The following is a 57,671-nucleotide window of genomic DNA, read 5'->3' as shown; positions in this document are numbered from 1 at the left end:
CAAAATCGACGGTCAGGCGGCAGTGGTTTTCCGTCGTTTAGCGTATCTCTATCGCTTACCCACCCTCGACCACCAGCTCAAAGTAGCGTTTAATTGGATGACCCAACCCTTGCGCGAGGCGATCGCCAAAACCCGCGCCACGGTTTCCTCTCTCGATTAATCGCTTCCTCCCTCTTCGCCCCTTTTTGATTTCTCACAACTGACTAATGGACGCGCCTCAAGTTATTTTTTTCGACGCTGTCGGCACCCTGTTTGCCGTTCGCGGGACCGTCGGCGAAACTTACGCCCGTTTAGCCCGCGATTACGGCGTTACGGTCGATTCCCAGCGCCTGGATCGCGCTTTTATCGAAAGTTTCCGCGCCTCGACTCCCCCCGCCTTTCCCGACGCCGAACCCAGCCAAATTCCCCAGTTAGAGTTTGAATGGTGGGAAGCAATTTCGATGACGACGTTTCAGCGTATCGGCGCGTTCGAGCAATTTTCTAATTTTCAAGAGTTTTTCAAGCAACTTTTCGCGTATTTCGCCACGGCTGAACCCTGGTTCGTCTATCCCGACGTTCCCCGGACTTTAGAACGCTTGAAAGGAAGTTCTACTCAATTCGGCATTCTCTCTAATTTTGACTCCCGGCTTTATCGCGTCCTCCAAGCCCTCGATTTAGACGATTTCTTCACCTCGATTACCCTGTCCACGGAAGTCGGCGCCGCCAAACCCGATCGCCAAATTTTTGAGGTGGCGTTGAGCAAACACGACTGTCAGCCCGAACGGGCATGGCATATCGGCGATAGTTATAAGGAAGATTACGAAGGGGCAAAAGCGGCGGGACTGCACGCCATTTGGCTCGATCGCCAGTGAGAGAGGAGTTGTGGGGATTTTAGATTTTAGATTTTAGATTGTCGATTGTGGAGCCATTGGCGATCGCGCGGCGATCGGATGGCTCTTTTTGCTTGAATCTTGTATTATGAATGTAGTATTAATATGGCCGGAATAATTTAAGTGATGAAAAACTACAAAAATAGTCGCGGATGAAGGCGGCGATCGGCTCCAATTTCAAGGCTCGAAAACCGCCTGAAACCCTAGTTTATAGTTTGATGCGATCGCCCTCACGGTGAATGAGCGATCGCCGCAAGCCCACCCCAACCATAGAAAATCTAAAATCTAAAATCTCAACTCTCCACCGTTCTCATGTCTTACGAAACCCTCAACTTAAAAACCCCCAGCCCGGTTCTCTCCTGGGCCGGACACCAACTCGGCGATCTCGAATCGAAAATGGCCCAAAATGTGGCCTCCTTGCCCTTCGTCTTCAAACACGTCGCCCTCATGCCCGACGTTCACCTCGGTAAAGGCGCCCTGGTCGGTTCCGTCATCGCTACGGAAGAAGCCCTGATTCCCGCCGCCGTCGGCGTCGATATCGGCTGTGGCATGATGGCACTACAAATGCCGTTTACAGGCGATCGTCTCGACGGCAAACTCAAAACCATTCGCCAACAGATCGAAGCCGCGATTCCCGTCGGCTTCAACGAAAACAAAAACGTCGAAACCTCCGTGACCAATTGGATGGGATGGCGCCAATTCAAAGATCTACATCGCGGCGCCGCCCGTCTCGAAGGCAAAGCCCTCAAACAAATGGGAAGCCTCGGCGGCGGTAACCACTTCATCGAAATCTGTCTCGACGAAGACAACAACGTTTGGTTGATGTTGCACTCCGGTTCCCGTCATATCGGCAACATGCTCGCCCAATATCATATCGATACGGCCAAAGAGCTGGCAAAATTAGCGCAGATCGAGCTTCCCGACCGCGATTTGGCCTACTTCGTCGCCAATACTCCCGAGTTTGACGCCTACTGGCGCGATTTACAGTGGGCGCAAGATTACGCCCGCTTCAACCGCAAAGTGATGATGGACCGCCTCAAACGGATTGTCGAACAACAGGTCGCTGGTGGCAAACCCCTCCAACCGAAACTCGTGGTTAACTGTCACCACAACTACGCCGAGAAAGAGGTTCATTTCGATCGCGAAGTCTACGTCACCCGAAAAGGCGCCGTACGCGCCCGAGAAAACGACTACGGGATTATTCCCGGTTCGATGGGGGCGAAATCTTACATCGTTAAAGGGAAAGGCAATGCCGAAAGTTACTGCTCTTGTTCCCACGGCGCCGGACGCCTGATGTCGCGCAGCAAAGCGAAAAAATCCTTCACCCTCGACGATCTCGTTGCCCAAACCGACGGCGTAGAATGTCGTAAAGATAAAGGCGTCATCGACGAAATTCCCGGCGCCTACAAGCCTATCGATAAGGTCATGGCCCAGCAGTCGGACTTAGTCGAAGTCGTCGCTACCCTCAAACAGGTGTTGTGTGTGAAAGGCTGAAGCTGGGGGCTTGTCTCTTCCCTCTTGCCTTCCCCTTCCAAAAAAAGAAGTTCCAAAAAAAAGAACAAAAAAAGAAGACACCCAAAACTGGATGTCTTCTTTTTTTGGCTTAGTACCCCCAGGGGAATTCGAATCCCCGTCGCCTCCGTGAAAGGGAGGTGTCCTAGGCCTCTAGACGATGGGGGCCTGTCTTTGCCACGTCTTTTACACTAACGGAAAATTTCGGAAATGTCAAAACTTTTTTTTGCTTTTTTTTAGAATTGGCATTTCTGATTGAATCCCCACTGAAAAAGGCGCTCCCGGTGGGAAGCGCCTTTAGCAATGCTGAAATGTTTCAAGTACCCCCAGGGGAATTCGAATCCCCGTCGCCTCCGTGAAAGGGAGGTGTCCTAGGCCTCTAGACGATGGGGGCTTGTGTTTCAGCACCTTTGTTAAGGTAACTGAATAAAATTGAGTTGTCAACACCCGAGCGAGAATTTTTTTGAATTTTTTGGGTTTGCTTCGCTCAAAGGTAGGCCAGACAAGGATTTGCAATTTTCTAACTTTCTAAATTAAGAGGCGGTTTCGCACCAGCTTTCGAGGATGCGAGTGCAATGGGCGATCGCCCCGAGGTGAGCAATTTCGTAGCCGTGGGTGTTTTGAGTGGGGAAGGACAGACAGGCGGCGCGGGCGACGTGACCGAATTTCATGGCGATGGACGCATCGCTGCCAAAACCACTAATCGTAGCCAGTTGTAGGGGAATGGCGGCGCGGTCGGCGGCGGTGCGAATTTCGGCGTTTAAGCCTTCGTCGTAAATGCCGTAACCGTCTTGGGATAGCAACACTGGGGCGTCACCATCTTCGATGGGATATTCCGGGGCGAGGGGGCAAATTTCGAGGGCGATGAGGGCATCTAGGCGATGGCGATTGGTGAAGTATAGGGCGCCGAGGGCGCCGACTTCTTCTTTGGCGGAGGCGACTAAATAGAGATCGACGGGGGGATGTTTGACTCGTTCGGCGAGTTGCAAGAGGATGGCGACGGAGGCTTTGTTATCGAGGGTGTAGCTGGCGATGTAGTCTTTGAGGCGAATCGGGCGTTTCCGGTGTTTCCCGACGACGACGCGGGTTCCGGGACGAACCCCTGCAGCGTGTAACTCGGCGGCGGTGCATTTGGTTTCGACCCAAGCATCTTCCCAACGGAGGGCAATGTCTTGTTGGAGGGCTTTTTGGGGCGATTCGTGGGAAATGTGACGGGATCCGAAGCTGAGAATACCACTGAGGGTGTGGCGATCGCCTAAAATATCGACGACTCCTTCGCCGTAAATCCAGGGAAAGGTTCCGCCAAGTTTGCGAACTTCGAGGCGTCCGTCAGGTCCGAGACTTTTAACGATCGCCCCAATTTCGTCTTTATGTCCGGTAATGGCGATCGCCCGTTGCGGATTTCGACCGGGTATTTTGGCGATCGCGTTTCCCGCTTCATCCAGCCACGTGTCTAAACCTAGTGCTTGAAAACGGTGCAGGAGTAAGTTATCGATTTCGGTTTCGACCCCACTGGGAGAGTGATGCAAGACGAGTTCTTCAATGAGCTGGAATAGGCGATCGTGGGTCATGATTTTAGATTTTAAATTTTAGAGACTGTTTATAAAATAAACATGAACAGCCCGTTTTGAGAGGAGGCCATCGCCGGAGCATCAAACGAAACATGGTTACCATCGAGCGATCCCAACGCTCTCGACCTTTCTATTGTGCCTTGTAGGGGTTTGGTTACCAAACCCTAGAGAAGTAGGGGTTTGGCAACCAAACCCCTACTAGATTTTTTTACAAACAGTCTCTTAGATTTCAAAAGTAATGCTCGGGTTATGAATTTTAACGGTTAACTTTTGATGGTAATTTCCCGTTATAAATCTGGATTCAAACTCGCTCCCGATCGCCCGGTGAACAACCAGAGAATCGATCGCACGCAGTCGCGTAGGACTTTCCAGATCGATTCTCGGGGTTTTGGGGATTGGTGTGAAACGACGATCGGGGTGGCAATAATGCCGCGACTGCCGAAAATAAAGGTCGCAATAGCGCGCGATCGCCGCATGTGATAGTCGGAGGTAATCAGATAAACTCGCCACATCCGATCGCGAGCGAAGCGATCGACATTGCAAGTAAAATTAGTCACTGTATCGGTCGCACATTGCTCGTAATGGATGACGCGATCGGGGATGTTTGCTTTCGCAAAAACTCTCTGTAAAGACGGTTGCGGTGTCACTCCCGATAACCAAATCTCGAGATCGCGATGGGACTGCCAAAATTCGGCGGCAAATGTCATGCGTCGGTAATGTCCACCCAATACAAAAATGGCTTGCGGTTGGCTGACTTGAACTTGAGTGATTGCCAAACGAAGGGGAATATAGCCGAGGACAATCGCCAGGAGGGCGATCGCCAACAGCAGCCACGTTTTTTGACGGTGGAACGGCCAAATTTTCAAATATTTATTCAGCCATTTATTCACGCCTTGAACCTCACTGACAACCTCATTAACGACCCGATCGCCTATCGCTTAATTTTCTTGATTTTCTTGAGTGGTTGGCGGTTCGGAGGGTTGAGCAGTCGTGCGATCGCCCGTCTGGGGATTGGCTTGAGGGGTCGGCTGACGGTTGACAACATCTGTGGCGGATAAACCCTCGTCGCGATCGCCAAAATACCACAAGGTCGCCGCCGCTTCCGCCCGCGTTACTTCTTTTTTCGGTTGAAAAATACGGGTGTAACCGAAAGCGCGCCGGAGGTTCGATAATTCTCCATTTTGATAGTCTGCCAAAATCGCCGGGAGAACCGCCGGATCGATTTTCGGGACATCTTGAAACCCCCACGCTTCTCGCACCGCTTCTACCGATGCTTTAGGTAACCCTTGGCGAAAATCGAGGGGGACTTTCCAGGCGATCGCATCTTCTCGCGATAATGGGGCGTCCGGACGGAAGTTAACCGCCGTATTCTCTCCGGTGAGCGAACTCGGGATAATTCCCGCATCCGCCAATCCCTGAATCGCCGCAAATTGCGGATGGGTGGCGGGAACGTCTTGAAAGGCAGGTTGGGTACTGGGAGTGGCGAGGCGAATTTGTTTGCTCGGTTGGTTGTCGAAAAAGCGATTGTTGGCAGCGATCAGCCATTCGGCGTATTGGGCTCGGGCGATCGCCTGATTCCACGCTTCGGCGTCGGCGTCGCTGGATGTCGCTTTCAGGGACGCGATCCCGAGTTGTTGCAAGTCACTCACGTAGGGGCGCAAGGGTTCGGGAATCGTCTCTAATGTTGTCTCTGCGGCCTTTTCAGTTGTTGTCGAGCTTTTTGGGGTTTCCGGTGTTTTAGCGGTACTGGTGGCGCTCTCAAGCTCGTAAGTGAGGGTAAATTCGGTGGGGGTGTCGCTCGGTTGGCTGACGATCGCCACTGTGACTTGCAAGTTATCTTTGCGGGCACTCACGGAGCGATCGCCTTGGGTTTCTGTGGCAGGTGTCGGCAGAATTTCCCACTGGTTGTCTTCAAAATGAGTTTGATAGAATTGCCGGACGCGATCGCCGCGATCGCCCGTTTCCCAAACAGTCGTTACCCTAGGCGTTTCCTCGGTTTGTGGCGACGATCGTTCCGAAGTGCTGCGGCTGACGCTTTGCAATTCGGCGTTGTTATATTGCGGAATTTCCCTCGGAAAATCTTCCGGCAGTTGAGTTGGGGTGACCCCGGGAGAAGGCGACGGGGTAGAATCTCCGAGCAATTCGGGGTTGTCTTTCAGTTTAGGATCGGGGGCGAGGGAGTCCTCTAACTGTTTGGATCCCGGCGTGTTCGCACAGGCGGTTAATGAAAGTAGCAGTCCCAGTAATGTCAGGAGTCGGATCGAGCAGTTCTTTTCAAACACGGACAGTTCGCGATCGCATGAAATTGCATTTTCTACGCTAGCGCAAGTTGGCAATTATGGATGAGTCGTCAACTCTGCAACAGCCTCCTCAACCATAAAACAGTCAATGCTCGGTATGACTGGCGATCGACGTTGGAAGATTAGCAACTTGCTCTAAATTAAAATCATACATTTTATCTATTCTATTCCTTTTTAAACAGAAGAGATTTGAACATTAGGCTGCTCGATTTTTACTCCAAAAAACTTTAAATTTAAATCACTATTTGTTTAGAATTGAGTACGTCTATTAACTCTCTCCATTTTGTTTTATGACAATGATTTATTTCTTTGTCAGCCTCTATCAATGTTGAATAGATTTTCAAGAATTCAGATCTAGAAGAAATTAATCTCAAATAATATTTGAGAGTAGGTAAAATACCATTAATAATCAATTCACAACCATGTGTTTTACTGATTTCAATAATATAAGGCTTAATTTCTTCATATTTAACTTCTCCTGATGAAAAAATACAGTAACGATAGGGATTAAATTTATATATTTTTTGCTGGATGTCCAAGATAACAGATATATCTATCGATCTTTTGTGTTTAATTTCAATAGCTTCTATTAGGTTATTTTGGCTATCAAAAATTTCAATATCTCCTGCAGTTTTAGAGGTGCGGTCGGATGCAGTATGACTTCCTAGAGGGTTAAGATGGCATGTTTTATATCGTTCCACTTCTGACATGAGAATTGAAAAAATTGCATAAAATGACAAAACAGGTAACTTAGAAGCTCCTCGAACATTATATTTAAAATTAAAATGTTTTTCGAGACAATCAATAATTGAATGAATTGTGATATTTTCAGGATTTATAATGGGCTTTATTTTTACATTTTCTGCTAGATTTTTAGTATCATAAACTTGTTTTAACAAAACAATTGTTATGTTTTGAACGATCGACTCATTCGATCTTTCGATGTAATCTACAATTTCTAAAAATGGCATTTTAACGCTCTTTTTAATTTTTCCTTCATAGTCAAGCGTGTAAGGATAAGGTTGTTCTAACGTACGAGTCAACCATCCACTTTCTGCCATTGCAGGCAGCCCTAATTTTTTGAGTGTTGGAGTAATGTATTTTGTGTCAATAGTTCTACCTGAAAATCCATTTTTAAGTTGATCCTGATGATATCTTACGTCTTGTTTTGGATCGATCAGCTTATGAATTAATAATGTTACTAAAACAGTGTAAGCTCCTTTTTGATTAAGGCAGTTTTTCGCTATTGCTGAAATATTCTTAATTATTTCTGTCGGTAAAGTTTTTTTAACTTTATCGAATTCAATTTCACTCATTCTTATGCCAATTTTATAAAGCTGTGTAAGCTTTTCAGCATGATTCATGATCGGTAATCTTAGTTAATTACAGTGAGTTAAATCTAAGCCTGGTATCGTAAGTTGAATCGGTTTTTCCGGTCTTTTAAAAACTCGATCTCTATTATTAGATTTTGAGCATGGAATCGTTATTTTTTGTTCCATTATTGCTTTTCCTAACTCATAAATAACATTCGTTGCCACTGAGTTTCCAATTTGTTTATAGGCTTCACTTAAGCTGGCACTTCTTTTAAAGGATTTTGGAAAACCCATAATCCGATAACATTCTTCAATCGTTAGCTTACGTACCCGATTCTCTTGTGGTAAGTAAATAAAAAATCGTCCGGAAGATTCTTGTGAAGGTAAAGTAGGATGCACTCCTTCCACTGAATAAATTCGGTTAGGTTGTCGGTGAACGCGAGATAAGTGTTCGGTATGGGGACGAATTCCCTTTTTCCAAATACTTTTATTACGATAACCAACAAAAATCAATCCTGAATCTTGTTGTTTTGGATGCTTAATTAGAGTGTATTCAGAATCATCAATATATTGAAAATCTCCAGTTTTTGACAAGAATTCTTTAAGCTGTGGGATCTCCAACTTTGGTTTAATTCGTGAAAAATCAAATGGCTTATGCTTGGAGGCGACAATAAAAACACGTTCCCTATTTTGAGGAAGTCCAAAATCTTTGGCATTGAGTAAACTATAGCGAACGAAGTAACCTAAATCTTCTAGAGTAGTAATGATTTCTTCAAAAACAGATCCTTTTTCTAAATGAAGCAAGTGTTTGACATTTTCAAGAATTGCTACATCTGGCTTTTTTGCTTGTAAGAGATTACACAGATGGAAAAAAATAGTACCTCGCCGATCGGAAAATCCTTTTCTTTTTCCACAAATACTAAAGGGTTGACAGGGAAAACCAGCCGTTATAATATTGACATCTGGAATTTTAGAAAAATCAATATCGGAGATATCCATTTCTGGCAAGTCACCAAAATTGTCAAAGTAAACTTGCCGACAAGCTTCGTTTTTTTCACAAGAATAAAGGCATTCAAAGCCCAAGCGCTCTAGGCCAATTCTAAACCCTCCTATTCCAGCAAAAATATCTGCAAAGGTAATTCTTTTCATTGTCAACCACGACGAGATATTCTCAATGCTAAGATTTGAATTATGGTGGGAATTATGATGATTTTTGTTTCATGTGATGTTTACAATGTCATAGCATCTTTCATTTTACCAGAAGTCAGGAAAATTGATTCCACGAAAATTCAAATCTATTCCTATTGATTTTAATCCCGGCTGTAGGAGAATAGCCAATCAGAAAGAATAGGAGATAGAACGGTTAGTTGCTGTTAATTTTAAAAGGGTTTTGACGAGAGGCGATCGAGGGCTAGGGCAAGTTACGAAGGGCGTTGAGAACGTCGCGCAGTTTTGTTTCTTGTCCTTGTTGTTGATAGAGATCGGCGGCTTTTTCAAAGTCGGCGCGGGCGGCTTCGATTTGGTTGAGCTGCTGTTGGGCGAGGGCGCGGTTATAATAGGCTTCGCCGAGGTTGGGATTTCGTTCGATCGCCCGGTTATAATCGGCGATCGCGCGATCGAGTTGGTTGATGCTGGCGTGGCATACCCCTCGATTGAGATAGGCGCCGAAATCGTCGGGGTCGAGTTGGAGTGCTTTACTATAGTCGGAGATCGCCTTATCGCACTGGTTGAGGCGACGGTAAGCGACGCCGCGATTGTAATACGCATCCCCTAAATCGGGATTGAGTTCGATCGCCCGGGTATAGTCTTCGAGGGCGTTTTGCCAGTTGGCTGCATCGTCGTAAGCGTTACCGCGCAACACGTAGAGGTTGGCGTTGGTCGGTTGCAGTTCGATCGCCCGGGCATAATCGGCGATCGCCGCTTCCGATTGTCGCAAGCGCGCCCGAATTTGTCCCCGTCGCTGATAATAACGGGGATTGTCGCCGTCGAGGGCGATCGCGCGGTCGTAATCGGCGATGACGACATCGTAGCGTTGCGCCGGGGCTTGTTCCCGCGTCAGTTTCTGCGATCGCGCGTCGGCGCGCAGCATGTAGATATCTGCCTGTTCGCCATCGCTTTCGATCGCCCGGTCGAAGTCGGCGATCGCGCGGTCGTAATCCCCCAGATACAGATAGTCAATCCCTCGCAGGGTCAGCATTTCAGCATCGCTGGGATTGCGTTCTAGCACTTCGCTAAAATCGGCGATCGCCCCGCTAAAATCTCGCAGGTGATGTTTGGCAATCCCGCGCGCCGCATAAGCCGAGACTAAATCGGGATCGAGTTCGATCGCCTTGTCCAAATCGGCGATCGCCTCCTGGTAAGCGCGACGGTCGAGCTTTTCGATCGCGCTTTCTAAGAAATCTCCGGCGCTGGTTTGGGCGATCGCGCCGAGGGGTAAAGTGGCGCCCACCTGGGGAACGGGACTGCCGAAGGAAATCGCCAGACTCAGGGCGATCGCTAAACTTTGAATGAATTTCACGGTTGGCAATGGGGTGTGAGGGTGTAATCACGATCTTAAGCCCGATCTCGACTTCAATCCGGATAAATTGGCGATCGCCCCGGGGTTAAAGGTCGATCGCCCACTCCCCATTCACCCCAATCCCCGTTCTTTCAAGGCTTTGAGGCTGTCAACCAGCACCGCGCACTGTTCGGGAGTGTGACTCGCCATTACGGTGAGACGCAGGCGGCTGGTCGGTACGGTCGGAGGGCGCACCGCAGCGACTAAAATCCCCGCTTTTTTGAGCAGCCGTCCGGCTTCGAGAACGGTGGCGGCGTCGCGCATCTGGATGCAGACGATCGGCGAATCCGACGGTAGTGCGCCTTCGATTCCGACCCGTTCCAGTCCTTGTTTGAGAGATGCGACATTTTGCCACAGTCGGGCGCGCCGTTCGGGTTCGTCGCGCACGATCGCGATCGCGGCGATCGCCGCCGCCGTATCTGCGGGGGAGAGGCCAGTTGTATAAATCCAGGTCGGCGCGCGGTTTCGCAAAAAGTCGATCGCCTGACGCCGACCCGCCACGTAGCCCCCCAAACTGCCGAGGGCTTTACTCAACGTTCCCATTTGGATCGAGGGGCATTCCCGACAGCCGCACGCTTCGATCGCCCCGGCTCCCGTTGCCCCTAAAACCCCGGTGGCGTGGGCTTCGTCTACCAGCAACATGCAGCTAAACTCGTCGGCGAGGTCGAGTAAGGCGGGCAGGGGCGCCAAATCCCCATCCATACTAAAAATACTGTCGGTGACCATCAAACAGCGCCGATATTCGTCTCGATGTTGTGAGAGCAACTCCCGCAAGGCTTCCAGATCGGCGTGAGGATAATCGATCGCCGTGGCCCCACTGAGAATCGCTCCATTTTTGAGGCTGGAGTGATTGTAGCGATCGCCGAGGATTAAATCCCGTTTGCCGACTAAAGCGGCGATCGTGCCGAGATTGGCCAAATAGCCGGAACTGAACACTAAGGCGTCTTCGGTCTGTTTGAGATCGGCGATCGCCCGTTCCAGTTCCCGATGTAGAGGTCGATGTCCGGTAATCAGGCGCGATCCGGTGGTTCCGGTCCCGTAGGTGCGGGTGGCGGCGACGGCGGCTTCTACCAAGCGGCGATCGCCTGCCAAGCCTAAATAATCGTTACTGGCGAAATTGAGCAGCCGTTGCCCTTGAATTTCCACCACGGCCCCGGGGGCGCTAATCGCTTGCGGCGATCGATACCAATTCGCCCGGTGAATGGCATCGAGGGCGCGGTCTATCCAAACATAGGGATCGTTGGGCATCATGGGCAAGGACGATAGCAGTCGAAAACCGGATAGGCGATCGCTCGATTCGCTCGGTCTTGTAGTATACGACAAAATGCGACCGTTCCCCGCACCCTCGTCCCCGGTTTACCTGAATTCGGAAGTAGATACACCCCAATAATTAGTATTTAGTGAGATTTCTCGTAGAAAGCTTTTAACATTTCGGGAAACCGTCGCGACCACGACGCCTCGCAATGTTCTCCCTCTGGATCTTCTCTCACGAATAAGTCGCGATCGCGACGATAGCCGTATTTATACTGTAATAACTCGGCCATTTCTCGCCCGCGCTTGGTCGTCTGCCGTTCGATGGCGCTGTTGTGGTCCGTGCCGTCTCGTACTAAGCCCCAATCCAGCCACAGACGGGGACGACGGGCGCGATCGTCCAACGCCGATCCGGTCAGTTTGAGTAGGGGCGATCGCGACAGGGAGGTAAACAGGTCTTCGTCGCGCTCCAAACCGACGAAAAATGAAGGCGACATCGCCGCCCCATTGCCGAAGCGATCGCCGTAGCGACAGGCGATGTAAAAGGCGGCCAGTCCGGCCCGTCCCGCCCCCACCACGGTCGTTTGTGAGTTTTCCGGTCGGGTGCGGTAGTGGCGATCGACAAATCCTTTGACGGAATTGACTAAATAGGGTGCGTAGGTTTCCAACCCGGAGGGTTCGAGACTGGGGGTGAGATCTGGTGTATATTCGCGATCGCGGTCGAGCGGATGGACGGCGACGACGAGCAGTTTGGGAATCGCACCGCGATCGTACAATTCCCCCAACCGTTCGGCGACTTGCCAGGACTGACGCGCCAATCCGGCCCGGAAAAAGGCGGTATGACCGTCATTCATGTAAACCACCGGATAGCGATCTTCGCTGGTTTCGTAGTTTCGGGGTAAGAAAATATGGATTTTGCGCGGGCGATCGCTGCCGTCGATGCCGCTAAACTGGTCGTAAGTATGAAAGATTCCGGCAGGATGTCCTTCGTCGTGAAACCAGGCGACTTGCCCCCCTTTTGTAAACTCAGACATGGCGATCGTCAACTTCCTCTATTCGCTAGATGGGAATGGTAATGGGTTGCCCATCAAAGGTCAAAATTATGGCAGTCCAGGTATTTTATCGTCCTTTTCGATCGCGCCCTTCTCCTTTTTTTGGCGAGTTCGATCGCGGCGATCGCCGTAGTTCGTTGAATCTAGCCTCCGAGGTCATCTTCCCCACCAGGGAACGCCCGATCGCTTCACTTCATCACAGGCGAGCCGACCGCCATCTGACTGACGGTTTATTTTAATAAGATAACGCGGCAATCATTTTTTTTTTCGGCTAGATTTAGAACTTTTTAATTTGGCTTTAAATTTATAGCGGACGGCGCGATAGACGACGTGATAATCGACTTGGACGCCGCATTCTTCTTTGAGCCAGGTTTGAATCTCTCCATAGTTTTTGAACGCTTCCGGTTCTTGCAGCTTGAGGCGCAATTTATCTAAAGCCTCTTGGGGAATTGTAATCGGTCTGCCTGCAGGTTCGTAGAGCTTGAGCAACCCGTCTAACCCTTCTTGTTTGTATTTTTGAAACCAACGATAAATCGTCGAAGTATCTCTGACTAGGAGTTTCGAGAGTTCTTCTAATGTGGTGACTTGATTGGATTTAAGTAAATATAAAGCATGGACTCTTTCTTTACGTTGGGCGTTGGTTTGTTGTTTGAGCAGGGCCTTGAGTTCTTCGGCACTTTCTTGGATATCTAAATTTAGGGTCTTTGCCATTTGATTGAATTATGCGAGGGTCATAAAGAAAAAATTAACTGATGCAACTATAACACAAAATTTATCGGCGTTTTTTCCGATCGCCTCCCTGCGATCGCCGCCGTTGCAAGGGGTCGATCGCCGCTCGTATTTCAGCGGGGGCGATCCTTGCGAAATCCTTGTCTCGTCAGGAGTTGAAGCGGCGATCGCGCCGAAGGGTTACCGGGTAGCAATCGGGGAGTACGATCGCCATCTCGCGATCGTCCCTGGGGAACAAACGAGCTAGCTTTTGTGGATCCCATTCCCGTTAGCTCCCCACAATTCAAGGCTGGGGTCGATAGTCTTTTGACCCGCCAAGGACTCGTCAATCGAGTTGAAAAACTTTACAAAAATAAAAGTTAATTGACATTAATTTTACATTTTGAAATAAAACCGGGAAGCCTACAAATACAATTGAACTCGCCCAGGGTTCGATGGGGTTGAGAGCGATCGCCGCCGTAGGATGGCGCATCGAGGCGGCGGGCTATTGCGGCTCGTGGAAGCCCTCGTCATAATAGAGTTGTACTACTTTTGGAAGTATCATGTCTAATAAAAAAAGATTATCGGATAAAGTTTTAACCATTCGCCTCCCTGCAGTCGAACTCGAACGCTTGGAAAGCTACTGCGATCTCAACAAACGGACGAAAACCGATGTCATTCGCGAACTGATCCGCAAAATTCGGGTTCCTTCCCCCTCGGAAAGTTAGGCGGCGATTCCAAGAATCGGAACTCGGATCGACTTCGTAAAAACTCGGCGGGGGAACGGAACCGAAAATCACGAGTCCAATCGTTAATTTTGACAAATTTTGAATTGAATCTCGCGAGCTTTATTTTACTCTTTTAGAAGGGTAGGGAGATCGTAAAGCCCATCCTTTTTTCATATATCTGCCATGTTTTTTGAAGTAGAGAGCGCCTCAATCCGCTCTCATTAAATATGAATAAACTTACCGATCGCGTCATTTTTAAATCCGACTTTTGCGAGGCACAATGTCGGCAAATGTACGAACTTTATCAAAAATACTACGGCGGGACGAATTGGTCTCTATTTCGGGAAGATCTAACGCGCAAACACTGCGCCATTCTTTTATTAGATCGTTCCCAAGTCTTGCGAGGATTTACCACCCTAGAAATTATTGATTTCGAGTGGGAAAATCAACCGAGACGCGCTTTGTTCTCCGGAGATACAATTATCGATCGCCCCTACTGGGGAGAGCAAACCTTACCCCTGGCGTGGTGTCGCTTGGCAGGTCAAATTAAAGCCGAATTGCCTCACTTACCGCTTTATTGGTTTTTAATCGTCAAAGGATATCGAACCTATCGCTATTTACCCGTATTTGCCAAATCTTTTTATCCCACCTGGAGATATCCCACCCCCGATTCGATTCGCGCCTTAATGGATTATTTGGCCACCTTAAAATTTGGCGACAACTATCGCCCGGAAACCGGGTTAGTTCAATTTCCCGAATCTCGGGGACATTTAAGCGAAACTTGGGCGGAGATTAAGCCGGGATATCGGCAAAAACCAGACGTTCGTTACTTTTTAGAACGCAATCCAAATTACGATCGCGGCGACGAGTTAGTGTGTTTGATGGAACTGACCGAAGAGAATATGCGATCGCACGCGAAACGCGGATTTGTTGAAGGAATCCAATCGGCAGATCCGCGCTTAAAAACGTCGGCTTCTTAAACGGGCGATCGCCCGCAATTCCTCCTATTTTTAGCTCGAATAAATCCTTCAAACGAGGGAGGGCGTCTGGAGAACGCGATCGTTTTTGAGGGGCTTTATTCCCGCTTTTGGACGTCTCGATCGCGCTTGCGGCGCCTTTTACGAGCAGTTTTTAGTTTCACTTTTAATTTGTAGCGAACGGCTTCGTGAACGACTTTATAAGACGCATCGATATCGAATTTTTCTTTCAGCCAGGTTTTGACTTCGCCGTAACTTTCAAATCCATCCGGTTCTTGGAGGCGATCGCGCAAACAATCCATCACTTCCGAGGGAATTGCAGGTTTGCGACCTTGACCTTTTTTAACTTCTAACATCCCGTCTAAACCCTTGGCTTTATATTTTTGAAACCAGCGATAAAGAGTTGCCGTATCTCGACCTAATAAAATAGCTAATTCTTTGAGGGTTTTAACTTGTCCGATTTTCAGTAAATATAAGGCTTGGATCCGTTCTCGACCGCGCGCCGTGCTTTGTTTGGCGAGTAAATTTTTCAGTTCTTCCCCACTTTCGTGAATCTTAAGTTTAAGAACTCCTGCCATAAGATTGAATTTTGAGAGAACAAAACTCTGTTATAGTTGCAAAGATTAAGTGAAGTTGTATCAATTTTAACGAGGTGGAAAACTGGCAATTTATTCGAGAAGCTTGCGATCCGTTTTGGGTCGATTTCTCGAACGCAACCGATCGCGCGATCGCCGTACAACGATCGCGCCTCCACGACCTTCTCACCCGCAACCAAACCACCGAAATCGGGCGGCGGTACGGCTTCGGGGCGATCGCCGACGACCGGGACTATCGCGATCGCGTCCCGATTCACACCTACGAAGACCTCGCCGAGGCGATCGCCCGGATGGCGGCGGGGGAAACCGGGGTTTTGTCCGCCGAGGGGGCGATCGCCGTTGAAGTGACCGGGGGGAGTACGTCCGGGAGTAAGCTGATTCCCTACACCCGAGGGAGTTTGGCGGCGTTTCAGAGGGCGCTGTTTCCTTGGTTGGCCAATTTGCTCGCACATCGCCCGGGAATCGCCTGCGGTCCCACCTATTGGGCAATTTCGCCGATCGCCCGCGTCCAACCCCCGACCGTGGGCGCGGTGGCGCTTCCCACGGGCAACGACGCCCTCTATTTTGGCGATCGCCTCGCCCCTCACATCGGGCAGTTGCTGGCCGTTCCGCCGCAAATTGCCGCGATCGCCGCGATCGATCGCTGGCGCTATCTCACGGCGTTATACTTGTTGGCGTCGCCCCAATTGGCCTTAATTTCCGTGTGGAGTCCCACTTTCCTGCTGGAATTGCTCGCGGAAATTGAGGGGAACGGCGATCGCCTGGTGCGCGAGTTGGCGCGGGGAACCACTGTTCCCGGGTTGCCGCCCCTACCGCCGAACCCGGAGCGCGCTCACTTAGTGTCACGATCGCTCGCGTCCGAGGCGATCGATACCCGCCAGTTGTGGCCGCAGTTGGATACGATTAGCTGTTGGACCGATGCCAGTGCCGCCGCTTTTGTGAGTGCTTTGCAAGGGGCTTTTCCTCACGTGTGGATCCAGGGAAAAGGGTTACTGGCAACCGAGGCGGCAGTGACGATCCCGATCGCCGGGTGTCCGTCGCCCGTATTGGCCGTCCAGAGCGGCTTTTACGAGTTTATCGGCGAGGACGGGCGATCGCGCCTCGTCCACGAGGTCGAAAGCGGCGGGGTCTATCGAGTCGTCGTGACGACCGATGGCGGTTTGTATCGCTACGACTTGGGCGATCGGGTGCGAGTGACGGGATGGTACGGACAAGCGCCCCAACTGGAGTTTATCGGACGGGCGGGACTCGTCAGCGACTTGTGTGGGGAAAAGTTGACGGAAGCCTTTGTCTGGGCGCAACTGCAGCCCCTCCATCCTGGCGGTTTCGCCATGCTGGCTCCGTCCTTGCGCGATCGCCCTCATTATATTCTGTTTCTGGACGAGGCGGCGGGCGATCGGGCCGCAGACCTCGCCCGGGACTTAGACCGGGCCTTACAAACCAATCCCCAATATCGTTACGCCCGCCAACTGGGCCAACTCGCGCCCCCGGTCGCCCGTTGCGTCTCCCGCCCGATGGAGAAGTATATCGAATATGCTTTAGAACGCGGTCAACGACTCGGCGATATTAAACCCCCCGTTCTGCGTCCCGAAACCGATTGGGGCGATCGCTTTCAGATTTAACCGCGATCGATTGTTTTTGGATCGAGGTGTCAGTTGTGATGTTTGCAAACCTCTCCAAGCTGTCATTCCCGCAAACATTCTAAACTGTTTGACATACTCCACGGGAATCACGGGAGGTGGATTTTCGACGGATCGCTACTTTGGATTTCTGATTCAACGAGTTCGCTTCAAGTAAATCGGTTGAATCGATCGAACACTCTCGAACTTCTCATTCATAGCTCGTAATGGGTCGTAAATCGTTCGCCGTTTTCTGTTTCTAAAGTTATCAACTTCGCATCGGCATCAATTTCGCTGTAGCAATCGTTAAAAGGAATTTTGCGGCGATCGCCAGCATGATTTTGCGTCAGTTCGTTCAATAAAATTGAAACTCATTCATGGAGATCGACGCCCAAAATCGGCTTTTTCATTTGACAATTCTCAGTTTTCCAGACTTGGAATAGAGCATCGTTCCCGTGCTTAACGTCGCGCGATCGGCGATTTTTTCCGCCAAACCGGGAATCTCTTGTACTGCTTTGGTTCCCCGTTCTTGTATCGAGAAATGGTCTGCTGGACGGCGATCTCTTTCACGAACTCCATTCAGCGCGCCAAAACCGCCAGGAATCCCCTGAAACCGCTTATTTTCCTGGGGTTGACTCCCTGTAGAAATCGCGATCGCCTCTAAAATAGAGAGATCGCAACAATGGCTACTGTAACATCGCACCAATCGGAGTATGCTGGCGATCGAGTGCTATCCACATCAAGGAGAACACCGATGGAAGTACGAGATTTATTAGAACGTTACGCTTCCGGAGAACGGGACTTTAAAGAAATTACCCTCTCCCAATCCAACTTAGAAAACATCGATCTTCGTAAAGCCAATCTCACCGGAGCCAATTTAGCCGGAGCCAATCTCAAAGCGGCTAACTTATCTTACTGTTCCTTATCGGAAGCCAACCTCTCAGGCGCCAATTTAGAAGGAGCCATCTTATTAGAAGCTACCTTAAACGGAGCCAATCTCAACGGCGCTAATTTAAAAGCAACGAACCTCAATGGAGCCAATTTATTTGAAGCGAATCTCGCCGAAGCCGATTTGAGCGAATCCAACTTAAAAATGGCCGATCTCAAAATGGCCGATTTAAGTGGAGCAACTTTGGAAAAAGCCGATATTTGGGGAGCGTACTTCACAGGCGCGCGTCTGGATGGCGCCGTTTTGCCTGAAGTGATGGAGCCTTCTTAACTGATAAATTAAGCGCCTTTTCAGGCGCTCGATCGAGGTTGTCAAGTTCAACAACTAATAAGGGGGTTCCGCATAGTCGAATTCATCTTCGTAGACGTAGGCGTTGCCGTAATCGGGGGTTGTTTCTTTGGGGGGTTCTTCCATTTTCGGGATATCTTGTCCGAAGTTTTGATATTCCTCGAAGGCATTACAGAGAATTTCGGACTCTTTAGAGTTCGACGGGATTAAATAATCGATCAAATTGGAGGTGGTGGGATGTTCGTAATCCGTTGTGGTGGCGACTAAGGCGGTATTTTCTCCCATGCCTTTTTCCACCGCTTCGATGAACGGACAGTAAATCCCGTGGGCGTGGAATAGGGGATTTTTGGCGACGTAAGGTTGGTTGCGGAAACTGGCGTAGGCTTTTTCGAGCTCGACGGTAAATCCACTCGGGGTTTCGCCGGAACGCACCAGGCGATAACAACTGCCAAAACTGGCCCCGGCGGCGCCACTGACACTCAGACGCAAGGGATGCGGGTGCAGGAATTTTTTATCTTCCCCGACGAGAAAGACCAGGTGACGGGTGAAGGTTTTGAATTTGACTTTGTTCGCCATGAACATATCGTAATAGTCCCCGAGTCGTCCGACGAGTTCCCCGGTTTCGCGATATTTGATGCACACTGGACCGCGCCGGACGATGACGACTTTAGGGGTGGTGGTGAGGTAGAGGTCTTTGATTTCGCCGTCGCCGAATTCGTATTCGACATGCTGCCAATTGTCATCGGGGGTAAATCCGGCGTTGGTGGCGTTTTCGGCGGAGATGGCGAAGCCGAAGGGGGTCATGCCGTTGTCAGTGTAGCGGGGATTGACGATTTGACACCACGGCATAATCTCGGAGGGAGGCGCCTGGAATTTCTCGTCGTCAAAGTCAAAAGCGGCGGTGTTGCTCGTTTTAGGCATAGTTGTGGATATGGAGGAAATGTACAAAAGCGGGGAACGGCTGACGGGGGTGCAGTTACAGCCTAAAGTTTATAAGTTTGTGGGGGTGTCACTGGAGGCTTAAAATAGTCAGTGGTTGGTAGCAGGAGGGGCGTTAAGGGGTTCATGGCGACTGGCTTGGATGAGGGGACTCAGGCTGTTTAGTGTAACAGGTCTAGCTTAGATCGATGTCAATGGCTGTTGTTTTGAGTTTGGAAATTGTCGAACGATCGCGCGATCGCCAGTATTTATAATGAAAGTATCGCACAAGTGGCAAAAAGAACGGATACTTACCGCACATTCATCCCCGGTAGTGACCGTGGCGTTTTCGCCGGACGGACGGCAGTTAGCGAGTGGTTCGGTGGATACGACGGTGCAACTGTGGGACGTGGCGACGGGGAAAGAAGGCAAAATCTTGGTCGGTCACGAGGATTTTGTCAATGCGGTGGTGTTTTTACCGGATGGAAACACGGTGGCGACGGCGAGTTTAGACGGGACGATGAAGTTATGGGATGTGGCGACGGGAGAGGAACAAAAAAGCTGGTTGGCGCATCCAAAACCGATCGAGGCGATCGCCATTTCCCCGGACGGTCGCACCCTGGCCAGCGTAAGCTGGGATAAGACGGTCAAATTGTGGAATTTGGCAACGGGAGAAGCGAGGCGCACGCTTACCGGACATTCTAAACCGATCGTGGCGGTGGCGATCGCCCCAGATGGCGAAACAGTTGCCAGTGGGAGTTGGGATTGTAGCGTCAAATTGTGGAATGTAGACACGGGTCAGTTGCGCCAGACGGCGATCGTGAATTCCCGCGCCGTGGAGACGGTGGCTTTTTCTCCGGACGGCGAAACCCTTGCCAGTGGAGACCTCGACGGTCGCGCCATCCTCTGGAATGTCGCTACAGGGGAAAAGCTGCACGAGTGGACGGAACACGCGGACTCGATTTCTGAGGTGGCGTTCTCCCCGGACGGTGAAGTTCTGGCCACGGCGAGCACTGACGGTACGATTAAGTTATGGGCGATCGCCTCTGGAAAGTCAATCGCTACCTTGCGCGGTCATTCCAGTTATGTTTTAGCCGTCGCTTTCTCCCCGGACGGCACCATTTTAGCCACCGGAAGTCAAGATAAGTCGGCCATTTTGTGGCGAGTTTCGTAAATAGATTTCCAATAGGGTCGAACATTTCCAGGTTCTTACATAGTGATGTTTAGAATTCCCGTCTCTTGAGAGTGGGGAGTACGTCAAAGTTCCCATTGAATGAAACTGACCAAACGACCCATCAAACGCTGTTCGAGCGATCGCGCCTTCCAGTCGGAGAAACTGACAGTTTGCGATCGCGCGAAGCCTTCCTCAAAAGCTTTTTGGACGTAACCAACTAAAGTGCGATCGCCACTGGAAAAATCGAGTTCGTCGTTGTGAAAAAAACTGCGCGGGTCGAAATTCGCACTCCCCGTACTCACCCAACAATCATCGATTAATAATAACTTCGCGTGCAGCATACTCGGCTGGTGTTGGTGAATCTTAATCCCAGCTTTGAGTAATTTGCCATACGTCTCGTAAGAAGCATAATAAACAAACTGTTTGTCGCAACGCTGGCTGGTGGTTAAAATTTGTACGTCAATCCCTCTGTTCCTGGCAGCGACGAGCATTTTACGAGAGTTCGGATCGGGTAAAAAGTAAGGACTCGCCAACCAGATGCGCTTTCTGGCGGCAATAATTGCCGTTTGAAATAAAGCTCTAATTCCCGACGATCGATAGCTGGGATTGGCTCCCGGCGTGACGATAAATTGTGGATTGTTCTCGCTATCTTCATGGGGAATAAACATTGCTTTAGACAGATTCCCTCGACCGCCGCAGTAGGTCCAATGTTGAAGAAACATCCCTTCTAAAACTGAAACGATCGCCCCTTCCAAGCGGAATTCGCAATCGAACCACGGTTGAGTATCGCCAATTTTTGGCCAGCCATCCCAACGATCGGAAATTCCCGCACCTCCCACTAACCCTAATTCACCATCGACAACTAATAATTTACGGTGGCTGCGTCCGGCATAATTGGCAGGCGCTTTCCAATTAAAAGCGTTGAAAATGCGGATTTTTACCCCTGCATTTTGCAAGCGCTGCCAGTAACTTTTCGGCAGTTGACTGGTTCCGTAATCGTCTACAATTAACTTGACTTCAACTCCGGCGATCGCGCGGTCGGCGATCGCGTCGGCGAAGTCATTGGCGCGCCGTCCGGGAGTCATGAAAAAGGTTTCAAAATGGATCGTGCGACGTGCTTTTTGAATTGCTTCGAGACGCGCGCGTTGAATCCGATCGGGGTCGTTCCAAAAGTCCGTACAATAACCGGAAGTCACGACCGAATTAGATAAACTGGCGATCGCCAACGGGAAATATTCGGCTTCGGGATTGGGGAGATGTTCGATTTTATATTCGACGCGATCGCGAAAAGTTCCGCGAATATAAAGCACAAAAAAGATGAGAGCGAAAATGCCGATCGCACTCCCTCCCATCCACCAAATTAGATCGTTCATGAATTTGTCCGGTTTCGGCAGTTGTTAGCTCTTGGAGCCAACACATTTAAAACCGCTAAACGCGAGCGATTTTCGCAAAATAGATGCATTGAAACAACTGCATTGTACCCGATCGCCCGCGAGAACCGATTTAAGGGGTTGCGTGCAAGGTCACCGGACTTTTATGCTCTTGGGGATTTTTGACGATGTGGCGCAAACGTGCGGCGATCGGCATTCGCCACCCGGTCCCGAAGGCGCGATCGGTCACTTTCAATCCCGGTGGTGCTTGTCGCCGCTTGAATTCGGCGCGGGTCAGCAGTTGCACCACCCGTTCGACGGTGGCGGGGTCGTGTCCGGCGGCGACGATCTCGACCGGGGATTCGTGATTCTCGATCGCGCGGTAGAGGATATCGTCGAGAATCTCGTAAGGCGGTAAAGAATCTTCGTCTTTTTGATCCGGTTTGAGTTCCGCACTCGGAGGTTTAATTAATACATTCCCGGGAATAATTTCGCCTCGACCCGCTTGTTTCTCTCGCTCGTTGAGCCATTTACAAATCGCATAAACTCGCGTTTTCGGAACGTCAGAAATCACGGCCAAACCGCCATTCATATCGCCGTAAAGGGTACAATACCCCACGGCCATTTCCGATTTATTCCCCGTAGACAATAACAAATGACCGAATTTATTGGCGATCGCCATTAATAAATTACCGCGAATGCGAGACTGTAAGTTTTCCTCGGTCACATCCGGACTCATTCCGGCGAATAATTCACTCAAACTGCGATCGTAAGTTTCCATCATCTCGGCGATCGGCAGTTGGTGAGTTTGAATGCCCAAATTCTTTGCTAAATCTACGGCGTCGGCGATCGAATGCGGCGAACTATGCGGCGACGGCATCAAAATTCCCAAGACATTCTCGGCCCCTAAAGCTGCAGTGGCGATCGCCGCAACCAGAGACGAATCGATCCCGCCACTTAAACCGATAACCACCTTACCAAAACCGCATTTCCGGGCGTAATCCCGGACGCCTAAAACTAATGCCGACCAAATCGCCTCATTTTTACTTTTTAGCGGTTCGATCGCCGTATGTAACCCGTTGGAAGGGGCGATCGCTTCGAGATCTTTGTTCGTTTCGTTAAAATCTAGAGCGACGCAATCTTTAGCAAATGCTTTGGCGCGACACAGCAACTCGCCAGATCGAGAAAAGGCCACACTCGACCCGTCAAAAATTAAATCGTCATTGCCGCCAATTTGATTGGCATAAATAATCGGAATTTGATACCTTAAAGCGCTATGACGCAACATCGCCTCGCGCAATTGTTGTTTGCCAACCGTATAAGGAGAAGCGGATAAATTGACAATTAAATCGACCTTCACTTGCGCCAGATCGGCGATCGGATTGCACGAATACGATCGCTTGCCCCAAAATTCCTCATCGTTCCACAAATCCTCGCAAATCGTCACGCCAATTTTGATCGAGGAACTGTCCAGAGTAAAAAAGTTACTGTTTGAAGCGGGTTCAAAATAACGGTGTTCGTCGAAAACGTCGTAAGTCGGGAGCAATCGCTTGTGAAAAAACTGGCAAACTTGGCGATTGTCGAGTAAGGCGATGCTATTAAATAACGGTTTACCCCCATCGACCGCATTACCGGGATTGGGATCGACCGTTCCGACCAATACCGCAATATGTGGGGGTAACTGGCGCGCCAGTTCGTGCAGTTGGTCGGACATCGCCTCGATGAAACTCGGACGCAGAAGTAAATCGCGCGGCGGATAGCCACACAGGGACAGTTCCGGGGTCAGTAAGAGGCGCACCCCCGCGTCCGCCGCCTTGTAGGCGCAATTGAGGATACGTTGGGCGTTTCCGGTCAAGTCGCCGATGGTGGGATTGAGTTGGGCGATCGCGATCTTCATTGTTAGAGTAAAAGGGAAGAGGGTAAGAGGGAGAAAGGCAAAAAGACTTCTGACTTGTTCTGTGAATCTAAACTCTAAACTCTAAATAAACACCAACGGTTTATCTTTTAACGGGGCGAAAGCTTCGGCATCGAAACGGTACAAGGTGGCGGGACGTCCGGCACCGCGCGAGACTTTTAAACCCGTATCCGCGAGAAAACCGAGTTTGAGAATCCGGGCGCGAAAATTGGAATAGTCCGCAAAGTTTTCTCCCAAAACCGTCGTGTAAAGTTGGTAAAGATCGCTCAAAGAAAACAGTTCGGGCAGCACTTCAAAGGCGATCGGACTGTATTCGAGCTTATTTCTCAAGCGACGATGACCGTATTGGAGGATCTTATTATGGTCGAAGGCCAGTTGCGGGACTTCTTCTAAGGGATACCAGGCAATCCCGCGCACGCCACTCCCGACGAGTTCCGCTTCTTCAAAGCGGACTAAGGCGAAGTAACTGACCGATAAATAGCGCACGCCGTAACTGTCGGGGGACTCGCGGGGGTCGCGTCCGAGGTCGCCGAAGGTATACAATTGTTCGAGATAGAGATTGTTGACCCGAATTTTCTCGGCGAGAATGCGATAGGCGGCGTCTTCGAGGGATTCGCTATGGCGCACCAAGGTTCCGGGTAAACTCCACTGACCGAGAAAGGGTTCGTGTTGGCGCATGACCAACAGCACCAGCAGGCGGTTTTGGGCGGTATCCACGGAGAAGATTGCGTTATCGACGCCAACTTTAAAATCGGGTGGCCCGGCGGTTTCGACGATCGTTTTTTTTAGCTCGCGTCCTGACATGCGTATAATTTTTCTCGATGGATGTATGCCTCGATCGCGGCAGTCAGCGCTTCACTTTGCTGTCGTTCTCGATAGGCGGTGGAGGAAACTGCGGGGGCGCCTAAATCCGCCACGCTGACGCTGGCGCCGAGGTCGCGCAACTGTTGCAATCCGGCGGGATCGATCGCATATCCGGGTCGGGGAACGACGAGTAAATCGACTTGCTGTAGCAAGGCTTCGACGCGATACCATTGGGGCAGTTGGGCGATCAGGTCGGAACCGATACTGAGGAAGAGTTGGGCGTCGGGCCATTTTTGGCGGGCGACTTTGACGGTTTCGAGGGTTCGACCGTGGCTCAGTTCCATATCGAGGGCGATGTTATGGCGCGGCGACGCGATTTCCTGAATGGTCAAGCGTAACATGGTTGCCCGATGTTCGAGGGGAGTTTGGTGGGATTTAAAGGGGTTGTCGGAGGCCCACACGGCTACCCAGTCGAACTGTTCCGACAGCCAAGCGAGTATTTTTTGATGTCCGGTGGTCGGCGGATCGGCGCTGGTTCCAAATAAGGCAATTTTAGTCATGGGCGTAGGGTGTCGAGGGGTGAAATCATTGAGTTGGGGAACGATCGACGATCGCTTGAGGGGGGTCTGCTGGCGCGATCGCCGCGAGTTTCGGGGGGAGTTGGGTCAGCAAATTGACCGAACCAATTGACCCTGAAGATTTAGCTAGACAATTGATGTTTTGTGGTTTCCGTCAGCGCTTGCAATTCGGCTGAAATCTCCACGGACGGGGCGATCGCTCCTTCGATGCGGCGTACTTCTTCCGAGAGCGATTCTACGGAAGTGCGCGTGCGTTCGGCGATCGCTTCGAGCATTTCTGGCGGCTGCACCCGTTTTCCTTGTTTTAACACTCGTTGTAAAAGCGCTACTTCTCCCGCTTCCGCACTTTCGTGAGCCAAGGCGAGGCGATCGCGCAGTCCCTTTTCCCCGTCAACGCGCCGGAAAATCTGCTTGCGTCCGGGATAAGTCACCTTAGAACTCGACTCTTTCATCACCGCCATCCCGTCGATTTCGACTAACTTATAAACCCCGTTAAAGGTTTCTCCAGTCACCAAGCGTGTTCCCAATCCATAGCCGTCGATTTCGGCGCCTTCCCGTTTGAGGCGGGCAATTTCCCATTCGTCGAGGTCGCCACTGGCAAAAATGGGTACTTCCGGCAGTAGCGATCGCACTTGTTGCGACAGACTCACTAAATCCCCGGAATCGAGGCGCACTCCGCCCACTTCAAACTCGCCCACTTGCAGGCGATCGGCCAAATAGCGCGCCGCCTCTACCGTATCGTAAGTATCGATCAATACTGCCGCCCCGGGAAAATAATGCAAGAATGCTCTAAATGCCTGCATTTCGCTGCCTTCCGTCGCCGTGAGCGCCATCACCAGGGAATGGGCCATCGTTCCCGAAGGTTTGCGACCGAGTTTGAGCGCCGCCAGCACGTTCGAGGTCGAGTCCAATCCCGCCGCTAAAGACGCCCGGGCCGCCCATAGGGCAGCTTGGGGACTGAAGGCGCGCCGGGTGCCAAATTCGAGCAAAATGGCCTCGGGTCCGGCGACATCGCGCAGGCGCGCCGATCGCGTGGCGATCAGGGTTTGATAGTTAATGGTATTGAGCAAGTAAGTTTCGACCAGTTGGGCCTGCCACAAAGGCGCCTCGACGCGCAAAAGCGGTTCGTTGGCAAATACGGCGGTTCCTTCGGGGACGGCCCACAGATCTCCGGTAAAACGGGCGGTTTCTAACAGCGTCCAGAATTTTTCCGGCGCTTTGGCGAAAATGCCCGTCGCTTTCAAACTCTCGATCTGGGCCGGGGTAAAACGCAATTGTTGCAGGTATTCGATCGCCTGCTGCAAGCCCATCGCGATCGCATATCCGAAGCGGTCGGGCAGCGATCGCGCGAACAGCTCGAAACTCGCCCCACGGTTGTCGAGGCCCTCGCCGCAATAACAGGCGACCATCGTTAGCTCGTACAAATCGGTCAGCAAGCTGTAATCTTCGCCTTTGAGTGTCAGTTCTAGCTCGTGGCCCATCCCGAGGGAAGGAACAGGCTGAACATTGTCCGATTGACTTCCACTGGCCATTGACCCGCTTCCTCGCGTCTTTCTTTTTAATTATAGTGGTATTTACTAAAAATAATCGACCCTACCCGGTCAAATTTTCGCAATTTTTTCCAAAAAACTGCACGAATCGTTCGTTAAAGTCCCGAATCCGGCAATTTTCTACCTTCTGGCAGACGGCAATTATAGTAAATCTCATTAAAATCATTAAAATTTGGAGCGACAGACGGCGCCGGGGTTGCCCGGATCGCCCAACCCGGGGCATCACGGCGATCTTCTCCGCGCGGGCAGGTTGTTGACCCCAACTTGGGCAAAAAATAGTAGCGATCTCCAGGGGCTTCTCTCCTCCGCCCCGCGATCGTTTCTAACTAAAATATTGCAGTTTGATAAGTTCCAATAATAAATATTGCAAACCCATTTTTAAAAGGAGGCTTTAAGCTTATCCTGAAAAGTAAGAAAGGTGATGGTATTTCCCATCGAAGCTTTCCAGTTCCCATTGCTTTCACTTTGAGGATCTTACCATGAATGTCTCTAAAGCTTTTTCAGAATTTCTGCAACATGTTTCCGAAGCCGTCGCCCGCTTGTTCAGTCCCAGTGACGATCGCTATCCGATGGTTGGAGTGCAACCCTTTGAAGGCGAACCCTACAAACAAGGCCGTTGGGCGGATTGAGATTGCCAATCTATTGAATGCTAAAATCTCCACCCACTCTAGACCCCATTTCTGGTTCCGAATGGGGTCTTTTATATCGGTAGCGATCGCCCGAGTGTTCGCAAAAAGCACTTAAAAAAAGGAAATAATAAGTGTTACGGATTCCCTAGGTCGATCGCTTCGGCGAGGAGAAGATCGATCCGTTACCTTTTGGGGTCGAAATCAAGTTATCAATCTCGAAAAGATAACATTTTGTAAACTAACGATCGCCCAAGCTTCGAGACCCACAGACCCTAGAGATCCCTGGTTCTCTCCCTCATTCTTATGATAGATGACGCGATCGGCGATCGCCCGTTAAGATAAAGACAGATGTAATATCATTTGGAGGCAGGTATTTTATGAACCTCTCCGAGTTGCTTTCCAAATTTATGCAGTCCGTTTCCGAAGCTGCCGCCCGAATCTTCAGACCCAGCGACGATTCTTATCCTGAAAGCGGCGTCCAACCGTTTGAAGGCGAACCCTACCACGGCGACGGTGAGGAAAGGTAGTATAAAACGGTGGGCGATCGCCCCCATTGGTTCGGTTTGCGATCAAAACCATTGAGATAAGAAAAACGCCAATCCCGCACTCGCGAGAGGAACGGTGAGGTTATCAATTCCCAGTTTTGAAAAAGCTTCGAGAACCGTTGCCAACACGGCGATCGCCAAACTCACCGCCCAGACTTCCCAGCTATTACCGCGCACGTCAATTAATATTAAAATACTGACAAAATAGGCACCCATCGCCATCGTTAAAGAGCCTTCCACGCTCTTTTTTTCGCCCCAAAAGCGATAGGGATGTTTGCCGAAATGTTGGCCGATTAACGCGGCTAACCCGTCGCCATACGCCATCACCAGAATTCCGATCGCCGCATATTCGGGATGACCCACGGGCCAAAACCAAGCGACGAGAACGCCGATACTGACCGCATAAAAAAAGGTGCCGAGGCTTTTACGTCCGATACTGTTAATTCCCGGTAAAAACTCGAAGTGGTAGGACAATAAGGCGACAGTGGCGGCGACGGCGGACGCCCCAATCGCCACCCAGGCGGGGATTTCCAGCCACCAGGCGAATAAAATCACATTTCCCGTACCGATATGCACGATTTTGCGGACGACTTCCGAGGAAATGTGGGTGTATTGGTAAATTCCTTCGGCGGCGAGGATGATTCCAGCTAACCACAGGGAGACGACCGCCAGTTGTAGGGAAAGGGTACCGATCGATTCAATTTCAAACACGGATGTTTAGGGATAAAATTCGTTCCCTACACTTTAGGCGATCGCCGGGTCGCCTCTCGCTAAAACTTGGAGAAAAATGAGAGAATAGAGGGAAAAATTGCAGACGGTGGCGATCGTGAAGTGGATTTTGACCGGATTAATTCGGGGTTACCGATGGTTGATTTCGCCCCTATTTCCCCCTTCGTGTCGATTTGAGCCGACCTGTTCTCAATATGCTCTAGAAGCAGTGGAACGGTTCGGACCGTGGCGGGGAGGTTGGATGGCGATCGCCCGAATTTTGCGCTGTCATCCCTTCCATCCCGGGGGATACGATCCGGTTCCCCCCTTGGAAAAAGGGCGATCGCCCGACGGTAACGGTTAGGCTTTGAGTTGGAGTCTACCGCGTTTGGTGCTGTGAAGGACGCGGTTGATGATGTCTTGATGGTCTTCGGCGATCGTGTCGGCTAAAAGAGCTTCTCGCAAGCGCAGGCGATCGCGTCGAGTGAGTTGACCGGAGAGAAAGATTTCCCCGAACAGTTCTTCCATCGTTTCTTGGCGGCGATTCCCTAAGTGTTGCATGGGTTGAAAATTCGATCGACGTCACGGTGTGCCTCATTGTGGCCGCTCGGGATATCGATCGGGGGCGATCGCCACCCCCCCTCTACCGAGATCTCGGTCACAAGTAAGAGCGATCGCGATCGCTGACAAGTTATAGGTTATTTCCATGAGGCGATCGATCCGTTGCTCGGGCGGGGCGATCGGCTCGACTTATGTCTCTGATTGGAATAAATTATCGCACGAATGGTGAGCCATGAAGCAAGCGAGGAGTAGCAATCTGTCGTCGAACATCTCTTGAGTATCGAACTCCTTTGGAAGTCTTTTGCGATCGCCGATCGCAGGAGGTTGCATTTTAGACTTAAAAGAGCAAAATTTTGCAACTGCAAGCAAGGTACCCATCAAAAATCTCATCAAAAATTAGGCGAACCATCGTTCGCCATAATTTTTGTCGATTTTATCGATTTTATCGATTTTAAAAAATTAGAAGAGTTGGGTCTCAATAGAATTGAGCGGGCTATTTTCCTCAAGATGGGCGATCGCCTTTAGTCGATCGCATCTTCGGCATCTTCTAAGGCGCGTTTGGTCGTTTTCAAATCTTTTTTAGCTTTGTTTTCTGCCGCATCTACCGTATCTTCTAGGGCGCGCTTGCTCTTTTTCAGGTCTCGATTTGCTTTCGCTTTAACCGTATCGGCGACATCTTCAGCTTGGCGCGCACTTCCTTGTAAGACATCCTCCGTTTCTTCTTGAACTTCTTCCAATCCAGCTTTAACATTTTTGCCCATCTTTTCGGCAGCTTCTTCCGCAGAATCGCCTAACTCTTCTTGAGTCGCCGATAAATCTTCAACCGCGCGGCGTCCGGCTTCGGCGGGGTTACCCGTGCGATTGTCTAAGTTTTGTTCCGCCCGTTCTTGCAGGGTTTGTACCTTAGCATCGGTGGAATTCATGCCCCCCATGGTGCCACTACTGCACGCAGTCGTTACCACTAAGAAGATCCCGGCTAGTCCGATTGCCAAAATATTCTTTAAATTATGCTTAAAATCGATAGTTGCGAACCAGTTCGTTAACTTTTTCATAAATTTTTCCTTGTCGTCCAACAGCAAGAGTGAAAAAACTGAAACTGGACGAATGATAAATTCATCCAGTTTCCGAAAGCCATCGAATTTTTTGATTCAATCTGGCCGTAAGAATTACGGAAGTCCAGATCTTTTCGATATGTCCCTCGCTATCAATTAGCTTAGGCGTGGGAGGGCGATCGCCACCTCTATCTCAAGTCTTATATTTCTATCGGTAGAAATCTTTCATTCGGACGATTGACCGTTCTCCTCTGATGAGAAATTACGATCGACTGCGTCCGGGTTTGACCCCCGTTACCCCCACGCGGGCATCGCCCCAGCGATGAACTTCCACTCGTTCAAAACCTGCTTTTTTGGCATAGGTATAAAGTTCGTCCCCGGTCGAACACATACTCAAATGGGCGGGACGGCGGTCGATGGGATAAGAAAAGCCCTCCATAAACATTTCCCAGCCGCGTTTTGAGGTGATATCGAGATTGTCAAAAAAGCAACGTCCGCCGGGTTTGAGAACGCGAAAGGCTTCGAGAACGTAACGATAGCGATCCCATTCGTACAAGTGCATGAAAACCACCGTACAGTAAACCATATCGATAGAAGCATCGGGGATTTCACCCAACCCAACCGTACTTAATTCAATCAGTTCGATGTTGTCCAATCCCGCCAAACGTTCGGCAGCATAACGCAACATTTTCCCGGAAATATCGGTGCCGATCCATTTGGCACATTTCGGGCTTAAAAACTTACCAACTCTGCCAATTCCGCAGCCAATTTCCAAACAGATATCGGTGGGACGAATCCCGACCAAGCGTTCGAGTCGATTGACGGTATTAAGTCCGGTTCGATCTAATTCGGCTTCGTCGGTATGTCCGGCTACATATAATTTAGCGTTATCACTCGACCCGGCTAAATTATCCCAGGTTTCTTTATATTGGGAACGATTTTCGATATGCACGGCAGCTCTATTGTGGTACGGCGATCGATGTCAAGCTCAAATGATAGACGATCGCCCGGTACCACAACCAACGACGATTTCGGCAACGGCGATCGCAGGTTTTGACGGAGCAATTGAACCACAGGCTCTATAATGGAGGATGCGTTTGAGTCTGTGCGGAGATCTGACGCCGATGCTAAGGGAAAGGAGCGATCGCGTTAGGGTCAATGCCACAGCCGAGCTGTCCGCGTCGATCCCGATGAAGGCAACGGCAGCAGATCGCGACTCAATCTTCGACTGTTTAGTGACAAACCATCGATAACTATGTCGTCTTCTCCTCGCCGATATCATATTACAACCTTCGGCTGTCAGATGAACAAAGCCGACTCGGAGCGCATGGCTGGTATTCTCGATAACATGGGCTTCGAGTGGGTGGAAGACCCGTTAGCGGCGGATCTAGTCGTGTACAACACCTGCACGATTCGCGACAATGCAGAACAAAAAGTTTATTCTTATCTGGGTCGACAAGCCAAACGCAAACAAGAGAAACCGGATTTAACCTTAGTGGTCGCCGGATGCGTGGCGCAACAAGAAGGGGAAGCGCTAATGCGGCGGGTTCCGGAACTGGATTTGGTGATGGGGCCGCAACATGCGAACCGCCTGCAAGATTTGCTCGACGACGTGTTTGCGGGCAATCAGGTGGTTGCCACGGAACCGATTCATATTATCGAAGATATCACCAAACCGCGCCGGGATAGTCGGGTGACGGCTTGGGTGAACGTGATTTACGGTTGTAACGAACGCTGTAGCTACTGCGTGGTTCCCAACGTGCGCGGAATCGAGCAATCGCGGACGCCGGAGGCGATTCGGGCGGAAATGGAGGAACTGGGACGTCAGGGTTACAAGGAAGTGACCTTACTCGGACAGAATATCGACGCTTACGGGCGCGATTTACCGGGGACGAAAGAGGACGGACGGCATTTGTATAATTTTACCGATCTGCTCTATTTCGTTCACGACGTTCCGGGGATCGAACGGATTCGCTTCGCGACGAGTCACCCGCGTTATTTTACGGAAAGATTGATTCGCGCTTGTCGGGATTTGCCGAAGGTTTGCGAACATTTTCACATTCCGTTTCAGTCGGGGGATAATGACGTTCTCAAGGCGATGTCCCGGGGATATACGCAAGAGAAATATCGCCGAATTATCGATAAAATTCGCGAATTGATGCCGGATGCGGCGATTAGTGCGGATGCGATCGTCGGGTTTCCTGGAGAAACGGAACAACAGTTTGAAAATACGCTCAAATTGGTTGACGATCTTGGCTTCGATCAGTTGAATACGGCGGCGTATTCGCCGCGTCCCGGGACTCCGGCGGCGCTGTGGGAAAACCAGCTTTCGGAAGCGGTGAAAAGCGATCGCCTCCAACGGTTGAATCATTTGGTGGGGGTTCGCGCCGCCGAGCGATCGCAGCGTTATGCGGGACGGATTGAAGAGGTTTTAGTCGAGGATCTCAATCCCAAAGATCCGACGCAAGTGATGGGTCGGACGCGATCGAATCGTTTGACCTTTTTCACGGGAGATATCGATCGCCTCAAAGGGCAATTAGTGAAGGTAAAAATTACCGAAGTTCGCGCCTTTAGTTTGACGGGAGAACCGTTAGAAGTCGCGCAATTGGTAACTGCATAATTGCGCGATGTTGTCAAGGTCGCGATCGCGCAACGCAGACCTTGACAACATCGCGCTTCAAATTCACCGGGAAATTGCCCTTCCGGAGGAAGCGCGATCGCGCTCAACCCCCCGCTTCGGGATCGACCACAAACGTCAACACCGTCTCGTCAATCCCTTTGAGCTGCAACGGGCGACACTTGCGAATCTCCTCGTCCGGCAAATAATCCGCCACGGCAGCCGAGACCAAAATACAATCGGGATCGGCGACTTCCTGGAGACGGGCGGCAATATTGACACTCGGCCCGATCGCCGTGTAGTCCGAGCGTTCCGGGCTGCCGAACATGCCTACCACCGCCGTTCCCTGGTGAATGCCGCAACGAAAGCGCACCCGAGGCAGACCCCGGGCTTCCCAGTTTTGGTTGAGGCGATCGAGGCGGCGGTGCATCTGGCGGGCTGCCGCCACGGCCCGCAACACCTGTTCGTTCGGCGAACATTCTTCGGGTGCGCCGAAAATGGCCATCACCGCATCGCCGACAAACTTATCCACAGTCCCGCCATTGTCGAACACCGCTTGGGTCATTTCCGCCAAATACTCGTTGAGAATTTCCGCCACCCGGCGCGATCGCACCGTATTCGCCAACTGAGTAAACCCGACGATATCGCTAAATAAAATCGCGATCAAACGGGGTTCCGGACGCAAATCGAGAGCCAGTTCTCCCGTTGCCGCCTTTTCCACCAACGTCGGCGGCAAAAAGCGCTTGAGAACCGACTCAGTTAAATACCGATTCAACTCGGCGACCCGGCGTTCGTTTTCCTTGAGCGCCAGCAGATTGCGAACTTGGGCCAACAACTCGCGATCGTTAAACGGCTTCGCCAAATACGTATCGGCCCCCTTCTCCACCCCTTCAATCCGGGTTTCCTCGTTGACCTTCGCCGTGAGCAAGATTATTGGAATGCCCTTAAGCCGAGCATCCTGACGAATCATGCGGATTAAATCCAACCCCGACACCAACGGCATCATCAAATCGCTGACGATCAAGTCCGGTGGTTGGGATTGGGCGCTGTCAAAGCCTTCGGCGCCGTTGCGGGCGAACGAGACCCGATAACCTTCCGGTTCGAGAATCGAGGCGACGTAGTGGCGCAAATCGGCGTTATCGTCCACCACCAGAACCCGCGCCCCGATCGCCACCGCCTCGCGTTCGCCCGCCGCCGTCGGCAACTCGGCGGGCAACCCTTGCCAATCCGTGGCATTTTGTAAATCCATTTCCACATCGGCCAATTCCACGGCGGAACGGCGGGGGCTAACTTCCGTCGGCACTTCCAAGACGCGATCGCTCGGCAAGTGGGCGTTACCCATCGGCAACCACACCGTAAAGCGACTGCCTTGACCGTAAACCGACTCCACCGTAATTTGACCGCCGTGGAGTTCCACCAACTCCTTGACCAGGGCCAACCCCAAGCCACTGCCTTCGTAAGAGCGATTCGCCGATCCTTCCGCCTGACGAAAGCGCTCGAACAGGTGGGGGATCTGATCCGTGCGAATGCCGATTCCCGTATCGCCGACCTGGACGATCGCGCGATCGCCCGCCTGATGCAAGCTCACCACGATGCGTCCGCCCCTCGGCGTAAACTTGATCGCATTCGACATCAAGTTATAAAGAACTTTGTCGAACTTTTCGAGATCCAAATAAATCGGTTCGCACGGCTCGATCTCGGCGATCGCCGTCAACCCTTTTTTCTCGCAATAGGGGCGGAACATCTCCACCGTTTGGCCGACGAAGGCGACTAAATCGCACGGGCGGAACGTGGCCTGCATTTTCCCCGCATCGAGGCGCTGGAGGTCGAGCAGTTGGTTGACCAGGCGCAGCAGGCGGCGACTGTTGCGCAGGGCGACTTCTGCTTGCTCGGGAGGGAGGGGTTGCTGGCGTTCCACCGCCGCTTCGAGCGGACCGAGCATCAGGGTGAGGGGGGTGCGAAATTCGTGGGAAATATTTTGAAAAAATTCGGTTTTGAGACGGTTGAGTTCGAGCAGGCGTTCCGCTTGCTGGCGGGTTTTTTGATAGAGGCGCGACTGTTGGACGGCGATCGCCGCTTGGGCCGCCACCGCCTGGGCCAAGTCGATTTCTGACGGCTGCCAGTGGCGCGGGTTGTGGCTTTGACGCAGGGAAATACTGCCGATAATTTTGCCGTCGCCGATCAGGGGAACCACGAGTAAGGCCCGGGCCGGAAGGCGCAAGGGCAGGTCTACCCCGGCAAATTCCGGGGTCAGTTGCAAGTCGTTGACGACGACGGGCGCTTGAGTCGTGAGCAAGCGTTGTTGAACCGGATTGCCGCGAATGGGAACGAGCGATCGCGGTAATTCGGACGGGAAATGGCGGCCCGAGGGGAGCGAGTCCCCTTCCTCCGGAGCGCGATCGCCTTCGTCCCCCGCCGTCAGGGAACTGTCGTGGGAGACTTCCACCGCTTGCAAGCTGGCATCGTACAGGCCCACGCACTGCACGTATTCGTCATCTTCAGTCCACAACGAGAGGGCGCAGCCGTCCGCCTGCAAAGCTTGTCCGAGTTGTTCGGCGATCGCCGCAAAAATATCTTGCGGGTTGAGACTCGACCGGATTGCCGTCGTAATCGCGTTAATTAGGGCTTCCTGTTTCGCCAGGGCCTGCACTTGCGCGTAAGCTCTCGCCTGGGACAACGACAGTCCGGCTTGATCGGCGACCATAAACACTAACTGCACTTCGTCGTCTTGCCACGAATGCGGTTCGCCGCATTGATGCAGGGCCAACACCGCCAGTAAATCCATCCGAAACATCAACGGGACGATCAAACTCGACCGGATATTTGCCGCCCGATAGGCGGCTCGTCGTCGTTCGGCAGCCTCGCTGTCGTCCTGAAACAGGGGATGTGTTTCTACATCGTCGATCGCTTCGAGGTCGTAGGTCAGCCAGACCGTTTCCGCCAAGATTTCCGGGGGTAGGGTGGGGGTGTGGCCCCCTTTGGTTTTTTGATAGACGAACGATTCCTCGTCCAGGCGGTCGTCTTGACAGGCGCGCACGATCGCGTAACTCGCTTCAAACATTTGACCGAGGGTTTGGACGATCGTTTGCAGGATCTGGCGGTCCGTCGTGCGCGATCGAATCGTATTGGTAATCGCGTTGAGCAAAGATTCCTGGCGCAAGGTGCGGCAGAGTTCGCGGGTGCGCGCCTTGAGGACGTTGTGGGTGTCGATCGCCTGGGCGACCACCCCTTTGAGTTTCTCGTCGTTCCAGGGTTTGGTGACGTATTTAAAGACTTTACCGGAGTTGATCGCATCGACGAGATCTTCGACGTCGGTGTAAGCGGTGAGGATGATCCGGATCGTGTCCGGATATTGGGTCGCCGTCAGGCTGAGAAATTCCGTGCCACTCATGCGCGGCATCCGTTGGTCGGAGATAATCACGGCGATATCCCCTTCGCGATCGAGCAGTTGCAGGGCGTCTTGGGCGTTGTCGGCTCTCAGAACGCGATAATCGTGATAAAAGGTGCGATAAAGCAAGTCGAGATTGTCCGGCTCGTCATCGACGACCAGAATTTTCGGCTTACTTTTGGCTTCCTCACTCATGCACCGATCTCCTGCTGCAAGGGGTCTCAACATTCACGCCGATAGGGATTGGGGCGTCGCGATCGCCCGGCTCGATGCCTCAAGCCCCCGGGTGTCGCCGCCTGCGGGCGCGATCCCGGCTCGTCCCCCCTGTCCGGCGAAGATCTCGGATGCTGCCTCCCACGGCGCATCCCGTTTTCAAACCCTTTAGCCCCCGTTCTATCCTCTGTTAATGGGTTGTGTCTGCTCACGTCAGCCAAAATCAGGACGCTTTCCTCGGATACAATCTTAAAGGTCAATTATCGCTCGTTCGTTCACCCACGGGAGAGTTCCCTAGCCACTCCAGGGGTGCAGTGGACGGGGGAAGCTCTTTTGAGTTTACCTGGGGTTCTGGCATGGCGGCCAACCTTTTGCTCGAATCGCCGCGATCTGCTCCCGGGGCTTCCGGATGCTCCCGGCGATCGCGGGCATTAGCAAGTATTCTCGGCGATCTCCTCAGTCTCTTGACTCGACCCCCGGCGATCGCTCGCCGTCCACAACCGACAACCCCCCAGTCAATTTGTGGCATAGTAAGAGTTGGAATGATTATTTAGGTTTAGTTAAGATTTCCATTTTTTTTGATCTTTGTTTGAATTTTTTTCTGTCTGTACGGCACGCTATTCTAAAATTCAGATGGGCGTGGCGTAACCTAAACCACCCACTTTTTTCCCCATAATTAAATGTGAACTTATCTTTCACGACCCCCCAACAGCGTCACCCCGAAACGACCCATCTAGCTGCCGGGTCGTCCGGTTTTACGATCGCGACGGCTGTACCCGAAGACTTACCGAAAATCGCCGATATTCTCACCGAAAGTTTTCACGGTCCCAACGACCCGATGTGTTGGTTGAATCCCCTGCTGCGGGTCGGAATTCACGAAGATCTGCGAACCCGCTTGCGATCGCGCTCTCCCCATTACATCTGTTTGGTCGCCGTCACCCCGTCTCCCGTGCGCGAGGCGATCGCCACCGTCGAAATGGCCTTACGCAGTCCGCATCCCTGGCCTTTGGACACTTCCTCCTTCCCCTACTTATCCAATTTAGCCGTCGCCCCTCATTCCCGGCGACGGGGCGCCGCTCGGCACCTCTTGCTCGCTTGCGAAGAAATTGCCCGCGAGTGGGGCTATCAAGAACTCTACCTCCACGTTTTAGAAAACAATCGTCCTGCCAGACGGCTTTATTTTAAAATGGGCTATCGTTTGCGTCAGGTCGATTGGAGTTGGGGCGCGTGGTTGTTCGGACAACCCCGACGCTTACTGTTACACAAATCTCTCCACTAAAGTCGCTCGACTCGCCGAGACCCCACGACCCCCGCGCCCGTCCTCTATTCTGGCTGGAGATCCGGCTATTTTTTTGAGAAAAAATATTATCGGATTTGCTTTGGGATCGCGGCTGGACTGACGAATGAGGCACGGCTGAAAGGATCGCACTCCCTTCGTAGCGATCGCCACAATTCGCCTCAAAAGCGCTCGCCACTCTCCCCCGATCTCCCTTCAGTCGTGTCAATTTTTGATGAAGTTAAAGGCGCTTTCCCTTATAATTTATCTTAGCTTTACAATCTCTTTAGAAAATCTAGGCAATTCTTTAGCCTTTCTTTTCAGAAATAAATACTCAACCCAGTGGATTACTGCATGATAGAGACAGAAGACTAAAAAGTAATCCCGAGAATTTTGGCGAGCGAAATCGCCCTTACCGGGGTCTCAATTCTGCGCTCTCAAACTTAGGTTGCCTGACCGGGAGAGAAACATTCAGATGATTGCGAATCAGCAACAGCGCACCCTCGAAGCGTCGGACACTGTAGGGCTAGTGCCAGACTCTTATCGAGTGGGCCGAACGAACGGCGATCGCCAGGGGGATCGAGTTGCATCCAACCCTTGTACGGCCTTGATCGGCGCTCCGCAACGGCGAGATTTACTCGCTCAACTCAATAGCGGTCAACTGCTCGTCGTGGATCGCCGCCGCCGCAATGGCTTAATTATTTACAAGCGCTACCACGCTGAATTTGCCGGACCGGGAGCCGCCGTGGGGGGCTTATTCGATCTCGAATGCCAGCAAGTCGTACCCGTCGGCGATGTGGCCTTAGTCTATCCGGAATCTTACGAAGAACGACAACAAGCCTTTACGATCCGCCGTCACTGGATTCGCCTCACCGAACAACTGACCGCCAATCCCATTCCCTTGAAAAGGGCGCAGCAGATCCTCACCCAATTCGGCCATTATTTCGACTGGCAGACCGTCGAAGACGTTCCCGACGAAGCGTTTGCCCGTTTGGTGGGGGTTTTACCCCGCACGGTGACGATGGTTCGACACGCGGCCACCCAAGGGCGATCGCCGATCGCCGTTTGAGAACAGACCCCCCCGCGATCGCCCCTTACTCCCACGAGTAGGGGGCTTGTCGCACGATCGCCTTCAAGAGGAGGCGCCGAGTAAACCTTGAAAGTTTTCGAGAGTGCGCTGGTTTTCGCTGGGAGTCCCGACGGTGACGCGCAAACCGTCGCAGGTGTAGCGCACCAAGGTGCCTCGGGTTTTGAGTTCGGCGGCGAGACGGGCGAGATCCAGGGGCGTTTGGCGATCGCCGCGCAGGTAGATAAAATTAGCGCTACTCGGCCATACGGTCAAACCGGATAAGTTAGAGAGAGACTGGTAGAGGCGATCTCGTTCGGCCAGGGTTTCGGGAATACTGGCGAGTAAGTGCGATCGCTGTTGCATCGCCAATTCGGCGGCAACTTGGGAAAAACTCGGCAAGTTGTAAGGGAGGCGGATTTTTTCTAACGCGGCGATTAAGTCCGGATGGGCGATCGCGTAGCCGACCCGCATCGCGGCGAGGCGAAAGGCTTTAGAAAAGGTTCGCAAGATCGCCCAATTCGGGTGTTGCTTCAGTTCGCCGACCAGAGTGGTTTGACTGAACTCGAAATACGCCTCGTCAACGACCACGAGAATATTGTCCGGAATGGCGCGCAACCAGTCGATTTCCGCCGGAGTGAGGGCGTTCGCCGTCGGCGAATTGGGATGAACCACGAAAATAACGCGAATGGGTGGATTTTTCTGAGTTTCCAGCGCCTGTTGAGCCGCATCGAGATCGATCGCGAAATTCTCCTCGTGGCGTCCGACGGCGATCGCCTCGATCCCGAGAGTTTGGGCGAGAATGGCATACATCGAAAACGTCGGATCGGCGACTAAAATCGACCCTTGTCCGTTGAGACAGGTGGCAATTAAGATCGATCGAATTAACTCGTCCGAACCGTTACCCACCGAGAGTTGAGACGGGGCGATCGCCCCCGCACTCAGCCCCGCCGATTCGTTGACATATTCGGCGATCGCCTCCCGTAAAGAGTGGTGAGTCCCGTCGGGATAGCGATTGGTTTCGATCAGTTGTTCGTAAGTCCACCCGAGTTTTTGTTTCAACTCGGCAGGCAGATCGTAAGGACTTTCATTGGTATCGAGGCGATCGCGCCGGATCGGCGTGGCGCTGACCCCCTCCATTGCCGTTTCCGGATGGGGCGTATAAGCCTTGAGATCCGACAAATCGGAGCGAATGAAACTGAGCATGAAATTGTCAACCGTTAACGTAGAACTAGACCGCTATCACCAGTATCGTCGCGGCGGTTAACTTCCCGCAATAGCGCCGGGAATCCCTCCCGGTCCACCCCCGTAACCGACTCCAAACCGGGAACGGGCAACACCCAAATCAAACCGTTAAAATGGCTGAGGAATCCCGCCTCAAGGCCCCTCCCTCTTTTTATCCCTTTGATTGGCGATCTTGGAGGAGATCGCCGCGCGATCGCCCGCTAACCGGAAACCTGGGGTTCGAGAAGACCTAAAGTCCCAAGTCTCGATACTTATTTTTTCTCCCATAGTTGTGTTATTGTGAACTTTGGCAATTGGGAGCTTCCAAGTACGTAGAAGACGGTAACTGCTTGTGGATAAAATCAAACTCGCGATTGTAGGTGTTGGTAACTGTGCTAGTTCGTTGGTACAGGGAATTTACTTTTATAAAGATAAAAGTAGTGAAGAAGCCATCGGCTTAATGCACTGGGAACTCGGCGGTTACAAGCCCTACGATATCCAAATCGTAGCGGCTTTTGACATCGACAAACGCAAAGTGGGGAAAGATGTCTCTGAAGCCATTTTTTCTCAACCAAACTGTACGACCAAATTCTGTGAAACCGTTCCGGAAATCGGCGTTAAAGTCAGCATGGGTAGAATCTTGGATGGATTCTCAGAACACATGCAAGACTATGAAGAGCGCTATACATTTACGCCGAGTGATGCCCCCGAACCCACTCGTGAAGATGTTATCGAGATCTTAAAAGAATCCGGTACGGAAGTTTTAATTAATTATCTCCCCGTCGGGTCGGAAGAAGCGGCTAACTTTTATGCCGAATGTGCTTTGGAAGCCGGAGTAGCTTTTATTAACTGCATTCCTGTCTTTATTGCCAGCAATCCTCTCTGGGCGGATAAATTTGCTTCTCGCAATATTCCGATTATCGGCGACGACATTAAATCGCAACTCGGCGCCACCATCGTTCACCGAACCCTGTCGGATTTAGCCCGCAGAAGAGGGGTAAAAATTGAGAGAACCTATCAACTCAATACGGGGGGAAATAGCGATTTTCTCAATATGTTAAATCGCAGCCGACTCAAATCGAAAAAAGAGTCAAAAACTGAAGCCGTTCAGTCCGCGTGCGAAAAACGACTGGAAGATGAGAACATTCACGTCGGACCGAGTGATTACGTTCCCTGGCAAAAAGATAATAAAGTTTGCTTTATTCGCATCGAAGGTAAACTATTTGGCGACGTGCCAATGAATATCGAATTGCGGCTTTCTGTAGAAGATTCGCCTAACTCCGCCGGGGTGGCGATCGATGCCATTCGCTGCTGTAAAGTCGCCCTCGATCGCGGTCAAGGAGGCGTTCTCTATTCGCCGTCTTCTTACTTCATGAAGCACCCCCCCAATCAATATCCCGATTCCGATGCTTATCGGATGACTGAGGAATTTATTAACGGATTTCGAGAGTATTAAATCTCGATCCGAACTCAAGGGACTGCGCGCGATCGCAGTCCTTTTTTATTTTAGATTTTAGATTGAGCAAGTTAGGAAATCGAGAATTAAGAATCGGGATTGAGCAAAGAAGCAACACCATCCCGACGCCTAACACCCCACTCCCGACGGGTATTTCTTGCCTTAACCTCCGTGTTTCCCCATGTTCGATATTTGCATTATCGGTCACGTTACTAAAGATATTATTCGGATTGACGGTGAAATTACCCGAGAAATTGCGGGGGGAACGGCGATTTATAGCGCTTTAGCCCTCAGAAGTTTGGGGGCGAATGTCGCCGTCGCGACCAAAACGGCGGGGGACGATCGCCCCTTCGTCAATCAAGAATTGGAACGATGGGGAATTACGGTTTTTTGGCAAGAAAGCGAAAAAACGACCATTTTTGAAAATAATTATCGACGGGACGATCTCGATCGCCGTACCCAGAACGTGCGGGCGATCGCCGATCCCTTTACCGTTGAAGATCTTGCTCAAATTGAGGCCAAAATTGTTCATCTCGGCCCCTTAATTCAGGGAGATATTCCCATAGATATTATTGCGACCATTCGCGATCTCAATAAGTTTAAAACTTGTCAAATTTCCCTCGACGCCCAAGGCTATTTACGAAGGGTTGATGCTGCTGAAACAGTCCGTCCCGTCGATTGGAACGAGAAAGAAACGGGGCTGCAATTCGTCGATATTCTCAAAGTCGATCGCGCCGAATCCCGCCTTTTGTCGGGGTGCGATCGCCCCGAAGAAGCGGCAAAAGTGCTGGCTAACTTGGGTGTCCGAGAAGTCGTCATTACCTTCGGAAGTGGTGGATCTTATATTTACACTGGCGATCGCGGCGATCGCGTTCCCGCCTTTACTCCACAAGAGGAAGTCGATCCCACCGGATGCGGCGATACCTACATCGCGGGTTATCTCTACCAACGTTTATTAGGGCGGCAAGGGCGCGAAGCCGGGGAATTTGCCGCGCGCCTCGCCACTCGAAAATTAGAAGGCTTCGGACCGCTTAAAACTGGGTTTGACAAGAAATAAAAGGCAGGGCTACAACACAGACTTTCTTTTACGGATCGGCGTGAGTGACTTGATAGACGCGAACGATGCGTTGTAAGGCGGTAAACAGACTGGCGATCGCCAAAATCCAGATGGCTAGATCGAGGACATCGAGGATTAAACCCGTCGCCAAGACGATGACGCGCCCCAAACGAGGAAACCAACCGACTTTGCACTCAATTCCCAAGCCTTCCGCCCGCGCCCGGGTGTAACTGACCATTAACGATCCTAACAAGGCGAGATCGCAAACTAAGACATTAATAAACTCTTGTCGCTGAATCAATAAAGCGGCGATACCGATTAAAATGGCGGCTTCGGAAAAGCGGTCTAAAACCGAGTCGAAAAAAGCACCGAAGGCGGTCGATCGCCCCAACACCCGGGCGACTGCCCCATCTAAAACATCGAGAGGCATGGCGATAAATGCCATCAAACATCCTCCGAAAATGGGTTCGCCGAAGGCAATAAAAGTTCCGGCGACCAGATTGAGGATCGCACTCATCGCCGTGATGGCATTAGGAGAAATGCCGAATTTGGCGATGGCTTTCGCGATCGGTTCGATCATGAATTGTGTGTGATTTCTAGCCCAAGTCTCCACGAACTCCTCACCCAAATTAATGACAAATTTTGGCTGTAGTTATCTTAGCGTTGAAATTTGGGGAGTTGGGAATCTGTAGTGCGGGCATTTTGCCTTCATCCAACACCGGGTCACTTACGACAAAACGAGCAAAGCAGCGCCATAGGCGGGTTCGTGTCGGGGCCAGATGACTGAGGCGAAGGGGGCAATCTGGTGTAGGTTTTGGCAAAAACGATCGCGCAGGATCTGACTTTTCCAGGCGCCGCCGATGGTGACGACCTCGAAAGGTTCGTCAGGGTTGAACAAGGGTGCAAACACGGCGCGGGTGGCGAGGAGGAGTTCGTCGGCGGCGCGATCGAGGATGTCGAGGGCGATCGCGTCGCTATTGCGGGCGCAGCGATCGACGATCGCGGCGTAGGCGGCGAGTTCTTTGACTGCCAAACCGCGACGGTAGACGAGTTCGATTAAACTTTGTAAGTTATCGAGTTCGAGGTGTTGGCGAAATGCCTCGGTTAACGCCGTGGCAGGCGATCGCCCGTCTTCGGCGCGGACGGCGGCGCGCAGTCCGGCGAGGGCGATCCAGTAGGCGCTTCCTTCGTCGCCGAGGAGATAACCCCAGCCACTCGATCGCCGGGTTGCGCCGTGGCGGTTGCGTCCGTAGGCGATCGCCCCGGTTCCCGCGATCGTGGCGACGCCGACATTGGCGCCGACGCCTCCTGTCAGGGCGATCGCGCAGTCGTGGGCGATCGCGATTTTATCCGGGGACAGTTGCCAGCGATCGCCGAATTCCGGGCGTTGCTGGAGGCGATCGACCGAGGCGCGAATCACCTCCAGATCCCGCGATCGCCCGACGCCCGCCAATCCCAAGCCGATCGCGCCGATGCGCCCCTCGGACACCCCAGCCAAGGCGCCGGAAATTGCTTGGGCGATCGCCGCTTCCGCCGCCTCCACTCCCACACTTTGATAGTTCGACGGTCCGCCTTCCCCGCGTCCGAGAATCTCTCCCGACGGGGCGATCGCCACGCAAGCGGTTTTTGTCCCGCCCCCGTCCACCCCTAAAATAAGAGTCTCCGGATGCTTCGTTACTTCTGTTCCTTGGTTTGCACTCACGCGCGCCTACTCCCTGCCCTTGGTCGGGAACCACCTGAAAGCGTTAACCTGATTAAAGATATCTCATACCGCCTCGTTCGGCACTTTTCAGTCTTATCCGTAAATCGATTACCATGTCCCACACTTACAATTATTTTGATACTGACGAAAACGGTCGCAAATCCTTTGAACTTCCCGGGGCCAAACCCCATTACAACCCCGATCGCCCCGGACAGGTCCGGCATATCTTTTTAGACCTCAGCCTAGATATTCCCAAACAACGCTATAGCGGGACTTGTAGCATCACCCTCAACCCCGTTCGCACCGGGATCGACCGCCTCACCCTCGATGCGGTCAACCTCGAGATCGCCTCGGTCAAAATCGGCGACGACGACCAACCCTTCGACTACGACGGCGAAAACCTCGACATCCGACTGAGTACCCCCACCGAAGCCGATCGCGCGATCGTCCTCGAAATCGCCTACAGTGTGGACGATCCCCAACGCGGACTCTATTTCATCGGTCCGGATAAAGACTATCCCGACAAACCCGTGCAAGTCTGGACCCAAGGCGAAGACGAAGACTCTCGCTTCTGGTTTCCCTGTTTCGACTATCCCGGACAACTCGCCACCTCGGAAATTCGCGTCCGCGTTCCCAAAGCGTACACCGCGATTTCTAACGGCGAACTCGTCGGCGTCGAAGAAGATGGGAAAGAAAAGATCTTTCACTGGCGCCAAAACGAAGTCCATCCTACTTATTTAATGACCCTCGCCGTCGGCGATTTTGCCGAATTGCGCGACGAATGGAACGGCAAACCCGTCACCTATTATGTCGAGAAAGGACGGGAAGATGACGCCCGCCGCAGCATGGGCAAAACGCCCCAGATGATCGAGTTTTTCAGCGAAACGTTCGGCTATCCTTATCCTTATCCGAAATACGCACAAGTCTGCGTTGCCGACTTCATTTTCGGCGGCATGGAGAATACTTCTACTACTTTATTAACCGATCGCTGTCTGCTCGACGAACGGTCGGTAATTGACGATCCGCGCACGGAAAGCCTAGTCGCGCACGAATTGGCGCACCAATGGTTCGGCGACTTAGTCGTGATCGAACATTGGTCTCATGCTTGGATTAAAGAGGGGATGGCGTCTTATTCCGAGGTGTTGTGGACGGAGAAGGAATACGGAAAAGAAGATGCGGCGTATTATTTGCTCAATGAAGCGCGGAGTTATTTAGCAGAAGATAGCAGCCGCTATCGGCGGGCGATCGTCACTCACGTGTATCGGGAGGCGATCGAATTGTACGATCGCCACCTGTACGAAAAAGGCGCCTGTGTCTATCACATGATTCGCGCCGAATTGGGAGATGAGTTATTTAAAAAGGCAATTCATACTTTTGTCAATGACAACGCCCACAATACCGTGGGAACCGTCGATTTGTTACGGGCGATCGACAAAGCCACCGGACGCAATTTAGCCTTTTTATTCGACCAATATGTTTATCGCGGCGGCCATCCGGAATATAAGGTCTCTTATTCTTGGGATGGAGACGCTAAATTAGCGCAAGTCAAAGTCGTTCAAGCGCAAATTAAAGACAGTAAAACCGCGAAGTTACCCCATAAAGAGTTATTCGATCTGAAAATACCGATCGCCTTCGGTTATACCGAAAAAGGGAAAGAAGCGGAGCTGAAAACCTTTACCGTTCGCGTCCACGAACGGGAGCATACTTTCTATTTTCCCTTGGAAGAGAAACCGAACTTCATTAGTTTTGATGCGGGCAACCACCATCTCAAAACGGTGACGCTGGAATATGCGATCGGCGAACTCAAAGCCCAGTTAACGGGCGATCCAGACCCGGTTTCGCGCATTGAGGCGGCGAAAGCTTTGGCGAAAAAAGGCAGCTTGGAGGCCGTAAAAGCCCTCAGTGACGCCCTAAAAAATGAATCGTTCTGGGGCGTTCGCGTCGAAGTGGCGAAACAACTCGGCACGGTGAAACTCGACCAAGCCTTCGATGGATTGGTGAAGGGATTGAAGGATAAAGATGCGCGCGTCCGTCGGGCCGTCGTCGAAGCTTTAGGGAGTATCAAAACTCACGCCAGTTATAAGGCGATCAAACCCTTGGTGAAGAAAGGAGATGAGAGTTATTTAGTCGAAGCTTCGGCGGCGAAAGCGGTCGGGGCGATCGCCGCTTCTCAACTAGAGGAAAAGCCCAAAGAAAGTAAGGCGATCGAGTTATTAAAAACCGTCCTCGAACAACGGGCCGGATGGAATGAAGTTGTTCGCAGTGGCGCCATTTCTGGCTTGAGTCAGATGAAAACCTCGGAAGCCGCGTTAAATCTGATTTTGGACTATACTGCTTCCGGTACGCCGCAACCCTTGCGTTTGGCCGCCATTCGCGCCCTCGGCAGCATTTCTACGGGTCAAAGTGCGACTAATTTAGAGCGGATTTTAGAACGCTTATCTCAACTGGCGGACGAAACATTTTTCCTCACACAAGTGTCTGTCGTCGTCGCTTTGGGACAGATGGAAACGCCAAAGGCGATCGCGATCTTACAAAGTTTAAGCGATCGTACCCCCGACGGTCGAGTTCGTCGCATCGCCGAAGAAGCCGTCGGTAAAGTGCAGAAAAAGATCGGATCCGATAAAGCCGTTAAAGCCTTACGCAGCGAAGTAGACCAACTCAAAAAAGAGAATCAAGAACTCCGCAGCCGTTTGGAAAAACTCGAAGCCTTATCCAAATCTTAGATCCCCTACAGGGACACGGCAATGCCGTGTCCTTTTACCTCTATTCTTAAAATTCAAATTTAAATTAAAGAAATGTTCCGCAGTTTTCTTGGTGAAACCGATGGTAAATAAATCGAGCCGATCGCTGATTAGAATAGCTCCTGACTTTCTACATAGGCAATCTTATCACCTTGAAGTTTATAAGCTTCAATCGAACATTCTTCTCGGGTGGATAAAGTTTGTTCCACTTGCTCGAATAAAGAAAGTTGAATAGGTTGAGTTCGATGTTCTTTAAATTCGCTAAAACCATGCTTGGCGAGCATTCTATCTTCTAAATTATGGTGAGTTTCTAAATCTCCATTTTTTAAAATGCGATCGATTTCTAAGTCGAAGTGACACAGAGACTGACAGATTAAGATCGCCCGATGACAAGTGAGCGGATCTTGCTCGGCGCACATCAGAGAAATTCGATGTTTTTTAACCCTTTTAGGAGTCTTTCTATTTCGCGTTGAAAGACATCGGTTTTAGCAATTTTTTCATATACTGCTTTTCCTTCAAAATAACAACTTCTATCGTCCGGTCTAGCTCCTAATTCTTGACCGAGAAAGACATATTTAATCCCTTCTTTTTATAGATAGGGTTGCAACATTTTTCGACTGAAATGCGGTAAGAATTTGCTATATGGATGGGAACGTACAGCGCCAATCGCATCAATACGATGGGTTTTCAAAAGATCGACAAACGCTTCGATCTCGTGATTCGAGGCCCACCCCCCATCCACCTCTCAATCTAAACCCTAAACTCTAAAATCCAAACGTCCCTCAATCCACCTCTAACGGACCGATCCCGCGATCGGGGACGTAGTGACTCATCTCTTGCACTAATTCCGTATCTTTAGACGCCGTTCGCGCCCCCGCTTCCGCCGCCCAGTGCTTGAGATCTTCGATTTGACTGCGCGCGATCGCCGCAAGCGGAACCGTTTCCTCAATTGCACGCAAGATATCTTCCGTCGAAAAATCCCGGCGTCGTCCGTTCTCCACCCGCGCGAACGCTCGATGCATTCCATCGACGATCGCCTGTTCGATTTCGGCGCCGCTAAAATTCTTCGCCTGAGTCGCCAGTAACCCCAAATCGAATTCTCGCAATCGCGACGGGCGCAATCGTTGCAAGTGTACTTTAAAAATTGCTTGCCGTTCCTCGAAATTGGGCAAATTAATAAAGAAAATTTCGTCAAATCGACCTTTTCGCAGTAACTCCGCAGGCAAAATTCGCACGTTGTTCGCCGTCGCCACGATAAACACCGGGGCGGTTTTTTCCTGCATCCAGGTAATCAACGACCCGAACACCCGGCGCGAAGTCCCCGAGTCGCCGTCGGTTCCACTGGAAATATTGCCGAAAGCTTTGTCGATTTCGTCGATCCAGAGGATACACGGTGCGATCGCTTCTGCAAGCTGGATCATCTGTCTCACTCGCGATTCGCTTTCCCCGACAATCCCGCCGAACAGGCGCCCGGTATCCAACCGCAACAAGGGTAAACGCCATTCGTGGGCGATCGTTTTCGCCGAGAGGGACTTTCCCGTTCCCTGAATTCCCACCAGCAACACCCCTTTCGGATTCGGTATTCCGTAGCGCCGCGCCTCCTCGGTGAACACGTCCCGACGCATTCGCACCCACTGTTTTAAATTCTCCAATCCCCCTACGTTTTTGAGGGATTCCCGGGCGGTGAAAAACTCTAAAATCCCCGTCTGGCGGATAGTTTGGCGCTTCTCGTTGAGAACCCCTTCGATGTCGGTTTCGTTGACTTCCTGTTTCGCCGCCAGCGCCAGGGCTAACACGCGCTGAATCCGGGCGCGACTCAATCCCTGACAGGCTTTCACCAGTTGTTCCCGCGCCACGGGGCTGAGTTTGAGCTTGTCCGGGGAGACGAGACGGGAGAGGAGATAGTCGATTTCCCGTTCGTTGGGGAGGGGAAAGTCGATGACGGTGACTTCTTCGCGCAGTTCTTCGGGGATGGCGAGTTCGTGACTGGTGAGAATGGCGGTTTTGCGCGATCGCTTTAACTCCCGGGTTAAGTTGCGCAATTCGCGCACTACCGGGGTATTACTACTGACGTGGGGGTTTTTTAAAATCGGGTGCAAGTCGCGCAGGACGAACAGGGTGTTATCTTGCGGCGGCGCCTTCGCCACGCGGTCTAACGCCGCCATCACCGACCCTTTCGCCGATCCGTTGTCACTCCAACCGCGCACTAAATCCCACCATAACAATTGTCGGCGATCGAGGCGTTTTGCCACTTGGGCGAGCACTTCTTCAACGGGTTCTTCTTCGACGGCGACGATATACAGCAAGGGATAGCGCGCCCGAATCATTAAATCCAGTCGGGAAATCAGGGGCGCGTGAGGACTGCTTTCACCGCCGAGTACGGCGTCGGAGGGGGTCGGGTTTTGGGGAGTTCGTTGCATTGAGGATCGGATGAAACCAATCCTATTGTAGGAACAGACCGGGGAAGTCAGGAATAGGAGCAATGGACGACTTTAGCGATCGCCCTCGACTGGATAGCGATATCGATTGGTTAGTTGATGTTTCCATAGATGCAAGTTTGTTCGCTCGGTTGCGCGTGCAACACTACTGATAAGACCTTTTAACTTGCTCGATTAATTTGCGAACGGTAAATACTTTAAAAGAGCATTTACGCAAACCTATATTCAATCCAATTAAATGAAGTGATTCCCATCATTTAAAACTTAACTTGAATCGACTTTAAATCCACTAAACCCCTTTAAAACCCATTTCATCTCCATTTCATATTTGTTTGTCAGAGTAAGAACAACTTGCCAAAGTTCCTCGATACCTTACTCCCGACAACAAACCGATGAAACCTCGAACTTCATGGCGTCGATGGGGTGCGATCGCCCTCAGTAGCGTGTTAGCCTTAAGCTTAGGTAGCCGCGCGATCGCCGAAAAACGCAACCTCGTTTCCCACCCACGCACCCCCTACCGCCTCGCTTTCTACAACCGCCACAACCGTAGCTATCGCGTCGCCGGGGCGCTGCACTTCGCCCACAGCAAACTGCACGACGTTTTATTACTCACTCCCTTCAAAAATCACAGCGCCGAAGACGCCAAACTCTACGCCGAAATTATCGATTTTTACAACAATCCGCCGCGTATCGAACCGTCAATGGAACTGTACGCCCCCTACAGCGCCCGTGCAAGTTGGCGGTTATTTTTAACCATCGATTCGATTCACCTCCTCCACGAGATGACCGAGGATATTATGTCCGATGCGGATATTCCTTGGAACCAGAAAGGAAAAGCCCTCTACGAAGCCTACGAATACTACAAATCCACCTATTCCGACATCGCCCTCAGTCCCGCGCCCTTAGATGTCACCATGCGCCGCGCCGCCGTGATGATGAAGCCCTACTTCAGCCTCACGCGCAACTACTATCCTCAATCGAATAACTTTTTCTATGCAGCACACTGGTGGCACCCCGCCGTTTACGAATCGATGATGGTCAGTGGGAACGACAGCGAACAGGACGCCACGATGCAACGGATGGAAGACTTATTTCAATCGCAAGTCGTCCCCGACCCGCCATTGAGGATGATTTTATCCCGCGAAGGAATGCCGCGTTACAGTCGCCTCTCTCCGGAAACGGCGAACATTTTCGATAACCTGCACATGCTGCACGGGATGACATACGATATTTTCGCCTATGACGGATGGACTGTGGAAGAAAAACGCGCCGAACTCTATCGCGTTCTCGATGCGATGAGTTATCAGCCCGGAGATGAAAAATTGGTGCGTAAATTTACGACACCCAAGCCAGAAATTAACCCGTTAGTTTATGACCAGTGGGTGAAAAGTCCCGAAGGCGCGATGAGTCAGATGATGTTAGAAATGCTCGATGAAATGATGCCGATGATGGCGAATTCTTCTGGCGGACACGGACACCAGACTCACGTCAATAGGGAAATGTCGCAACCTCATGATTACCACGATGAAGATGGCGAAAATCATGACAACCATGACGGTCATCGCGGTCATGGGAATGATGAGAATCATCATCAAGATGACGATCGAGATCGTCACGGTAACTCTAATCCTTCCGAGATGACAATGTCCGCAGAAATGCAGGAAATGCACGAGCAACTACGGACACAATTAAAACTTAAGTTAACTCCCGGAATTCAAGAGGGCGAACTTGCCGGATCCTTTGCAGATGCGATGAACACGATGATGCCAGGAATGGAGATGTCTTCTCATTCGATGAAGGCGGGAGAGTCCAATCCGATGATGGTAGAAATGATGCTAGAAGGATGGCGTCAGAAATATGGAAATTTAGCGGATATTGAAGGAATTGGTATGGATCGCGATCCGTCTCCCTCCGAGTTATCTCGTAGAGAGTAATTGGTTGCAATATCTTTTCTGTAAATAGGCTATAAATTCGGATTTGGGGAGTTATTTAAAACAGTGAAAAGCATGAAATCTCGGTTATGGCCGATCGCGCCTTCCGTGCTAGCCCTTTTAACGGGAACGATCGCAGAATTGGGAATTTTGAAAGAGGCGATCGCTGCCGACCATCTTAACTTAGAAGAAGGACTTCCCGCCGAAGTGGAAGATGCGTATTCTCTCGGTTTTGGTGGCTTTGAATTTCAAGGAGTTTTTCATTACGATCGCGTTGAAGGTGAAGATATTTTTACCCTCGATCCTCGTTTAGAATGGGGTTTTGCTCGCAACTGGCAGGCAAAACTATCGGTTCCTGTCGTCCTCGGATCGGAAGAAAATGATATCGGCGATATCTCTGCAGAAGTTTTTTATAACTTCAATACAGAGACGTTAAGCACTCCGGCGATCGCCCTTTCCGCAAGTGCCGATTTTCCTACAGGTTCCGATAGTAAAGGAGTCGATCCAACTTTAAAATTATTAGTCACTAAAAGTATTGGAACTGGCAACAATCTCGATCGCCTGCACTTAAATCTCGGTTGGACTTATAATAGCGAGCAACAAGACAACGAGCGCCAAAATGCTTTGTCTGTTACATTAGGCTACAGTCGTCGTTTGGGGTCTGAAACTATTTTAGTTTCGGATGTGGTTTTCGAGCAAGAAAAAGAGGAAGACGCCGAAATCTACTTAATCGAACTCGGCGTTCGTCACCAACTCTCTCCCCTCAATGTTTTAGCAGTTGGCGCCGGAGTCGGACTCGGTGAAGAATCTCCAGATTTACGAATTACTGCAGGATTTCAACAGTCTTTTTAAAGTAAAGTTAAGGATTTTATCGCCATGGCTGAACTCGTCCGGTATATCCTCCAATTTTTTATTCCTGTTGAGATCGGAATGACAGATTGTCAATCTTGTTCGTTCGCGCTTTGCAGTCATAAACTGTAACAAATTTTGAACTAACTGCATTTATTTTTCTCATTGTTTGAGGTATGCTTCTGGGGTATGCTCACTCGGCAGATTTATTGCAGTTGTTTTGGTGGTGTCGTGTTTATTAATAAAGCTAGATTGCGTCAATTACATCGTACTCTAGCCCCCATCATGGTTTTCCCTCTTCTCCTGACTTTAATTACTGGATTTGCTTTTCAATTTGCCGCACTTAACGATAAAAGTAGCGAATTTCTCTGGTTACTCGATCTCCATCGCGGTAAATTTGGTAGAATCGATCTACAAATAATTTACCCTTTTCTCAATGCGCTGGGTTTATTAACTTTAGTGATGACTGGAGTGTTGATGTGGTTGCAAATTCCACCGCGTCGAACTTAATTCAATCAAATAAAGAGCAATCATCACCCATCATTGTAACCATCGAAGGACGAAATTTTAACCCGATTCTCCCCTGGGTAAATGCGAGGTCGGTGGGTAGATTTTCTTATGGTAATGACAGCTTAAATCGAAGGAGTAAAATAATAAAAATTAGAGGGAATACTCGCTTTTTAGTTGAGAAAATAGGCAAAATGTCTGCACCACAGGTTTAATACTTGTGATTTTTTTATGTTTCTTTCTTGCTGTTACATGAAACTACTGTTAGTTGAAGATGAACCCGATCTCGGATCTGCGATTAAACGCACTTTAACTCAGGAGGCTTATGTTGTCGATTGGTTGCAAGATGGATACGAAGCCTGGAGCTATTTAGAAACGGACTGGACACAATATACTCTGGCTATTGTTGATTGGTTATTACCAGGTTTATCTGGTTTGGAATTGTGCAAGCGATTGCGTCGCAAAAATAGTCCGTTACCCGTGCTGATGTTGACGGCGAAAGATACGGAAGCGGATAAGGTGGAAGGATTGGATGCTGGCGCAGATGATTATTTAGTCAAGCCATTTGGGATGGCGGAGCTATTGGCGCGGTTGCGGGCGCTGCAGCGACGATCGCCCCAATTGCAGGTTCAACCGTTACAAGTGGGAAATCTAAGGTTGGATTACACCAAAAAATCGTTATTTTATCGGGAAAGCTCGGGAGAAGATCGCGAAATTTCGTTAACGAATAAGGAGTTTCAGTTATTGGAATATTTTATGCGTCATCCCAACCAAATTCTCGATCGCGATCGCATTTTATCCCAACTGTGGGAGGTCGGTGCAGAACCAGAAAGTAATGTGGTCGCCGCTCAAATTCGCTTGTTGCGTCGCAAGTTATCTCAATGTCAATATCCGGAGTTTATTGAGACGGTTTATGGATTGGGGTATCGCTTCAATTCCGATCGCTGCTAATGGTTGACGATCGTGTTAATTTTTGTAAAAAAATACGATTTTGTCGCGATTTTTTTGGTTTTGGCTCTTGTTTTTGACGGTCGCTTCTGATAAACTTTTATATTATAATGGGAATATTGACAAAAATTTGAAATTTAGTTATATTCCTATTATCTAAAATAATAGCATAAAATCAAGTCTTCCGCGCAAGAATTTTCCCTACTTTTTTAGCCGCCAAGCGCCCTAAAATCTACAATCCTATGAATCCCCATCCCTTATTCCAAAAAACGCGCTGGCGGTTGGCGTGTTGGTATGCCGGAGTTATGGGAATCATCTTGAGTTTGTCCGGGTTTGGGGTTTACGAGGCGATCGCCCACGCCCATCGGATGACCCTCGATCGCGAATTGGAATCGGTCGCGGGAACCTTGCACGACACCTTAGAAACAGTGTTAGAAACTCCAGGACAGTTAGAAAGCGACGCCCTGAGATTTTTACCGGAACTGTGCCTGAGTGGGGTTTCGTGCGCGATCGCCCCCGGAAAAGAACCGATTCTCGGATCCCTGACCCAAAATCACTACTATTTGCGCCTGCTCGATCGGTCAGGAAGACCGATCGCCGTCGCCGGAGTGCTACCGGAAGGCTTGCAGATCCCCCCACCGCACGTTCGATGGCAGACGATCGCCGATCCGACCGCGACGGGGCGCTATCACCAACTCTCGCAAATACTGCACGCCCGCGACGGCCAAAATTGGGGATACTTGCAATTGGGGCGATCGCTCGAAGAATGGGACAACTACCTGCGGGCCGTCCGCATCGTCCTCATCCTCGGTTTACCCGTCGCCCTCGGCTTTACCGTCCTCGCCGGATGGATTCTCGCCGGAGTGGCGATGCAACCGATTTACCACTCCTACCGCCACATCCAACAATTTACCGCCGATGCGGCCCACGAACTGCGAACGCCCCTCGCCGCCATTCGCGCCACTGTCGAAACCACCTTGCGATCGCCCGTTTTGAACGAAAACGACGCCCGCGAAACCCTCAACAGCGTCGAACGGCAAAACCTGAGACTGTCCGCCTTAGTGACGGATTTACTGTTGCTCTCGCGACTCGATCGCCAACAAGCACCGGAAAAACGACAACGGTGCAGCCTCGACGACTCGATCTCCGACGTGGTCGAAGAACTCGCCCCGTTGGCGATCGCCGCCGAGGTGCAATTGCGCGCCCAATTCAACGACGATCGCCCCTGTTACGTCTGGGGTCACGAACCCCAACTGTATCGAGTCCTGTCCAACTTGGTCGCCAATGCGATTCAATATACCCCCGCCGGGGGCGAAGTCGTCGTGAAGCTAGACAGTGCCCCCCACTGGGCGATCGTTCGGGTCGTCGATACGGGAATCGGTATTCCTCCCGAACAACGCGGGCACATTTTCGATCGCTTCTACCGGGTTCGCAACGATCGCTCCCGCCATACCGGAGGATCGGGGTTGGGATTGGCGATCGTGCGGGCGATCGTTCAAAGTCACCAGGGGACGATCGACGTGGAAAGCGCCATCGGTCGCGGGAGTACCTTTACATTGAAATTACCCCGCGATCGCAAAACGGCGGCGATTTCATCGCAATTTCATCCTTATTTGACAGACTAGAACTCACGACATCGTCGGGGCGATCGCCAGTTCCATTATTGTCTATCGTGGAAACATCGACCGCAATCTCGTGAACATCGAATTCAAACCATCTCCAATCCTTGCCCTCACTCTAGCCACGATCGCCTCGGGAGCGATCGCGATCCAGTCCCCCGAGGCGATCGCCCACGCCCCGAAATATCACCAGCGCTCTGAACGTGAATCGAACCCCTCGATCTCTCCTCAACCCGCCTCCCAGAAGGGATCCGAACCCTCTCAAGACCCGACAGCCACCGTCGCCAACCCTCACTCACCACAGACCCAACAGGGGAACTTACACCCGGGATGGAAAGAATCGGTTTTGGGTCTCCTGTTCGGCGGTTACGGTCTTTTAGTCTGGCTCAAACAGCACCTGCATCAACCATGAAACACTCTTGTTTACATCGAATCGCCCGCTCGACGGCGATCGCCCTGTCCGCCGGAACTCTTGCCCTGGGATGTTCGCCACTTCCGGAACTGCAGACGTTTTATCCGGCGCCGACGCCTTCTCCCTCGGTCCCGGCGACGCCGACGCGATCGCCCGCCGAACTCGCAGCGCTGACCCCCGCCCCCAACTGGCAGCAGGACAACCACGTTCACGCCGCTAGATAAAACTTACCCAAACTTACCCATCAACTCTGAAAGCTTGATGAACAATACCTTTGAGTCGATTTTACTTCCTGCTTCTACCAAGGGAGTCAGCTCGCTCTTGTCCACAGGCGTTAATTTGGCCGTAGCTCGACCTATTTTTTCCAGATTTTTGGCTGCGTTTAAATCTCTGTCTATTTTGAGATGACAATGGTCGCAACCAAACAGTCTTTCTGATAAGAGTAATGAGTCTTTAATGCTTCCACAATTAGAACAGATTTTACTAGATGGATAAAATCTGTCTACGATTATTAGTTGTGACCCATATATTTGGCTCTTATATTCCATCTGCCGTCGGAATTCATAAAACCCCATATCGGCGATAGATTTAGCTAGTTTATGATTGGCCATCATGCCTGATACGTTTAAGTCTTCTATCACATTAACGGCGTGGTTCTTGCATAATTGTGAGGTCAACTTATGTAACGTATCTTTTCTGAGATTAGCGATTTTCCGATGGAGTTTTTGGACTTGAAGCTGGGACTTTTTTCGATTGGCAGAGCCGAGACTTTTTCGGCTAACTTGTCTTTGGAGTCTAGCTAGTTTATTTGAATGCTTTTTATATGCTTTTATTCCTTCTATACTTACTCCCGTTGATAAGGTGGCAAGCGCTTTTATCCCCAAATCTATCCCCACTACATCTGTTTTCTTATCGGTGGGGGTCACGTTGACATCTATTTTAAACGAAATAAACCAGCGATCTGCCTCTCGACTAATCGTCACATTTTTGGGTTGATAATTCCCCGATAATCTTTCATAAGTTTTCAGAATTCCAATGACAGGAACCTGAATTTTATTTTCAGATAATATTTTTATGGTTCCATCTAGAGTAAAGCTGTCTTGTCTGCCTTTTTTCTTAAATTTAGGTCTAGATTTCTTTTTTTTAAAGCAATCTTGCCACGCCTGGGCGAGATGTCTGAGAGCGTATTGAGGGGCACACTTAGAAACTTCGTAATACCACAGATTCTCTGGTTTTACTAACTTATTTAACCACTTATGTAAGTCAATAGCTGTGGGAAATTTGATTTTTTCATCGGGACTACAATCGGCATTATGTGATAAAATTCCTAAACACAACCCGTGACCCCAATTGTAAGCATGACGCGCCACTCCCGCATGACGAGCGAGTTTTTGTCGTTGGGTAAGATTAACTTTAAGTTGTGTTTTAAACCCTAATAACATGGAGTTAAATGCTCTACGCTACCAATGGCGCCTAACTAGAGCTAATTTTACCACCACTGATGACTTTATTAACAATTCAGTTTCTAGAAATATTGGTCAATGCTCCGGGAATTTCTCATTATTTGAGTAAGATTGGATAAGATTGGGTAAGTTTTCGGCTTCTGTAGTTAACCCTCGGCGTCGATCCGGACAACCCCGAAGTTCTCTACATTGCCACCCATTACGGCTTGGTACGACGCAGCGAGGACGGACAGTGGTATTGGGTCGGCGACGATCGCTCGGACTATATGGGATTTGCCGTGGATCCGGGCGATCGCAACCGCTTTTATATGAGCGGACACCCGCCGACCGGGGGGAATTTGGGATTTCGAGTCACCGAGAATCGCGGTAAAGATTGGAAAACCGAGTCGATGTCCGGAGTAGATTTCCACGCGATCGCCGTCGCCCCGGCAGATCCGAAAACGATTTACGGATGGGCCACCTCCGGAGAAGTCGGCTTTTTTGTTTCCCGCGATCGCGGTCAAACCTGGACCGAACTGCGACCGATCGGCTTGGAAGAGATGCCTTTTAATTTGATCGTGGATCCCGCTCGCCCGGATCGGGTATTTGCTACGACCCGGGCGGGATTGTACCAAAGCAATAATAGCGGTCGCAACTGGGAGTTAGTCTCCAATACCGACACGGCGCCGAT

Annotated in this window: 55 protein-coding genes and 2 tRNA genes (2 of these 57 only partly in view); 26 read left to right on the top strand and 31 right to left on the bottom strand. The window is 51.0% G+C overall.

What is annotated here, in order from left to right; all coding sequences use genetic code 11:
* The 3 genes from JJD41_RS15625 to JJD41_RS15615 form a co-directional block, all read left to right on the top strand.
* Window positions 1–160 carry the 3' portion of an NAD(P)/FAD-dependent oxidoreductase gene (locus JJD41_RS15625; RefSeq protein ID WP_200668083.1) on the top strand. The gene continues 1,064 nt to the left of window position 1, outside the view, so the window shows 160 of its 1,224 coding nt (coding positions 1,065–1,224); the start codon falls outside the window, past its left edge; the stop codon is at window positions 158–160.
* 46 nt (window positions 161–206) lie between these two features.
* Window positions 207–851 (top strand): HAD-IA family hydrolase, encoded by a 645-nt coding sequence (locus JJD41_RS15620; protein ID WP_200668081.1) that lies wholly within the window; start codon window positions 207–209, stop codon window positions 849–851.
* Window positions 852–1,181: 330 nt separating this feature from the next.
* The gene (locus JJD41_RS15615) at window positions 1,182–2,363 is read left to right on the top strand and encodes an RtcB family protein (RefSeq protein ID WP_200668079.1); all 1,182 of its coding nucleotides are present in this window, start codon (window positions 1,182–1,184) and stop codon (window positions 2,361–2,363) included.
* Window positions 2,364–2,476: 113 nt separating this feature from the next.
* On the opposite strand, the gene JJD41_RS15610 is transcribed toward JJD41_RS15615, so the two are convergent.
* The 10 genes from JJD41_RS15610 to JJD41_RS15565 all read right to left on the bottom strand — a co-directional run bounded on the left by JJD41_RS15610 (window position 2,477) and on the right by JJD41_RS15565 (window position 12,407).
* A tRNA-Glu gene (locus tag JJD41_RS15610) sits at window positions 2,477–2,549 on the bottom strand.
* Window positions 2,550–2,702: 153 nt separating this feature from the next.
* A tRNA-Glu gene (locus JJD41_RS15605) sits at window positions 2,703–2,775 on the bottom strand.
* A gap of 139 nt (window positions 2,776–2,914) precedes the next feature.
* A complete protein-coding gene (locus JJD41_RS15600) occupies window positions 2,915–3,952 on the bottom strand; it encodes a M42 family metallopeptidase (protein ID WP_200668077.1) in 1,038 nt (345 codons plus the stop codon).
* A 287-nt stretch (window positions 3,953–4,239) separates the two neighbouring features.
* A complete protein-coding gene (locus JJD41_RS15595) occupies window positions 4,240–4,842 on the bottom strand; it encodes a YdcF family protein (protein WP_370583855.1) in 603 nt (200 codons plus the stop codon).
* A 48-nt stretch (window positions 4,843–4,890) separates the two neighbouring features.
* Window positions 4,891–6,288 (bottom strand): S-layer homology domain-containing protein, encoded by a 1,398-nt coding sequence (locus JJD41_RS15590; protein ID WP_234488860.1) that lies wholly within the window; start codon window positions 6,286–6,288, stop codon window positions 4,891–4,893.
* 197 nt (window positions 6,289–6,485) lie between these two features.
* Window positions 6,486–7,616, bottom strand: a complete 1,131-nt coding sequence (locus JJD41_RS15585) for a hypothetical protein (protein ID WP_200668075.1) — start codon at window positions 7,614–7,616, stop codon at window positions 6,486–6,488.
* Between the two features lie 15 nt (window positions 7,617–7,631).
* Window positions 7,632–8,714, bottom strand: coding sequence for a DNA cytosine methyltransferase (locus JJD41_RS15580; RefSeq protein WP_200668073.1), 1,083 nt, complete (start codon window positions 8,712–8,714; stop codon window positions 7,632–7,634).
* A 262-nt stretch (window positions 8,715–8,976) separates the two neighbouring features.
* Window positions 8,977–10,083 carry a tetratricopeptide repeat protein gene (locus JJD41_RS15575; RefSeq protein ID WP_200668071.1) on the bottom strand — a complete coding sequence of 369 codons (1,107 nt, stop codon included), beginning with the start codon at window positions 10,081–10,083 and terminating at the stop codon, window positions 8,977–8,979.
* Between the two features lie 111 nt (window positions 10,084–10,194).
* Window positions 10,195–11,370: an 8-amino-7-oxononanoate synthase gene (gene bioF, locus JJD41_RS15570; RefSeq protein ID WP_200669220.1), complete on the bottom strand. Its 1,176-nt coding sequence runs from the start codon at window positions 11,368–11,370 to the stop codon at window positions 10,195–10,197.
* A 149-nt stretch (window positions 11,371–11,519) separates the two neighbouring features.
* The gene (locus tag JJD41_RS15565) at window positions 11,520–12,407 is read right to left on the bottom strand and encodes an alpha/beta hydrolase (protein ID WP_200668069.1); all 888 of its coding nucleotides are present in this window, start codon (window positions 12,405–12,407) and stop codon (window positions 11,520–11,522) included.
* A gap of 68 nt (window positions 12,408–12,475) precedes the next feature.
* Between JJD41_RS15565 and JJD41_RS15560 the strand changes: the two genes are divergently transcribed.
* Complete coding sequence (locus JJD41_RS15560) at window positions 12,476–12,664, top strand: hypothetical protein (RefSeq protein WP_200668067.1); 189 nt, start codon at window positions 12,476–12,478, stop codon at window positions 12,662–12,664.
* Window positions 12,665–12,680: 16 nt separating this feature from the next.
* Here JJD41_RS15560 and JJD41_RS15555 read toward each other — a convergent pair whose 3' ends face one another.
* Window positions 12,681–13,136 carry a helix-turn-helix domain-containing protein gene (locus JJD41_RS15555; RefSeq protein ID WP_200668065.1) on the bottom strand — a complete coding sequence of 152 codons (456 nt, stop codon included), beginning with the start codon at window positions 13,134–13,136 and terminating at the stop codon, window positions 12,681–12,683.
* 560 nt (window positions 13,137–13,696) lie between these two features.
* Here JJD41_RS15555 and JJD41_RS15545 point away from each other — a divergent pair.
* Both JJD41_RS15545 and JJD41_RS15540 read left to right on the top strand, forming a co-directional pair.
* Window positions 13,697–13,861 carry a ribbon-helix-helix protein, CopG family gene (locus JJD41_RS15545; protein ID WP_200668061.1) on the top strand — a complete coding sequence of 55 codons (165 nt, stop codon included), beginning with the start codon at window positions 13,697–13,699 and terminating at the stop codon, window positions 13,859–13,861.
* A 227-nt stretch (window positions 13,862–14,088) separates the two neighbouring features.
* A complete protein-coding gene (locus JJD41_RS15540) occupies window positions 14,089–14,841 on the top strand; it encodes a hypothetical protein (RefSeq protein ID WP_200668059.1) in 753 nt (250 codons plus the stop codon).
* 95 nt (window positions 14,842–14,936) lie between these two features.
* Here the strand turns inward: JJD41_RS15540 and JJD41_RS15535 are convergent, their stop codons facing one another.
* Window positions 14,937–15,416, bottom strand: a complete 480-nt coding sequence (locus tag JJD41_RS15535) for a helix-turn-helix domain-containing protein (protein WP_200668057.1) — start codon at window positions 15,414–15,416, stop codon at window positions 14,937–14,939.
* Between the two features lie 74 nt (window positions 15,417–15,490).
* On the opposite strand from JJD41_RS15535, the gene JJD41_RS15530 reads away from it, so the two are divergent.
* Window positions 15,491–17,056: a GH3 auxin-responsive promoter family protein gene (locus JJD41_RS15530; protein ID WP_200668055.1), complete on the top strand. Its 1,566-nt coding sequence runs from the start codon at window positions 15,491–15,493 to the stop codon at window positions 17,054–17,056.
* 212 nt (window positions 17,057–17,268) lie between these two features.
* Here the strand turns inward: JJD41_RS15530 and JJD41_RS15525 are convergent, their stop codons facing one another.
* Both JJD41_RS15525 and JJD41_RS15520 read right to left on the bottom strand, forming a co-directional pair.
* The gene (locus tag JJD41_RS15525) at window positions 17,269–17,412 is read right to left on the bottom strand and encodes a hypothetical protein (protein WP_200668053.1); all 144 of its coding nucleotides are present in this window, start codon (window positions 17,410–17,412) and stop codon (window positions 17,269–17,271) included.
* 47 nt (window positions 17,413–17,459) lie between these two features.
* Window positions 17,460–17,756: a hypothetical protein gene (locus tag JJD41_RS15520; RefSeq protein WP_200668051.1), complete on the bottom strand. Its 297-nt coding sequence runs from the start codon at window positions 17,754–17,756 to the stop codon at window positions 17,460–17,462.
* Between the two features lie 51 nt (window positions 17,757–17,807).
* Here JJD41_RS15520 and JJD41_RS15515 point away from each other — a divergent pair, with 51 nt between their 5' ends.
* Entirely contained in the window at window positions 17,808–18,272 is a 465-nt protein-coding gene (locus JJD41_RS15515) for a pentapeptide repeat-containing protein (RefSeq protein ID WP_200668049.1), read from the top strand.
* Between the two features lie 54 nt (window positions 18,273–18,326).
* Here the strand turns inward: JJD41_RS15515 and JJD41_RS15510 are convergent, their stop codons facing one another.
* Complete coding sequence (locus JJD41_RS15510) at window positions 18,327–19,211, bottom strand: DUF5895 domain-containing protein (RefSeq protein ID WP_200668047.1); 885 nt, start codon at window positions 19,209–19,211, stop codon at window positions 18,327–18,329.
* 271 nt (window positions 19,212–19,482) lie between these two features.
* Here JJD41_RS15510 and JJD41_RS15505 point away from each other — a divergent pair, with 271 nt between their 5' ends.
* Complete coding sequence (locus JJD41_RS15505; protein ID WP_200668045.1) at window positions 19,483–20,382, top strand: WD40 repeat domain-containing protein; 900 nt, start codon at window positions 19,483–19,485, stop codon at window positions 20,380–20,382.
* An 83-nt stretch (window positions 20,383–20,465) separates the two neighbouring features.
* Here the strand turns inward: JJD41_RS15505 and JJD41_RS15500 are convergent, their stop codons facing one another.
* From JJD41_RS15500 to JJD41_RS15485, 4 genes are all read right to left on the bottom strand, one after another.
* Window positions 20,466–21,755 carry a phospholipase D-like domain-containing protein gene (locus JJD41_RS15500; RefSeq protein ID WP_200668043.1) on the bottom strand — a complete coding sequence of 430 codons (1,290 nt, stop codon included), beginning with the start codon at window positions 21,753–21,755 and terminating at the stop codon, window positions 20,466–20,468.
* Between the two features lie 130 nt (window positions 21,756–21,885).
* Window positions 21,886–23,649, bottom strand: a complete 1,764-nt coding sequence (locus JJD41_RS15495) for an NAD+ synthase (protein WP_200668041.1) — start codon at window positions 23,647–23,649, stop codon at window positions 21,886–21,888.
* Between the two features lie 81 nt (window positions 23,650–23,730).
* Window positions 23,731–24,471 (bottom strand): NUDIX hydrolase, encoded by a 741-nt coding sequence (locus tag JJD41_RS15490; RefSeq protein ID WP_168571483.1) that lies wholly within the window; start codon window positions 24,469–24,471, stop codon window positions 23,731–23,733.
* The gene (locus tag JJD41_RS15485) at window positions 24,453–25,031 is read right to left on the bottom strand and encodes a nicotinate-nucleotide adenylyltransferase (protein WP_200668039.1); all 579 of its coding nucleotides are present in this window, start codon (window positions 25,029–25,031) and stop codon (window positions 24,453–24,455) included. Before JJD41_RS15485 ends, JJD41_RS15490 begins: the two co-directional genes overlap by 19 nt.
* On the opposite strand from JJD41_RS15485, the gene JJD41_RS25400 reads away from it, so the two are divergent.
* Window positions 25,030–25,161, top strand: a complete 132-nt coding sequence (locus tag JJD41_RS25400) for a hypothetical protein (RefSeq protein ID WP_255547339.1) — start codon at window positions 25,030–25,032, stop codon at window positions 25,159–25,161. The two genes, JJD41_RS15485 and JJD41_RS25400, sit on opposite strands and share 2 nt — an antisense overlap.
* 10 nt (window positions 25,162–25,171) lie before the next feature.
* Here the strand turns inward: JJD41_RS25400 and JJD41_RS15480 are convergent, their stop codons facing one another.
* Window positions 25,172–26,530 carry a nicotinate phosphoribosyltransferase gene (locus JJD41_RS15480; protein WP_370583897.1) on the bottom strand — a complete coding sequence of 453 codons (1,359 nt, stop codon included), beginning with the start codon at window positions 26,528–26,530 and terminating at the stop codon, window positions 25,172–25,174.
* A gap of 548 nt (window positions 26,531–27,078) precedes the next feature.
* Here JJD41_RS15480 and JJD41_RS15475 point away from each other — a divergent pair.
* A complete protein-coding gene (locus tag JJD41_RS15475) occupies window positions 27,079–27,228 on the top strand; it encodes an isochorismate synthase (protein WP_168571486.1) in 150 nt (49 codons plus the stop codon).
* Between the two features lie 569 nt (window positions 27,229–27,797).
* On the opposite strand, the gene JJD41_RS15465 is transcribed toward JJD41_RS15475, so the two are convergent.
* On the bottom strand, window positions 27,798–28,484 hold the full coding sequence (locus JJD41_RS15465; RefSeq protein ID WP_200668035.1) for a diacylglycerol/polyprenol kinase family protein: 687 nt from the start codon (window positions 28,482–28,484) through the stop codon (window positions 27,798–27,800).
* Between the two features lie 115 nt (window positions 28,485–28,599).
* Between JJD41_RS15465 and yidD the strand changes: the two genes are divergently transcribed.
* Entirely contained in the window at window positions 28,600–28,845 is a 246-nt protein-coding gene (gene yidD, locus JJD41_RS15460) for a membrane protein insertion efficiency factor YidD (protein WP_200668032.1), read from the top strand.
* Here the strand turns inward: yidD and JJD41_RS15455 are convergent.
* From JJD41_RS15455 to JJD41_RS15445, 3 genes are all read right to left on the bottom strand, one after another.
* Complete coding sequence (locus tag JJD41_RS15455) at window positions 28,842–29,042, bottom strand: hypothetical protein (protein ID WP_200668030.1); 201 nt, start codon at window positions 29,040–29,042, stop codon at window positions 28,842–28,844. The two genes, yidD and JJD41_RS15455, sit on opposite strands and share 4 nt — an antisense overlap.
* Before the next feature lie 521 nt (window positions 29,043–29,563).
* Complete coding sequence (locus JJD41_RS15450; protein ID WP_200668028.1) at window positions 29,564–30,004, bottom strand: hypothetical protein; 441 nt, start codon at window positions 30,002–30,004, stop codon at window positions 29,564–29,566.
* Between the two features lie 352 nt (window positions 30,005–30,356).
* Window positions 30,357–31,046: a class I SAM-dependent methyltransferase gene (locus JJD41_RS15445; protein WP_200668026.1), complete on the bottom strand. Its 690-nt coding sequence runs from the start codon at window positions 31,044–31,046 to the stop codon at window positions 30,357–30,359.
* A gap of 303 nt (window positions 31,047–31,349) precedes the next feature.
* Here JJD41_RS15445 and miaB point away from each other — a divergent pair, with 303 nt between their 5' ends.
* A complete protein-coding gene (gene miaB / locus JJD41_RS15440; RefSeq protein ID WP_200668024.1) occupies window positions 31,350–32,714 on the top strand; it encodes a tRNA (N6-isopentenyl adenosine(37)-C2)-methylthiotransferase MiaB in 1,365 nt (454 codons plus the stop codon).
* Between the two features lie 103 nt (window positions 32,715–32,817).
* Here miaB and JJD41_RS15435 read toward each other — a convergent pair whose 3' ends face one another.
* On the bottom strand, window positions 32,818–36,294 hold the full coding sequence (locus JJD41_RS15435) for a response regulator (RefSeq protein ID WP_200668022.1): 3,477 nt from the start codon (window positions 36,292–36,294) through the stop codon (window positions 32,818–32,820).
* A gap of 700 nt (window positions 36,295–36,994) precedes the next feature.
* On the opposite strand from JJD41_RS15435, the gene JJD41_RS24855 reads away from it, so the two are divergent.
* A complete protein-coding gene (locus tag JJD41_RS24855) occupies window positions 36,995–37,591 on the top strand; it encodes a GNAT family N-acetyltransferase (RefSeq protein ID WP_200668018.1) in 597 nt (198 codons plus the stop codon).
* 472 nt (window positions 37,592–38,063) lie between these two features.
* Window positions 38,064–38,657: a hypothetical protein gene (locus tag JJD41_RS15420; RefSeq protein WP_234488858.1), complete on the top strand. Its 594-nt coding sequence runs from the start codon at window positions 38,064–38,066 to the stop codon at window positions 38,655–38,657.
* 63 nt (window positions 38,658–38,720) lie between these two features.
* Here the strand turns inward: JJD41_RS15420 and JJD41_RS15415 are convergent, their stop codons facing one another.
* Window positions 38,721–39,860, bottom strand: coding sequence for a histidinol-phosphate transaminase (locus tag JJD41_RS15415; protein WP_200668016.1), 1,140 nt, complete (start codon window positions 39,858–39,860; stop codon window positions 38,721–38,723).
* Between the two features lie 370 nt (window positions 39,861–40,230).
* Between JJD41_RS15415 and JJD41_RS15410 the strand changes: the two genes are divergently transcribed.
* Both JJD41_RS15410 and JJD41_RS15405 read left to right on the top strand, forming a co-directional pair.
* Entirely contained in the window at window positions 40,231–41,334 is a 1,104-nt protein-coding gene (locus JJD41_RS15410) for an inositol-3-phosphate synthase (RefSeq protein ID WP_200668014.1), read from the top strand.
* A gap of 181 nt (window positions 41,335–41,515) precedes the next feature.
* Window positions 41,516–42,391 carry a PfkB family carbohydrate kinase gene (locus JJD41_RS15405; RefSeq protein ID WP_200668012.1) on the top strand — a complete coding sequence of 292 codons (876 nt, stop codon included), beginning with the start codon at window positions 41,516–41,518 and terminating at the stop codon, window positions 42,389–42,391.
* Window positions 42,392–42,419: 28 nt separating this feature from the next.
* Here the strand turns inward: JJD41_RS15405 and JJD41_RS15400 are convergent, their stop codons facing one another.
* Window positions 42,420–42,971 (bottom strand): CDP-alcohol phosphatidyltransferase family protein, encoded by a 552-nt coding sequence (locus JJD41_RS15400; RefSeq protein WP_200668010.1) that lies wholly within the window; start codon window positions 42,969–42,971, stop codon window positions 42,420–42,422.
* Between the two features lie 147 nt (window positions 42,972–43,118).
* Window positions 43,119–44,093: an N-acetylglucosamine kinase gene (locus tag JJD41_RS15395; protein WP_200668008.1), complete on the bottom strand. Its 975-nt coding sequence runs from the start codon at window positions 44,091–44,093 to the stop codon at window positions 43,119–43,121.
* A 113-nt stretch (window positions 44,094–44,206) separates the two neighbouring features.
* Between JJD41_RS15395 and JJD41_RS15390 the strand changes: the two genes are divergently transcribed.
* A complete protein-coding gene (locus JJD41_RS15390; RefSeq protein WP_200668006.1) occupies window positions 44,207–46,816 on the top strand; it encodes a M1 family metallopeptidase in 2,610 nt (869 codons plus the stop codon).
* 128 nt (window positions 46,817–46,944) lie between these two features.
* Here the strand turns inward: JJD41_RS15390 and JJD41_RS24850 are convergent, their stop codons facing one another.
* The gene (locus JJD41_RS24850) at window positions 46,945–47,253 is read right to left on the bottom strand and encodes a hypothetical protein (RefSeq protein WP_234488857.1); all 309 of its coding nucleotides are present in this window, start codon (window positions 47,251–47,253) and stop codon (window positions 46,945–46,947) included.
* 363 nt (window positions 47,254–47,616) lie between these two features.
* On the bottom strand, window positions 47,617–49,254 hold the full coding sequence (locus tag JJD41_RS15380) for an AAA family ATPase (protein ID WP_305082418.1): 1,638 nt from the start codon (window positions 49,252–49,254) through the stop codon (window positions 47,617–47,619).
* A 410-nt stretch (window positions 49,255–49,664) separates the two neighbouring features.
* On the opposite strand from JJD41_RS15380, the gene JJD41_RS15375 reads away from it, so the two are divergent.
* The 7 genes from JJD41_RS15375 (at window position 49,665) to JJD41_RS15345 (ending at window position 55,762) form a co-directional block, all read left to right on the top strand.
* Window positions 49,665–51,206 (top strand): hypothetical protein, encoded by a 1,542-nt coding sequence (locus JJD41_RS15375; RefSeq protein ID WP_200668004.1) that lies wholly within the window; start codon window positions 49,665–49,667, stop codon window positions 51,204–51,206.
* A 72-nt stretch (window positions 51,207–51,278) separates the two neighbouring features.
* Window positions 51,279–52,055, top strand: a complete 777-nt coding sequence (locus JJD41_RS15370; RefSeq protein WP_200668002.1) for a transporter — start codon at window positions 51,279–51,281, stop codon at window positions 52,053–52,055.
* Window positions 52,056–52,241: 186 nt separating this feature from the next.
* On the top strand, window positions 52,242–52,562 hold the full coding sequence (locus tag JJD41_RS15365) for a PepSY domain-containing protein (protein ID WP_234488856.1): 321 nt from the start codon (window positions 52,242–52,244) through the stop codon (window positions 52,560–52,562).
* Between the two features lie 249 nt (window positions 52,563–52,811).
* The gene (gene rppA, locus JJD41_RS15360) at window positions 52,812–53,510 is read left to right on the top strand and encodes a two-component system response regulator RppA (RefSeq protein ID WP_200667998.1); all 699 of its coding nucleotides are present in this window, start codon (window positions 52,812–52,814) and stop codon (window positions 53,508–53,510) included.
* 239 nt (window positions 53,511–53,749) lie between these two features.
* Window positions 53,750–55,132: a two-component system sensor histidine kinase RppB gene (gene rppB, locus JJD41_RS15355; protein WP_200667996.1), complete on the top strand. Its 1,383-nt coding sequence runs from the start codon at window positions 53,750–53,752 to the stop codon at window positions 55,130–55,132.
* A gap of 70 nt (window positions 55,133–55,202) precedes the next feature.
* On the top strand, window positions 55,203–55,538 hold the full coding sequence (locus JJD41_RS15350) for a hypothetical protein (RefSeq protein ID WP_200667994.1): 336 nt from the start codon (window positions 55,203–55,205) through the stop codon (window positions 55,536–55,538).
* Complete coding sequence (locus JJD41_RS15345; RefSeq protein ID WP_200667992.1) at window positions 55,535–55,762, top strand: hypothetical protein; 228 nt, start codon at window positions 55,535–55,537, stop codon at window positions 55,760–55,762. The genes JJD41_RS15350 and JJD41_RS15345 overlap by 4 nt, the downstream gene beginning before the upstream one ends.
* A 3-nt stretch (window positions 55,763–55,765) precedes the next feature.
* Here the strand turns inward: JJD41_RS15345 and JJD41_RS15340 are convergent, their stop codons facing one another.
* Window positions 55,766–56,980, bottom strand: coding sequence for an RNA-guided endonuclease InsQ/TnpB family protein (locus tag JJD41_RS15340; protein ID WP_234488855.1), 1,215 nt, complete (start codon window positions 56,978–56,980; stop codon window positions 55,766–55,768).
* 227 nt (window positions 56,981–57,207) lie between these two features.
* Here JJD41_RS15340 and JJD41_RS15335 point away from each other — a divergent pair, with 227 nt between their 5' ends.
* A protein-coding gene (locus tag JJD41_RS15335) for a WD40/YVTN/BNR-like repeat-containing protein (protein ID WP_200667990.1) crosses the window boundary here: on the top strand, window positions 57,208–57,671 show its 5' portion. The gene runs 259 nt beyond the window's last position; 464 of the gene's 723 nt are visible here — the first part of the coding sequence; its start codon is at window positions 57,208–57,210; its stop codon lies beyond the right edge, outside the window.

The sequence above is a fragment of the Oxynema mangrovii CENA135 genome (assembly GCF_016632315.1).
GTDB lineage: Bacteria > Cyanobacteriota > Cyanobacteriia > Cyanobacteriales > Laspinemataceae > Oxynema > Oxynema aestuarii.
Note: the sequence above shows the minus strand (reverse complement) of the source record. Positions and strands in the feature narration are given on the sequence as shown.

Coding starts and splice junctions, on each gene's coding strand:
- JJD41_RS15540 (WP_200668059.1), top strand. CDS start 14,089: ATGAATAAACTTACCGATCGCGTCATTTTTAAATCCGACTTTTGCGAG.
- JJD41_RS15580 (WP_200668073.1), bottom strand. CDS start 8,714: ATGAAAAGAATTACCTTTGCAGATATTTTTGCTGGAATAGGAGGGTTT.
- JJD41_RS15405 (WP_200668012.1), top strand. CDS start 41,516: ATGTTCGATATTTGCATTATCGGTCACGTTACTAAAGATATTATTCGG.
- JJD41_RS24850 (WP_234488857.1), bottom strand. CDS start 47,253: ATGTGCGCCGAGCAAGATCCGCTCACTTGTCATCGGGCGATCTTAATC.
- JJD41_RS15375 (WP_200668004.1), top strand. CDS start 49,665: ATGAAACCTCGAACTTCATGGCGTCGATGGGGTGCGATCGCCCTCAGT.
- JJD41_RS15505 (WP_200668045.1), top strand. CDS start 19,483: ATGAAAGTATCGCACAAGTGGCAAAAAGAACGGATACTTACCGCACAT.
- JJD41_RS15340 (WP_234488855.1), bottom strand. CDS start 56,980: ATGTTATTAGGGTTTAAAACACAACTTAAAGTTAATCTTACCCAACGA.
- JJD41_RS15560 (WP_200668067.1), top strand. CDS start 12,476: ATGGCAGTCCAGGTATTTTATCGTCCTTTTCGATCGCGCCCTTCTCCT.
- JJD41_RS15345 (WP_200667992.1), top strand. CDS start 55,535: ATGAAACACTCTTGTTTACATCGAATCGCCCGCTCGACGGCGATCGCC.
- miaB (WP_200668024.1), top strand. CDS start 31,350: ATGTCGTCTTCTCCTCGCCGATATCATATTACAACCTTCGGCTGTCAG.
- rppB (WP_200667996.1), top strand. CDS start 53,750: ATGAATCCCCATCCCTTATTCCAAAAAACGCGCTGGCGGTTGGCGTGT.
- JJD41_RS15435 (WP_200668022.1), bottom strand. CDS start 36,294: ATGAGTGAGGAAGCCAAAAGTAAGCCGAAAATTCTGGTCGTCGATGAC.
- JJD41_RS15545 (WP_200668061.1), top strand. CDS start 13,697: ATGTCTAATAAAAAAAGATTATCGGATAAAGTTTTAACCATTCGCCTC.
- JJD41_RS15585 (WP_200668075.1), bottom strand. CDS start 7,616: ATGAATCATGCTGAAAAGCTTACACAGCTTTATAAAATTGGCATAAGA.
- rppA (WP_200667998.1), top strand. CDS start 52,812: ATGAAACTACTGTTAGTTGAAGATGAACCCGATCTCGGATCTGCGATT.
- JJD41_RS15490 (WP_168571483.1), bottom strand. CDS start 24,471: ATGTCAGGACGCGAGCTAAAAAAAACGATCGTCGAAACCGCCGGGCCA.
- JJD41_RS15475 (WP_168571486.1), top strand. CDS start 27,079: ATGAATGTCTCTAAAGCTTTTTCAGAATTTCTGCAACATGTTTCCGAA.
- JJD41_RS15500 (WP_200668043.1), bottom strand. CDS start 21,755: ATGAACGATCTAATTTGGTGGATGGGAGGGAGTGCGATCGGCATTTTC.
- JJD41_RS15455 (WP_200668030.1), bottom strand. CDS start 29,042: ATGCAACACTTAGGGAATCGCCGCCAAGAAACGATGGAAGAACTGTTC.
- JJD41_RS15415 (WP_200668016.1), bottom strand. CDS start 39,860: ATGCTCAGTTTCATTCGCTCCGATTTGTCGGATCTCAAGGCTTATACG.
- JJD41_RS15495 (WP_200668041.1), bottom strand. CDS start 23,649: ATGAAGATCGCGATCGCCCAACTCAATCCCACCATCGGCGACTTGACC.
- JJD41_RS15620 (WP_200668081.1), top strand. CDS start 207: ATGGACGCGCCTCAAGTTATTTTTTTCGACGCTGTCGGCACCCTGTTT.
- JJD41_RS15510 (WP_200668047.1), bottom strand. CDS start 19,211: ATGCCTAAAACGAGCAACACCGCCGCTTTTGACTTTGACGACGAGAAA.
- JJD41_RS15480 (WP_370583897.1), bottom strand. CDS start 26,530: ATGGGCCACGAGCTAGAACTGACACTCAAAGGCGAAGATTACAGCTTG.
- JJD41_RS15400 (WP_200668010.1), bottom strand. CDS start 42,971: ATGATCGAACCGATCGCGAAAGCCATCGCCAAATTCGGCATTTCTCCT.
- JJD41_RS15615 (WP_200668079.1), top strand. CDS start 1,182: ATGTCTTACGAAACCCTCAACTTAAAAACCCCCAGCCCGGTTCTCTCC.
- JJD41_RS25400 (WP_255547339.1), top strand. CDS start 25,030: ATGGGCGTAGGGTGTCGAGGGGTGAAATCATTGAGTTGGGGAACGATC.
- JJD41_RS15515 (WP_200668049.1), top strand. CDS start 17,808: ATGGAAGTACGAGATTTATTAGAACGTTACGCTTCCGGAGAACGGGAC.
- JJD41_RS15600 (WP_200668077.1), bottom strand. CDS start 3,952: ATGACCCACGATCGCCTATTCCAGCTCATTGAAGAACTCGTCTTGCAT.
- JJD41_RS15365 (WP_234488856.1), top strand. CDS start 52,242: ATGCTCACTCGGCAGATTTATTGCAGTTGTTTTGGTGGTGTCGTGTTT.
- JJD41_RS15535 (WP_200668057.1), bottom strand. CDS start 15,416: ATGGCAGGAGTTCTTAAACTTAAGATTCACGAAAGTGGGGAAGAACTG.
- bioF (WP_200669220.1), bottom strand. CDS start 11,370: ATGCCCAACGATCCCTATGTTTGGATAGACCGCGCCCTCGATGCCATT.
- JJD41_RS15420 (WP_234488858.1), top strand. CDS start 38,064: ATGATTGCGAATCAGCAACAGCGCACCCTCGAAGCGTCGGACACTGTA.
- JJD41_RS15565 (WP_200668069.1), bottom strand. CDS start 12,407: ATGTCTGAGTTTACAAAAGGGGGGCAAGTCGCCTGGTTTCACGACGAA.
- JJD41_RS15380 (WP_305082418.1), bottom strand. CDS start 49,254: ATGCAACGAACTCCCCAAAACCCGACCCCCTCCGACGCCGTACTCGGC.
- JJD41_RS15555 (WP_200668065.1), bottom strand. CDS start 13,136: ATGGCAAAGACCCTAAATTTAGATATCCAAGAAAGTGCCGAAGAACTC.
- JJD41_RS15485 (WP_200668039.1), bottom strand. CDS start 25,031: ATGACTAAAATTGCCTTATTTGGAACCAGCGCCGATCCGCCGACCACC.
- JJD41_RS15390 (WP_200668006.1), top strand. CDS start 44,207: ATGTCCCACACTTACAATTATTTTGATACTGACGAAAACGGTCGCAAA.
- JJD41_RS15370 (WP_200668002.1), top strand. CDS start 51,279: ATGAAATCTCGGTTATGGCCGATCGCGCCTTCCGTGCTAGCCCTTTTA.